We start from the raw sequence: 57,671 nt of genomic DNA on the forward strand, positions 1-57,671 counted from the left end.
GGCTTAGTGGAAGTGATCATCGCGGAAACACTCCTTGATAATTATGGTTCTATGAGAGTGCTAGAGAAGCTGGATATGAAAAAAGTAGGAACTAGTGAAGAAATGGTCAACTGGAAGCTAGTGAAGTAAAATAAAAAATCCTGTGTGGAAGCACAGGATTTTTTATAAAAAGTTCAATCTCGTGTGGAAATAAATATTAGAACTATATATGTATCAGTTTCTCAATGCTCTGCCTAGCTCCTCGATCGAGCTTACAATGACCCCATTTTGCTTGATCAATCCGATGACAAACAGATTGCGATACATAAATTGATTTTCTGTTCCATCTGCTATTAAAGCTTCAATTTTTTTCGTGTTCTCTCTACCTTGTTGGCGTGTATCAGTATAAAGAGCATAAATAGGGCGATCTAACATTGAGAACGCTCCAATCTCTGCTGCAACTCCAGAATCTATTTCCACTCCATCAATCACTGCAACTAAAAAGTCACTTTCCTTTAATGCCTCGATATCTGCACTTGCAATAAGCAAGCTATCTGCATAGGCCATTTTGTCATTGATGGCTGCGTTTTCTTGTGGCACATATAAGTCAACGCCCGGTAGTGAGGCACGAATCTCCTTTGCAACAAGTTCGTTTACTAGGCGATCCCCTAGACCAAATAATCCATTTGCTAAGTAACCTTTTTTCATCATTCATCCTCCTTTTCCAACTTTCATTGTAGGCAATTTTCGAAGATATGCATAGAGGTAGAGGAAATTAGGATGGTCTAATAGAAATATTAAGGAGGGGGAATGACATATGAATAACAAGAGAATTTATTTTATTAGACATTGTAAGGCAGAGGGACAGGAGCCGACTGCTGCTTTAACAAAAGATGGGTTGGAAAGTGCAAAAAACCTTGTGGAAATTTTAAAGGCTTTCCAAATTGACTATCTCATTTCTAGCCCTTATGAACGGGCGATACAAACGATACTGCCATTTTCTCAGGATACTGGCTTGCCTCTCCATATTCATGAAGGGTTAAGCGAGCGTGTGCTTAGTAAAGAGCCTATGGATGATTGGCTAGAGAAACTGAAACGTACCTTTTTACATAAAGATCTTAGCTTTCCTGGAGGAGAGGCTAGTGACGAAGCGCTAAATCGTATAAAAGAGGTCATCAATGAAGTGATAGGAAGGGATGACGTGACTAACGTAGCAATTGTATCTCACGGAAATATCCTTGCTCTTCTCTTCAATCATTACGATAATACCTTTGGTTTTGATCAATGGCTTCAAATGAAAAACCCTGACATCTTTTTGATAGAAAACAACATATTACAACAAGTGGAACTAAAAGAAATCCTGTCTAATTAAAGGCAGGATTTCTTTCGTGTAGTATTTTTTAAGCTTCTTTATTGCTAGAAGAACTAGAAGGAATTCGGATGTTGCTCATTTGACGCTCCTGTTCTTGCTCCGCGATGATATCGTTGTCCTCTGCATTATCGCGCGTTACTTTTTGAGTAAGAATAGCACCAACAGCCACTAAAATCATTACTGCAATATAATATCCTTTTTCATTAAGCTGCAAATTATCTGCATTATAAAGACCAATACTAAACATAACAACCCCTGCAAATAACGTGAAATAAGCTAGCACTGTAAAAGCCATCGTATTTCTTCTTCTATACCTCTTTGTGTTCATGACAAACGCCCCTTTGTATTGGTTGTAATTGTTATTATATGAATTATATTCTAGCATGAATGAATAATAGTGTAAAATATTCTAAAGTATAAGATAATTGTTAGAGATAGATATATTAAAGACAATTTTCACTATAATTCTACTTCTATATAAAACAGTTAGAGAGCTTGAGGTATAAATAAAAAATAAAGGAGAAAAAAATGGAATTCAGGATACCAGAATTTTCGGAAATACAGACACTAACATCTAGAATAAATACTATTCAATCGTTACCTAGAAATCCTATGGGAGCACGGATATTGGTGAGAGGTAATACTCATGTCTTTGCAGTAAAACATATTCCAGGACCAGCCTTTAACACGGTTAGGGGTATTAATGATCAGGATTTAGATTACTTAGATGAAATTTTTCACTTTTATAAGGATCATGCTATTTCGTTTCGAATAGAGGTTACTCCACAAAATAGTTCCGAGTCATTGTTTCTCAGGCTTTCAGAAAAAGGGTTTTATCAATCCGGCTTTCACGCTTCTTTTTTTAGAGTTGCTGACAATATAGATAGCTTTAGCAATCCATCTTCTATAGTGGTACGTCCTCTTCAGAAGGACGAATTTGACTTGTTTGCTGCGATTTATGTAGAGGCCTTTGGTTTACCTGCTTCTATACAAGATGGCATAAAGCAAAACAACCAAGTTTTATATGATGTACCGGGCTGGGAGTTTTACTTAGCGCTTCGACATAATGTTCCGATTGGCATAGGAGTTATGTATGTGGAGGGGGAGCTTGCCACGTTGGCAGCAGCTGCTACTCTACCAGATTATCGAAGTTTGGGAGTACAACATGCCTTGTTCCACAAGCGAATAGAGAAAGCTATCGAAAAAGGGGCAAAATACATTACTAGTGAGGCTGCCTTTGGGAGTGTTAGTCATAGGAACATGGAACGGATTGGTTTGAAGCTCGCCTATACAAAGGCTTTCTGGACAAAGCGCTAGGATGACAGACGTGAAAGTAAAATCTTTGAGGTTCTCGCTTTATATATAACTGCTACTAGGATTATGTAAAATTGAATTAGATGACTGTTTGGAAGAATTAGAAACGAAAAATTAATCCACAGTGAAGAAAGGCTGACGATTAATGACAGCTGCTGCTTTTATAAGAAATATACTAGGGATAGTTTTATTTCCCTTATCCCTTTGGAATCTATCGATGAACCAAAAAAATAAAATGACTCCTCCGGGGAAAATAGTTAAAACAGAAAACTCAAGTGTACACATTATTAAATCAGGTGAGGGGCCAGTCACTGTTATTTTGGAGGCGGGCTTAGGTTCTCTCTCTATTGATTGGTGCCAAATTCAGCCGGAAATTTCGAAGCGTGCCAAAGTCTTATCCTATGATAGAGGAAATTACGGATGGAGCCAATCGACTAAAAAGTTTCTCACGGCTATTGATCACGTAGAAGAGTTAAAGGAAATATTAGTAAAGGTAGACCTTGCTCCACCTTATTTGTTAGTAGGTCATTCCTATGGTGGGCTAATCATGAGGTTGTTTGCAAGTATGCACCCTGAACAAGTAAAAGGTTTAATCCTTGTTGATTCCGTACATGAGAACCAATATATGCCTGGCAATCAAAACAAAGGGTTTAAACATAAGGTTACATTCGGATATGTTATTTCCTTAACTGGCTTCCCGAGATTATTAAATCAAAAGGTAGGACGAAAATTTTTAACTGGTGAATACCAGCGTTATTTAAATTACACTGGGTATACTCTAGGTGCGTACCAAACGATATATCAAGAATATAAGGATAGCCCTATTTCAGCGCAACAACTAAAAGACTCAGCAGCTATTCATAAGGATATTCCGGTAGTTGTCATTAGCTCCAACAATTCCACTAAACAATGGAAGGAGCAACAACTTCTATTAGCGAAACTGACATCGAAAACAGAGCATATTCAAACGGATAAGGGGCATTCCATCCACTTGGAGGATCCTACTGTAGTCACGGACACTATTTTCAAGCTGTTGGAAAGAGAGGCTACAAGTCATGTTTGATATAAAAATGGTTATTTCTGAGATAAAGAGCTTAAGCCGCCCTTTTCTTTTGGGCATAGATGGGTTAAGTGGAGCAGGAAAGACTACCTTTACGAACGAGTTAGTAAAGGAGATAGAGAGAGCAGGACATCGAATAGTAGTAATTCATCTAGATGATCTAATAGAAGAACGAATACGTCGATACAATACTGGAAAGCCCGAATGGCATGAATACTATCATTTACAATGGAATGCTTCAGAGATTCAAGAGAAACTGTTTACGGCTGTTCATCAGAAAGAAAAATTACTTCAGCTTAAGTTTTATAATGCGCATGAAGATCGATGCTATTTGAAAGAGGAATCTATAGAGAATTGTACGGTTGTTTTGATAGAAGGAATATTTCTTCAGCGTAAGGAATGGCGTTCCTTTTTAGACTATGTTATTTACTTGGATTGTCCGAGAGAGCTTCGAAATGAACGGATTTTAATAAGAGAATCCTATACTGGTGACTTGAAGGAAAGAATAAATAAATACGAAAGGAGATATTGGAAAGGAGAAGAATATTATTTAAAAGAAGTAAATCCAATAGAACAGGCAAACATTATAATCAAGAATGGGGAGAAATAGTATGAAGCAAGCATTATTAGTGATCGATGCACAGCAAGATTTAATAGAGGGAAATGAGCAGGAGAAAAGTGTTTTTCAAAAGGAACTGCTAATAGAAAACATTAATCTTGTAATATCAAAAGCTTTGGATGCAGATGCTCAAATTATTTTTGTTAGAGACTTGGATATTGCAGAAGGTAAAGGGGCAGGGTTTGAAGTGCACCAAGCAATAGACATACCTACTGAAGTCACTTTTTTTAATAAAAAGGCAACTAATGCATTCTATGGTACTGGACTAAAAGAATACTTAGCGAAAGAGAATATTCAACATGTAGTCATTGCGGGATGTTCAACAGAGCATTGTATAGATACGGCTGTTAGAACTGCAACGGTAAATGGCTTGGACGTTACTTTAGTTGGCGATGGACATTCGACCGCTGACTCTCCTGTTCTTTCGGCAGAGCAAATTATTAAACATCATAATAAAACTCTACATGGACATTATAATGTAGACAATTTTTCTGTTGTAAGAAATGCAGAGGAAGATCTATTTACACCGACACACGATACTTATAGATAAAAAAAGTAGCTCTTCCCAAATAGGGAGGAGTTTTTGATAGGTAAGATAAGATATTTATGGGTAAGTTCCAAATCGGAAAAATAGGTTCTCAAAAGCTGTATCCTCGCTTTTCTTTTCTAAATTTAATAAAAGGGAAAGAAGAGTCTTCTGGAGAATGAGTAAATATCTAAAGATGTATATCTAATTAGGAGGATTGTTATGTTTAATGAGGTGAAAATAGAGCAATTAACATCTACCGAAGAACATATGGAAGAGCTGTCTGAGTTGCTAATACAAGTCGTTGAAGACGGTGCTTCCATTGGCTTTTTACCTCCACTAGAGTTAGCAAATGCAATGGGATATTGGGAGGATGTCTTGAGACCAGATGTACTGTTATTTGTGGCGAAGAGGAACAACCGTATAATAGGTAGTATTCAATTACATCTTTGTAGCAAGCAAAATGGCCAACACCGTGCCGAAATAGCTAAACTTATGACTCACCCACACTACAGACGAAGCGGTATAGGGCGTCAGTTAATGTTTAAGGCTGAAAATAGAGCTCTGAGAGAAGGAAGGACTTTATTGGTGCTGGATACAAGAGAAGGTGACCCATCAAACAAACTATATACATCACTTGATTATATCCAAGCGGGTAAAATTCCTGATTACGCTGAGTCAGCGGGAGGAGAATTCCACGCTACTGTGTTTTATTATAAAAAGATAAATGAATGAAAATACTGGAAGTGATTAAACAAATACCTAGCTATCCCTTGATTATCATTACATTATAGAAGGTAAAAGGTAACGCATGCTATGAAGTAGCATGCGTTTTTTTATACTCCTAATAAAACTTTAGGCTCACATAAAGTGAAAAAAATAAATAAAAATAGAGAAAAAGGGTATCTTTTTACCTGTTTTATAGGTCGTAAAACAACTTAAAATGACTATCTTTGTAGAAAAGTCAGAAGTTTCAGAGAATCTATTGAAACGATATACAGCGAAAGTATAATTATGGTTATCTTCTGTTACGAAATAATTACAAGTTAACTAGAAGTGGTGTAAAAAATAATCTTATTACCTATAAGAAAGAGAGATGATAGTTATAAAGAATTATGTAAGCGCAATTTGAACCATGTAGTTAAGCGCTACTAGAAAGGAGTGCCAACTATGAAAAAAAGAGCAATAGGATTTATTTTAATATTTTCTGTATTACTTGGTTCCAGTACTATTTACGCTAGTGGCATTCCAGAGGCTAGCTTCTCAAAATGGTATGGACATGCTTTCAAGAAGGAAAGTGAGATTTTTAAAGAAGTTACCATTTCTGGTCTCAAAGAGATTGGAAGAGAAGTTAATAATTTCTTACAAGAAACGAAAGAGAATGTTACTAGTTCAATCACTTTCTTTGTAAATGAAGAAATAGATAAAACCAACTCTCGATTGGCAGAGCAAGAAAAATCAATACAAGAAGAATTGCAAGCAACTGTTGTTAATCTGGAAAATGCAAACTTTGATAATTATCCTGATGAACAGAAAATGAAAGAAGAAATTAATGCAGAAGTAGAAGTTATTTTAGAAGACCTACTAAATGAATTATAAGTTTTGTATAAAACAAAAAATAGTATCTATAGAAAAGGAAGTCTATCAATGAAAAAAACAATAAAACGAAAAGTAGTAGCAGGAGCGGTTGCAGTAGCATTCTTATCAAGTACTGGGGTAGCTTTTGGGGCAACAGACGCAGGAGCTGGTATTAAAAGCTGGTATGATTCGCAATTTAGAAAAGCCACTACTGAGGTTGCTTTCGAGACAGCGAAGCATTCTATAAATAAGTTCGGAGAATTAAAGAGTGCTACTACAGGCTTGAAGCAAGAAGCCAGCACAGATATAAATTCTACGAGAGATACCGCTACTACTAATGCAACGGATGGGATTAAAGCAGAAAGTAAAAAATATATTGACTCCGTGAATGATAAAAAAGTAGAAATACAAAATAATATAGATAGCCAATTTATGAAAATTGAAAAAGACGCTAATGCAGCTTTAAAAGTTACAAGTCTTGGGGCAAAGAATCTGGCTGAATATGATTTGAAAAGTCATACAGGCAAAGAGGGCCAAGCAGCGTTAGCATATGTAAATAAAGAAATTGATAAAACTACAAATGCTGCAATAACGGATTTGGAAACAGAAATTCGTGCTACTAAATCCTATTTACAAGGTCTGCTAGATACGAAGAGTGATGCAACAGTTGAGAAAATTAATAAAGCAGTAGACGATGAGATTACAAGGATAATTGGTTTGATTACTGCTAAAACAGAGCAATTAGTTGCAACTCATCAAGCAGCTATTAACAATAAAGCGGCAGAACTAGAGGCGGCTTCTAAATTGAAGTTAGAAGCGCGTGTAAAAGAGCTAATTAACGAAAAGTAAGCAGATTGACATAATCCTGTTAATTTATATATTCACAAAAAACTATAAAAACTAAGGGAGATATTAAAATGAAATTATTGAAATCAGTTAAAGGTAAAGTAATGGTAGGAACAATCGCAGTAACACTATTTGCAGGAGCAGGAGCAGCATTTGGAGCTTCAGATGCTGGAACTAAACTAGGTGGTTGGTTTACAGGGCAATTTAACCAATCAAAAGTTGATTTAAGTACTAATGTAAATGGCTATGTAGGAACAAAGGTAGCTGAGACATTGCCAAAATATAATGCGATGAAGGCTGGAACTACCACTACAATTGAGAATGAGCGTAAAACTTCAACTGCTACAGCGAATGCTAATATTGATAAAGACCTAAAAGAGCACAAAGATGCTTTAGAAAATAAAAGAAAAGAATTAGTAAATTATACTAACACAGAATTCAATAAAATTTTTGAGGCGGAAAAGAAAAAACTCCATGATCTTGGTGTACAGGCAGCAAGACAAGCGCAATCTGATATGGATGCACACACGTCAGAAAAAGGAAAAACGGCTCTAGCTACATTAAATACGGAACTCGAAGCTACTACAGAAAGAGCAATTGACGATTTAGAAGCAGCAATTGAAGCAGCTAAATCTAATTTGCAGGGTAATTTGAATAGCAATGTAGAGGCTAAAACTGCTGATCTTAAGAAAGTAGTAGATCAAGAGGTTAAAGATTTCCTTCTTTGGGCTCAAGGAATGGCTAACTTTTCAGCACAAGAGCAAACAGACTTAATTGAAGCAGCTGCAAAGAAATTTGAACAGGATGCTAAAGCTGATATGGCAGCACTAGTTGACGGGATTTGATAACAAACTATAGGAACCTCTTTCTCAAGAGGTTCTTATTCTTCAAAATGGAGGCATCAACATGGTGAGTAGAGTAGAGAAGTATAAGAAAAAGAGACGAATTAGAAAAAGTGTTTTAATAGTAGCGGCTCTATTTTTAGTTCTTACATTTGGAACAGGGCTAAATAAAGCTTTAGCGGATTTAGATGTACAAACGTTATTAACCAATTGGTTCAATGAGAAGCAAAATGAGTCTGTAAAAGACATTGAAGGTGCTGTCGCTTCTGAAACAGATCGACTGATGAGAGGACTTGGAGAAGATTTAGAGCAAGAAATGACTAAAGCTCAACAAGACTTAGTAAATTTCACCAAAACTCAAAAAGAGAGCCGTATTGCTGCATTGCAGTTATACGCACAAGATTTAAAATCTAGTTTGAAAATAGACAATTCGGAACAGGAAGCTGCTATCCTAGCAAATATCGACACAATCGTTGCTCAAGCCAAGGCTCAAATGGATGGTCAGGCATCGGAGTTAAAGTTGTTGCCAGTTCCAGTTATACCTCCAGGAGAAGCTTCTAGTCCAATTCAAACAACACCAGCACCAGGTAACGAAGGTAAAGAAAATTTACCGCAACCCACTCCTCCTGTTGTAACCCCTGAGAAGGACGGTACCGGTGAGGCTGCTATATCAGTAAAAACGGAACAGCCTAAAGCTGAAGTTAAGGCTATAGAGGCAGAGCTTGTGATTGTGGATGTTTATACTATCACGGATTGGTTTGCAATGCCGAGTGTACAAAATGTTACAGTGGAAGAGGTAAAAATCCCAAATGGTGTGTTTTCGATAAATAGTACATTTTCCGATATATTAATGAATCCAAAGGCAGCAGATGCCATGAGAAGTATTCTTCGTGGAATTGAAAAGCATCCACATTTCGCTGAAATCCAATATAAGACAATAGATGAAATGTCTCGTATTTGTCCTTCGCTATTTAATGAGACCATTTTATATATGCTAAACAAATCGCTTGTTCAAATACAAATATAATGAGATAGCGAGTACCAGGTTGATCAACAACTGAATTTGTTGATGAATCTGGTACTCATTTTATTTTGGAGTAAAAATAATTACTTTCAAAAATAAAATAATTGCTTTTAAGAGTAATTTAGTTTACCATATAAAGTAATCGAGGAGGGATGATATGGAAGAGATAAGATTGAATGTCGCTTTGCTTAGAAGAAAAGTGCCTAACTTGACGACAGCTGCTAAATCCATTGGGATTCGTCCTGCTACGGTTTCTAATTTATGTACAGGGAAGATTGATTTGGGGAAGGCGGAGGTTAAAACACTTGTTGGTTTAGCTTCATTGGCTAATTGCACGGTAGATGAATTGATCATACGGGGGGAGAAGAAACATATGATTGAGACACAAATTAAAGCATTGGACTTTTTTGCACCACTAGTAAAGGAAGGGACAATTGGAATAGTAGCTAGACCGGGGATGGGACAGCTAGTAATACTAGCAGAGCTAATGCATCGTTTTAAGGAAAGTAATCACACTTCTGTGTTTTTATTGCCACAAAAAGAGCATAGTGAGCTAGAAGGGACAAAAGAGCTAGCAGATTATATAACTACTTCTGTTGATGACGCATATGAAAAACTTTCAGAATTAACAGGAGATATTATCTTTATCACAGATAGAAGCTATATTATCTCTGGAGAACTATTGGATTTACAGGAAAAAATTATTTCAGAGAATATAGATGGAATTACAACAATTTTAGTGGATTTATCAGGAGAAGTAGTAGATGAAGAGATGCCTTTTGGACCTTTGGAAACAGTGTGGCAGCTAGATGCAGATCTTGCAACTCGTCATATGTATCCTGCTCTACACCCTATCTATTCGACCTCATCCGTAATGGAGGGGACAGATGTTGACCAACGTCATTTTGGTTTAAGACAGCGTGCACAAAAGCTACTGAGACGCTATAGAGAATTACGTTCTATTGTCGCTGTGCATGGAATTCAAAAGCTTCCAGAAGGTGAACTAGCAACATATGAACGCGGAGAAAGGTTAGAGGCATATTTTACTCAGCCATTCTATGTTGCCGAAAAATTCACGGGTCCAGGAAAAGCTGTTTCAATAGAGCAAACTCTAAATGATGTCGAAATGATTTTAGAAGGAAAACAAGATCAAGTAAGCGTTGAAGAGTTAAAGTTTGTAGGTAGTTTAAGTTAAATAAAAGCAAAGATGTGAATGAAATAGCATTCACATCTTTTTTGGTGTGACAAAAAGTATGCGGCTTAATGTTCAAGACACTTGAAGGGAAACTGAGTGAGCCTTGACAAGCAGTTTGTTTAAGAACTACTTTTCAGGGAAAAACTTAAACTAAATTAGACTTTTCAAACTAAAAGGAGGACGCTATGGCCACGCTAAAAAGTAATGCGCTTAATAAGGAAAATCAAAGGCATTATTCTACCAAGAATATGTGGACGGGAATACTATTTGGATTAGGGGTAGTTGCCTTTATAGACGAAGTAATTTTCCATCAACTTTTACATTGGCATCACTTTTATGATAAATCTACCACAGACATTGGACTTGTCTCAGATGGCATATTTCACGCTTTTAGTTTCTTTGCTACCGTGGGCTCAGCTTTTCTTATGGCAGATCTTCATCGCCGCCAAGCATTTTGGCCAAAAAGATGGCTAGGAGGGATATTCTTGGGGGCAGGTGTTTTTCAACTGTATGATGGTACCATTCAACACAAGCTCATGGGCTTACATCAAATTCGATATAACGTGGATATTTTACCTTACGACTTAGTGTGGAATATAACGGCAGTTTTAATGATTGTAGTAGGTATAGTTCTGTTAAAGCAAACGAGTAAAAAAAGTAGAGGTGAATAGTATTGCATGATCATCCTCATCAAACTAGTTTAGATTTTGCACAAATAATACTTGGGGCTCCTTTTGTACTTCTCCTGCTTTTATATTTAGTCGCTGTATATAAATCCAATAAAAGTAAAAAACGATGGCCGATACGTCGAACATTGTTATTGATCACGGGAATTATTCTTGCTCTTCTATCAGTAGCAGGGCCACTTGCAGAGCGGGCGCATACGGACTTTGAAGTGCATATGATAGGACATTTGTTCTTAGGGATGCTATCCCCGTTATTGATAGCATTATCAGCACCAATGACACTGTTCCTAAGAACCCTACCTGTAAAGGCTTCAAGAAAAATAACTTGCTTACTGCGAACGAAATTTGTTCACTTTTTTCAAAATCCTATTGTTACCTCTATATTAAATATTGGTGGGCTTTGGTTATTATACACTACACGTTTATTTGAACTGATGCATGAAAATATATTGTTCCATATCGTCATTCATATACACATTTTCCTAGCTGGATATCTTTTTACAATTTCTATCCTTTATATTGACCCAACACCGCATAGAAAAAGCTATATTTACCGTTCTGTAGTCTTTATATTTGCTCTAGCTGGTCATGCAATCCTGTCCAAATTTATATATGCAAATCCTCCGGTTGGTATTTCCAAAGTAGAAGCGGAAATAGGAGGCATGATTATGTATTACGGTGGGGACGCTATTGAGATAGGATTAATTATCATTCTTTATTACCATTGGTTTAATCAAACTAGTCCTAAAGTTGAGATAATTAATCCTACACCTATAAATGGAAAAGAGGAGCTAATATGAAGGGGAATAACGCAAAATATACGGTTGTTGGAACTGATATTGAAGAAGTAAAGAGGAAAAACGCCAATTCTGGTTTATCCTACAATGAGTTAAATGAATTGATAGCAAAACAAGCGAAGGATCCTAAAACATATAGTCAAAAATCTACTTAAGTGAAAGGCTGTGGAATAGTTGTATTTCAAAACGTTTCTCATTAAGTTAATTATGACGACTGCTATCATTTGGATCGTACTTGGCGGGTATTATGGGGCTAATCTATTGGGTGTCTTCATTATAAGCATCGTTTTGACGGTTTTAGGTTTTATAGGAGATATATTCTTAATGCCTAGGCTAGGTAATATATTAGCGACAATAGGTGACTTTATACTTGCACTTGGGTTAGTTTGGTTAATGGGCATTTACTTATTCGACCCTTCTGTGCCAGTTGGCAGAGCTGCCTTTATAATTTCTCTTCTATTGATGGTCGGTGAGATGTATTTACATCAATACATTAAGCTGCATATTTGGGAGCCTAGAATAATGAATCCAAGAGACAAAGCAGGATATTACCAACGAACAGATACACAATTGGAATTTGCAAGAGCGTTTAGTAAAGAGGATTTTCAGAAAAAGTAAAAGAAAAACGTATATTTCATCCCTACTTGCCCATTCTAAAAAGGTAAGAGGGGAGGTAAAGAAAATGGCAAACAACAACCGTAATAACAATAATCGTAATAACAACAATAACAATCAAAACAACGAATTCGGTGATGAATTCAACTTCGAAAATTTAAATAATAATAACAATAATAACAACAACGACAGAAACAACCGTAACAACAATCGTAATAACAATAATAATAACAATAACAACAACAATAATAACGAAAATAACAATAACTTTTAATTAAGTTAACAAAAGCAACTTTACCCTTTTTGGTAAAGTTGCTTTTTGGTTTAAATAAAGCAGTTGGTGGTATCTTAAGGTTAGGTATTGGAGGAGGATTAAGGATGAATAACATAAAGGAATTAGAGATAAACAAATCGTATGTTACCTATATGTTTCCTTTCTCCTTTCATGAGAAACAGAGACAGAAATTGATGGAAACTTTAGAAAGACATCACTTTAGATTTTTTGAGCTTAATAATAAGGAACTCCAAGCAGGCTACTATGGAGAAGGAGTAAAGATTCGTCATGAACGTCTCAGTCAATTTTTCTTGCCTTATATTGAAGATAAACTGTTTCCAAAAACAACAAAGAATAGAGGGTTTTTGAGATATTCCAAAGAAATTAACGAGAAATTTGTTTGGAAGCTAAGAGGACAAAAAAGTAATTTTGCTATTAATAGTGTAGATATTACTCTTTGTCCATTTGGTATTGGAGTTATTACAATCCGTACTTTAGGGGAAGATCAAGAAACTCTTTCAGACTTTTTGCATTTCCTTTCTCATTTTAGGGTTTTGGAGCCTAAGCTGGAGGAGGAAAAGGGAGTTAAAATATCTAACGATTCTTATGTTTTTGAAACAACTAATCAATTAGTATTGGATTATTTATGTCCATCTGTTAAGCCATTTATCATAAGAAACGAGCATTTAGAAGGGTATTACGGAAGTCTTCCATTTTTTGAAGATGCAAGAATGATGTCCTCCATCTTTTTAGTTGTTAAAAAGGACGAAGAAATTTTACAGGAGCATTTATATCGTGTGGCTCAGGTTGATGGAAGAGTAGAGGGTGAGCCATATATTTCAAGTACTAACTCCGATTATATAGAACGTTTTGTAAAAGAGCGTCTATATGATCGTTATGCGCCTAATACATATACTATTACTTCTGAGAACGTACAGGCGACAGTAACAAATAACGAAGAACAAACTTATAGAAAAGATATGGAAGAATTTATGGGGACTATGTATTACAATTTATTGCTGCATTATTACTATAAAATTATGCTATTAAAGCTATCGTTCGAGCATAGTGAGGTCAGCTGGTCTAAGGACAAAGATTATGTAAAGGAGCTTATTGAGCTTATTTCAAAATTCTATTCAAGATATTACTTTGGACAGGTTTCAGCCAGGCAGGAGGGGAAGGAACTTACCCATTTACTCAGAGAAACCTTTAACTTGAATCATCTTTTTATAGAAGTTAAGAAGACGCTAGATGATTTATACCGTGCTCAGGAAAATCAAACAAACAATCGTCATAATATGTTATTGTTCATGCTAACTATCTATACAACTATTTCCGGAATTTATGGTATGAACTTAGTAATAGAGGACTGGAAGGGATTCACGGATTGGTCTAAAGTACCTGGATATTCGTTCTTTGAATGGATTTCTCTTGTTACTGCATTAAGTGGAATTGGTTTAGCTATTGCTTTACTTGTGAGCACTGGTGGGAAAGGCATGTTAAATAAATATAGAAAATGGAAAAGAGACAGGCTAGGATAATCCCCGGATAAGGGGATTATTTTTTTGCTTATTTATATGAAACAATTATATATATCCCGTAATAATAGGCCTGTACTAAAGTTTGCAGAAAATAAGCTGAATTGGCACTTATTTAAATGAATGTTTTTCTTTTATTGATAAAGTAATAAATTGTAGGATAATAAAGGATATAAGAAAAGAAAATAAATGGGGTAAGATTGTGAATCAAGAAAAAACATCTAAGTCGATTGTGTTACCGTTAATTGTTTCGATTGTAGCTATTTCGTTTGCTGCAATTTTTGTTAAATGGTCAAGCGCACCTGCAACTATTTTAAGTATGTACCGAATGATTCTGGCGAGCTTATTGCTGTTGCCTGTTGTCTGGTTAAAGAGAAATGAATTTAAGGAAATTTCTAAAAGAGAATGGTATTTGTTGTTTTTCTCTGGAATGTTTCTTGCATTGCATTTTGCCCTTTGGTTCGGTTCTTTGAAGCTAACTACTGTGGCTAGCTCTACTATTATCCTAGCGCTACAACCAATTATCGCCCTAATCGGTGGAATGATTCTTTTTAAAGAAAGAACAACCTCTAGTGCGTTGCTGACTATGGGTATTGCAGTTATAGGAGCTGTAATGGTAGGTTGGGGAGATTTCGGACTTAGTAAAAGTGCCATACTAGGAGATATTCTTTCGTTTTTAAGTGTCATTGCAGTAGTAGGATATTTGCTGATTGGACAAAGTGCTGTAAAAAAAGTCTCTCATTGGATTTATAGCTTCTGCGTGTTTAGCTTTGCAGCCGTTGCATTAGTTTTCTATAATGTCATCACTTCGGTTACATTCACAGGTTATGATGCAAAGGAGTGGGGGATTTTTGTTTTATTGGCCGTTGTTCCTACTATTTCGCATTTGATAAATAATTGGCTGTTAAACTATGTCAATGCAACTACTATATCGATGAGCATTCTTGGGGAGCCTGTTGGAGCAACTATTTTAGCTGTAATTATTTTAGGTGAACGTATAGTTGCATGGCAGATAATTGGCGGGTTAATAGTATTGGTTGGCGTATTTTTCTTCCTCATGCAACAAATAAGAGGATATAAGAAAGTAAATAAAGCAAGGAAAGGTTGATCTTGTATGAACAAAGCGGCAATGCTAAAAATGACATTGTCTATGGCCATTTTTGGTTCTATCGGTTTCTTTACAGGGAAGACCGGTATACCAGCCATAGAATTAGTATTTGTACGCTGCATCTGTGCCACTCTTTTTCTCGGGGCGTTATGGGTAATTACTGGTCAGCATAAGACGGAGATATGGGAAAAGAAAGAGATAGTGCAAATTCTTTTATGTGGGATTTTCTTAGTTTTAAATTGGGTGTTTCTTTTCAAAGCATTTGAGGTGACATCTATCACGATTGCTATTACTATATATAATTTGGCTCCCATCTTTGTATTGCTACTAGGAACATTATTTTTAAAAGAGAGGATGACTTGGAACTCTCTTATAGCTGTTCTGATTTGCTTCCTTGGAAGCATGCTGATTGTAGGGATTAATACGGTCCAATCTATTTCCGATTTTCTTGGGTCGGGCTTCATCTGGGCGCTTCTCTCTGCTTTTTGTTATGCTATGACGATGCTTCTAGGTAAGGGCGTTAATCAGTTAAGTGCCTATGCGATGACCTTTGTACAAACATCTATAGGTATACTAATCCTACTGCCTTTTCTGAATTTCACTCTATTTCAAGGATTAACGACAACCAACTGGCTATATATAATTGGCACTGGCCTGATACATACTGGATTTGTTTATTATTTATTTTTTGATAGCTTAAGAAAATTAACTACTGGTGTTATTTCAGCACTAGTCTTTATAGACCCTGTAGTGGCTATATTACTCGACACGTTAATCTTAGATTTCCGACCAACACTTCTACAGTCCCTAGGAATCCTACTAATTTTCGGAGGTATCATTTATACCTTAATAAAACCAAATAAGCAACAAGGACCAGGAGGAATAGAAGCTTAGTCAAACCTCGAGGTTAGTCTGTTTTTCTTCAAGCTGAACGACCTTTAAATAGAGTTAAACTTAATAAGTAATTGTTTTTCATTTATATATTATATATATTATTTGTTGATTGTAGCGACAGGTGGCGACTCCAGCGGGAGGAGGGAGACAGATAAGACATCCCATACGCGCGCGTTAGCGACGGGGATGGCTTATCGCTCCCCCCGCGGAAAGCGCCCGCCTAAAGCGGAAATCAATTCTACTTGCTCGAATCGACCAATCCATTTAACCTTTAATTCACTTTATTAGGAGAAACAAATCGGGGACTCGATCAGCTTCATTAAAAAAGGTGGCCATGTATAAGTCATGGCCATCTTTTTTTATTTATCCCTGTAAGCTACGTTTCCGGATGGGTATTAGTATAAGTGTAGTTATTATAATTAAACTCGCAATAACAACTGCGGAATAAAATAGTCCCCCGTAGCCATCCTGTGCAGCAACAGTGGTGACTTGATTGACGCTTGTTTGGATAACCTCTAAAAGTTCTTGGTCTTGTATCTGAGTTAAAGCCTGTGACATAGTTTCCTGGGAAATAATTTCCCCAGCAGATGTCACTTGAGCAGAAAGTGACTGAAATTCCATCAGACCTGCTTCACTAATATTTGCCTCTCGTATATTATCCTGCAAGATTTTTGGGAAGTCATTTTGAAAAATGGTTGGTATTTGATTGAAACCTCTAGCGATAAATCCCGCGTAAATAGTCGGAGCAATGGTCATCCCAATTTGTCTGCTTAAGGAAAGAGTGGCTAATGCAGTTCCCTTATCAGATTCTAGCTTCTCCGTTGCCAATATATTCAGTGGGGCTCCAAGAATAATTCCCATCCCAAATCCTGCTACAGAGGATGCGATGATGAATTGCCATTTTGCTTCAATCCACATAGGGAACAGTAGAAAGCCAATTGCTGATATAATACCTGATAATAATACAGCGAAAATAGGACCTTTTTTATCGACAAACATACCACCCATTGCTGCCCCTATACCAGCTGCAAGAGCAAGAGGGGTCATCCAATATCCAGCATTTTCTTGGGCAATCCCAAGTACTTGCTCTGAAAACGCAGGGATAAAAATCATGCCCGCCAAGAGTGCCCCTGAGAACGCACCAATTAATAGAGTTAATAAGTAAGAAGACTTTGATAGTAAACGTAATGGAAGAATGGGATCACCACCACGTTTTTCTAATCGACTTTCGTGAAATAATAGCACTAGTAAGAGAATAATACCTGCTAGAACATATCCATACACCTTTAAGTCTAGTAAGCTCTTAAAGAAGTTGACACCTTCAATATTCGTTAATCCATACATAATCCCTAGAATAGATAACGAAATTAATATAGTTCCGAGAAAGTCTAATTTTCCTGTTGCTGCATCCTTTGTTTCCTCTAGTTTTAAAAAGCCAAGTATGACAAGGGCGATTGCAATGGGAACATTAATGAGGAATAAAAAATGCCAACTTCCTGTAAGGTCTAATAACACGCTACCTAGGTTTGGTCCCAATACGGCAGCGATACCGTTCATTCCACCTAGCATTCCCAACGCTTTTCCTTGTTTTTCAATGGGAAGTGTACTTAAAATGTGTGAGCTTCCAATAATAAAGATACCACCGCCACCTAAGGCTTGAATGAAACGTGCTATTAAATAAAAGGTAAAGTTAGGACTTAATGCAACTAATAAAGACCCAATACCGAAAATGGCAATTTCTACAATGAAAAGACGCTTTCGCCCATAACGGTCAGAAAGCTTACCTACAATTGGTACGCTAATCGCTAAACCAAGAGTATAAAGAGTTATTCCCCAAGCACCCCAGTTTGGAGTAACATCAAAAGAACTGTTGATGGTTGTCAAAGCAGCACTGATTATCCCATTGTCGAGGGCAGCCATAAAAACTCCAATAGAAAACAACAAGATTGCCCAAGTTTGAGAAGTATTTTTTTCTACCATACCTTTAATCCCCCTATTTTAAGACTTGATAGTACACCATTTGAAAATACCAAAATTATACACTAATTTACATATAATAGTAATAAGCAGAAGCTTAAAATATTTTGATGCAGATTAAAAGATGATATATTAAAATTAATGCTTTAAAAGGAGAAAACAAATGCCCATTTATCACTACACACAACCATTAGCAATTGATATTACCCCTAAATCTATAGTCTATAAAACAAATGGAGAAAAAGTATGCACTTTTCAACGGTATTATTCTAATAATTTGAAGAGATTGCTGGATAGAGCTATGGAATATCGATATTTCCTTCGTTACGATATATATGATTTAAATGACCAAATCATTTTCACATGTAAGAAAGTATCGAAAAAGGGAAGAGTTTATTATCAGGCTTATGACTATGAAACAAAAGAGCATTACACGATTACATACGACAAATGGAAGGAGCTAGTCGCAGACCTTTTAATAATAGGGAAGGACCTAAATATAGTGATTGACAAGGAACTAGAAGATTGGACACGCTATCTTTGGGAGGGTAAGGAAATTGCTAGATGGAGAGCAAAGCTTGAAGAGGAGTTCTTGATTGAGCTTGAAATATCCGATGACTCTCCTATTCAAAATCCAGCTTTTTTTATTGCGATTAGCCAGTGTACTTTATATATTGGCGGTTGATTATTAAACTTTGCAGAGCTTTTTTTTTGAGCAATTGCAAAGTTTTTTTGATGAGGATTTTACTAATACGAACATTTAGAAATTAAATTCTTTTACTTTTTCTATAAAATGGGATATTATAAAAATACATCGTGTACGATGTATTTTTTGTTAGGAGAGTAGGACATGGGTAAAGAAAAACCCTCTAAATTAGAGCAACAGCTGTGTTTTGAGGTATACAAGGCCTCTAGTAATTTTGCTAAGTTATATGCTAAAACCCTAGAACCTTTTCAATTAACGTTTCCTCAATATTTAGTATTATTGGCTTTATGGGAAGAGGATCATTTGCAGTCGAAGGATATTGGAAATCGTTTAGAGCTTGGGATTGGTACGTTGAATCCTATCATCAATCGAATGATGGAACGCGGATGGTTAGAAAAGAAACAATCCATGGAGGACAAACGAGCTTCTATTATCTCTTTAACGGAGAAGGCTAAAAATGCAGAAAAAGAAATTGAGCTATCTATTATAAAGAAAATTACAAGCTGTAATTTCTTAGACGTGAATGCTATTACACTCATGTCTCAATTAAAAGAACTAAATGCTTTTTTATCAAAAATGGAGGAATGATGAAAATGAGTATTTATGACATTAAAGTACAAAAAGCAGATGGAACAGAATACGATTTAAGTGAGTACAAGGGCAAACCCATGCTAATTGTTAACACTGCAACGAAGTGTGGACTTAGTAACCAATTTGATAGCTTAGAAAGTCTCTATAAAAAGTACAAAGATGAAGGACTGGTTGTACTCGGTTTTCCTTCCAATCAATTTTTTCAAGAACCAGGAAATGGTGCCGATGCAGAACAGGCTTGTCGCATGAGCTATGGGGTAACCTTTCCAATGCACGAGATGGTGAAAGTAAATGGCAGTGAAGCTCATCCATTGTTTGATTACTTAACGACAAACAGCAAAGGATTACTTTCCAAAAAAATAAAATGGAATTTTACAAAGTTTTTAATCGACAAAGATGGTAACATTGTTAAAAGATATGCGCCAACTGACAATCCAACCGAATTTGATGAAGACATAAAAAAATTATTAAATGAATAAACATAAAGGACCTAATCATAAAAGATTTAGGTCCTTTATGTTTAAGGATAAGGAGAAAAAGGAATAAAAGATAAAAAGAGTCGAAATGGGGAAATAATATGGAGAGATTAACGGTAAAGGAACAGACATTACTGGCCTATTATGTATGTAATTTTCTTGAAAAAGGATCTGAGATTAGCTTAGCAAAAGTATTAAAGGATGGATTGGGGGACCGTCTTTCCGTTGTGCAAGAGGAGCTTACAAAGAAAGGTCTATTAAGCAAAGAGGATAAAATGATTACAAATGAAGGAATATTGTATATCGACAATACACTACACATTCAATCATATGCTACTGAAAGAAATAAGCTTGCATACGTGAAGGATAGTTTACAAATCAACGAGATAGAGTTATCCGAGCCAGCTTTCAAGCAATATATCCACGAAAACATAGGTATCGAGTACCCATCTATCCATTAAGTATAATATACGTCTATCTCTGCGGAGTTAGACGTATTTTATATTATTATGGCGATTACTGACCAAAATGTTCAATATTGCTTGCACTTAAATTATTCCCATCAGGATCTTTAAAACCAAATCCTCCCAAGCCTTCCTCGTTAACATTCAGTGGACCAACCTCCACTTTATTTTTCTTTAGCCAATGATAAAAGTCTTTTAGCAGAGGCGTATAGAAATCAATTACGCTATGGACCACATTTGAGTGTGTATTAGTAAAAAACAAAGGTCTAACTTCCTTTGTTTCTACTAAATACATTGTAGGAACTCCTTTTGTATGAAAGGAAAGCATGGCGGCCTTGTCTCCTTTAGATTCAACATGAACTCCAAGAACAGACATATAAAAATCCATAGAGCGTTCTAAATTACTGACAGGAATTTCTACGGTGGCGATACGGGAGATAAAGTGAGACATTTGCAATAGACCTCCTATTTTAGATTTGCACGAGTATTATATTCTATTTCTACCCATACTTATCCTCTTTAATCTTGCATTTTTTGCGATAGTTTAATAAGTAAAATAATATTATAATTCCAGTTTTATGAAAAATACAAACAACCAAGAAAGGTCCAATGAGTTGTGGTGTCTAATCTGACTCAATCATCCCGCCGGAGTCGCCGCCTGCCATTACAATCAACAAAGAAGAGCTGTCTGTGTTTAATTGGTAAAAGGCGATTTGATAATTGAATGAATAAAAGAATCTATATGTTGTGAAAATTATCTTATAGTAGAATGGAAGTTTCTGTGGTAAGATTCTTTTGTTGAAAAAATGTATATGTAAAGAAGGAATAAAATTGGCGATTAGAAAGAAGAAGGATTTAGGAGAAAAGCTAAGCTTATTTCACTTAACTTGGCCGATCTTTTTAGAAGTATTTTTGTTTATGTTAATGGGTATAGCAGATACATTTATGCTTAGTGCTGTGTCTGATAATGCGGTTTCTGGTGTAGGAGCAGCCAATCAATATATCCATATTGCGATATTAATATTAGAGGTAGTAGGCAATGGTGCTGCTATCGTAGTCTCACAATATCTAGGATCCAAAAGATATGTGGAGGCATCTAAAATTTCAGGTCTAGCGGTAACTTTAAATTTAGGAGTAGGGATACTTTTAAGCATAGGATTTGTCATATTTTCAAAAAATATTATGGCTGCCATGAACCTAGATGGCGAGGTACTTGCTTTTGCTAATCAGTATTTAATGATTGTTGGCGGAGGTATTTTTCTTCAGGCACTTATTAATGCTTTAGCGGCCATTATTCGTGTACATGGTTATACAAAGCAAACTATGTTTGTATCGTTAGGGATGAATATCTTCCACGTAGTAGGTAATTATGCTTTAATCTTTGGTAAGTTTGGTTTTCCTGAGCTTGGAGTTCAGGGTGCAGCAATATCATCTGTTATAAGTCGGTTTATAGCACTAGTTGTTTTCTTTTGGCTATTATATCAAGTGATGGAATATCGTGTTCAAGTAAGTTATTACTTTACTATTTCGAAAGAATACATTAAGAAAATCCTCAAGATTGGACTCCCTTCTGCCTTTGAGCAAATTTTATACCAAGGATGTCAAATTATCTTCTTGTATTATGCAACTTATTTAGGGACTGAGTCTTTGGCTGCAAGGCAGTATGCCGTTAATATATCTATGTTCACTTATTTATTTGCTGTCGCAATTGGTATGGGAACTGCGATTATTGTCGGGCGATTTGTGGGTGCAGATGAGAAAGAGGAAGCCTATAAATCAGTTTGGTATAGTGTAAAAAGAGCATTCATTTTTACGTTGGCGATGGTTGCCCTTGTAATCATATTCCGCTATCCACTAATGGGCTTATTTACGGATAATGAGCAAATTATTAAAATTGGAGCATCGGTTCTTGTCTTAAGTATCATTCTCGAAACGGGTCGAACGTTAAATATCGTAATTATAAATTCATTGCGTGCAGCAGGAGACGCGACCTTCCCAGTAATCATGGGAGCCTTGTCTATGGTCATGATGAGTGTGCCGTTAGGATATTTATTTGTTTTTGTATTAGATTTAGGACTACCAGGTATTTGGTTGGCTATAGCAGCAGATGAGTGGCTTCGTGGTATTATCATGTTCTTTAGATGGAAAAGTAGAAAATGGGAAAAGTATGCACTTGTTCATAAAAAAAAGGATAACTCCGATTTGGAAAGCCAAACAGTTTAATTGTTTGGCTTTTTAGCCTTTTTATATAGTACAAATTCTATGGATTGGTAGAAAGGTTAAAGGTTTAGGTTTCCAAGCACTTATATCTATGCTTAAATTAAGACAACCAATATTTTGTAATGGTGGTGTGGTAAATGTATGAATCTTCTAAGCTTTCTTTAGTAAAAGCATTAACAGAAGGGATTCAAGAAGTAGTTTTTATTATGCGGGTCGAGGAAGAACAAAGATTCCTTTATGAGTTTGTTAACAATGCAGCGAATAGCATTATAGGGAAATATGCTGTCGGAAAAAGTTTTCGCGAAGTTTTACCTGAAGAGATTGCAGAAATCTTAGAAAATCATTTTGCCGAAGCCTATACCACTAAAAAGATTATTAAATTTGAGATCAGAGTTCCTCATTTTTCTCCTGAAAATGGATATGCGGAAACAACACTCACTCCAATATTAAATTCTAATAATGAATGTACCCATATTGTTGCAATTGCGAAAAATATTACGGAAGAGAAAAGCGTAAAGATAGAGTTTGAAGAAAATCTACAATTATTAGAAGAAACAAAATCTGAATACCGTTCATTATTTGACTATAACGGAGATGCTATATTTTCTTTAGACCTTGAAGGAGTTATTCAAGATGGTAATCCAATGATTCAAGCTGTGAGTGGTAGAACTGTAAAAGAATTAAAAGGTGAAAATTTCACAGAGCTGTTGGATTACAAATACAGAGAAAAGATTTCTGATGCATTTAGCCTGGCTTTTACAGGTGATTTAAAAAGCCATCGCATTCGCTTACTTCAACAAACAGGTGAAAAAATAAGCTGCTTAATCCATTTTGCACCGATTAAAAATAGAGAAGAAATATTAGGCATATTTGCAATCGTTAAAGACATGCGTGAAATAGACAAACTATTAGGTCAGTATATCCAAAGTGAAAAGAATTTCCGAATAATAGCTGAAAATGTACAGGATGTTGTCATTTTGATGAATCATGACAAAGAGTATCTGTATGTTTCTCCTTCCAGTAAAAAAGTCTTTGGATTTGATAATACAAAAATTGATAAAAAGGCACCGTTTTTTAATATTCATCCTGATTATGTTTCCTTACTAGAGCAGAAGTTTCAGCATTCAGTTTCAGAAGGAAGCTCTTTTACTATAGAGTTAAAGGGGATGCATGGGGAAAGAGGATGGATATGGACTGAAATTAATGGTAATCCAGTCTACGATGCTTTTCATAACTTTCGACATATGGTGCTAATAGCTCGTGATATTTCTTTGCAAAAAGAGAATGAAAGTCAGTTAGAATACTTTGCGTACCATGATTCTTTAACAAGCCTTCCCAACAGGCGATTCTTTAGGAATCAGTTATCTGAGGCGCTGGCTAAGATAAAAGCAGGGTTAGAAGAGTTTGCGGTCGTCATGCTAGATATTGATAACTTTAAGTATATTAATGATACGTTTGGGCATGAGACAGGGGACGAAGTGATTCATGAATTTGCAAAACGTCTAAAATACTCCCTAGACGATTCAGACTTTGTTGCACGATTAGGGGGAGATGAGTTCATCATCTTGCTACCGAATATTAAGGAAATCCCACTAATTATAGAAAAGGTAAAACGAATTCAAAAAGCTATAAAAGAACCCTGGTTAATAGAAGGGTCACTCATTTCTATAACGAGTAGCATTGGTGTGGTACATATTAAAGAAGCTACTTTTACAGCTTCCTCTTTACTTAAAATGGTAGATGACGCAATGTACACAGCTAAAAAAGCAGGGAAAAATATGTATTATATTAACGAAAGTACTTCTTACTAAAAAACCATCGACAGCAAAGTGTCGATGGTTTTTTTGTAATAATAAGAATGTTATCGAACTAATGAAGGAAAATGTAATTTCTTTAATTGTTCGACAGCTTTTTTAAGTATTTCTGTATCTTGTACTAATGCTACTCGAACGTAGCCTGCTCCAGCTGATCCAAAGACTGTCCCGGGTACCATTACTACCCCAGTTTGAGCGATGACTTCAAATACGAATTCCTTATCATCTATTTCGTAAGGGTACTTGGCCCAGACAAACATTCCACCATTAGAGGGAGCTACTGTCCAACCGAGATTCTTTAAACCATCCATTAGAACCTTGTGTCTCTCTGAAAATGTTTTTCGTAAAGCGTCGGTAATTTCCTCTGCGTGATCTAATGCCACAATTCCTGCTTCCTGAATTGGGCCGTAAATCCCAAAATCAAGATTAGATTTTAATTGCTTCATAATCTCAATCATCTTAGTATTTCCTGCTATATAAGCAATGCGAGTCCCTGCTAGACTAAAGCTTTTAGATAGGGAGTTAATCTCCATACCTACTTCAAGAGCCCCAGGTGTAGAAAGGAAGCTGCTAGGAGAGTCGCCAGTAAAGTAAAATTCAGAGTATGCTGCATCATGTAGAATAATGACATTATAAGTGTTAGCAAAAGCAACTACCTGGCGGAAAAATTCCTTGTTTGGCATAGCGGGGACTGGATTTCCAGGTAAATTTAATATCATAAGCTTGGCTTTTTGAGCAATTTCTGTAGGAATTGCTCCTAAATCAGGTAAATAGTCATTCTCTTCTAACAAATCCATATAGTAAGGCACTGCTCCTGCTAGTTTGATACCAGCGTCATATGCCACATAACCGGGGTTAGTCGTAAGAATAATATCTCCCTCATTGCAAAAGGCAAGGGGGAGGTGCACTAAACCTTCTTGAGAGCCCATTGTTTGAACAATATCTGTAGTTGGATCTAGTAAAACGTTATAGCGACGTTCATAGTAATTAGCTACTGCCTCATAAAAACGTTTAGTGCCACTTAATGTATATCCATAAGAATCAGCTGAGTAGCTCAAGTCAGACAATACTTTCCTAGCTGCCTCACTTGGTGGTATATCGGGACTTCCTAAGCTTAGGTCATATAACTCAAAGCCTGCATCTCTTTTCCTAGCTGCGGCTGCTTTTAACTCTCCAAAAATCGCGGGCTCAAATAAGGACATTTTAGTAGACGGTTGGATATTCATTAATAAGCGCACTCCCTTACAAACAATTAATAAATTTTTATGTATCATCATAACACAAATTATATTAATATTGTGAAAAAATATTGAAAAACTACTGTTACGGAATAAAGGTTTTTGCTTAAATAGGATGTGTTGTTACTCAAGTAAGGTATATTGTCGAATTAAGCAGATTGATAACTAGACAATTAAATCTAATATTCGCCTAACAATCATTTTATACTAGAAGAAACCAAAGTTATAAGCTTCTATGTCTACCCATCCAAAATGCCACTACATTTTACTTATTTTATTTAGAGAGGAAGGATGTAAATTTTAAAAGAATATAGCACAATTTTTCTAAAAAGAGGACTGTGGTTTAACCACAGTCCTCTTTTTTCCATATCGGATAAGCTAGTGAGAAAGAGGATCTGTTTTTTCTACCTCTTTCTTGCTCTTTTCCTCTAAAACACCATCTGTCATAACATATACTTTATCACAGTATTCGATCAAACGAGTGTCATGGGTAACCACTATAGTAGTAGTACCATTGTTTTCTGTTTCTTTTTTTAATAGCTTCATGACTTCGTAGGCACGGTCAGAATCTAAAGAAGCTGTTGGTTCATCAGCTAATAGTATAGAAGGCTTGCTATAAAGCGCCTTGGCAATAGCAACTCGCTGACGTTCTCCTCCAGATAGATCTGAAGGATATTTTTTTCGTAATTCCGTAATTCCTAGGTTTTCATATAAAGCCTCTAGCTCTTCTTTTGTCATATTGTCCTTTTTAACATTATCGAGCAGCTTCATTTGTTTATCTACTGTAAGGAACGGGACTAGATTGGAGGCTTGGAGGATAAAGCCTATCTCCCTAAGTCGGACCTTGGAACGTTTTTTTTCATTTAGATTAGAAAGGTTTTGATTGTTTACTATAATTTCTCCGCTAGAAGGGGATTGCAGGCCCCCGGCAATTGTAAGGAAAGTACTCTTGCCTGAACCGGAAGGACCTATAACTGCAATCAGTTCTCCTTTGTCTGCTACAAAATCTGTTTCCTTTAAAGCATCTACCTGTTTATGGCCGGAACCAAATGTTTTCTTTACTTTATCTAACTTTAAAATTGCCATTTTCTTATCCTCCAATCGCTTTTAGTGGATCTATTTTTACAATGGTTAACACTGAAAACACTGCCCCTAAAATTGCAACAACAATTAATACTGCTCCGTAGATTAACATTGTTGTCAAATCAAAGGAAACAGGAACTGCACTTGGTAAAAACTGTCCTGTTAAAATTGTTAATCCAAACCCTACAAGAACCCCTATGAATGCTAGGAGGAAGGTTTGAGCAATTACTGATACAGATAGATAACCATTCGAAATTCCTTGTGCCTTCATTACACCAAACATACTTATTTTTTGTACTGTTAATACGTACAAGAAAATTGCAACGATTACAGAGGAAATACCAAATAGAAAATAAATCATAAAGTTTAAGGTAAGTGACTGCTCGGTATAACCAGGCAGATTCTCAATAAAGTTTTCAATTTCAGTAACTTGTAAATCTTTGTTGGAAGTTTCAATAGAGGACAGACTGTCGTCTGAAACAACTACCCCATTAATCTTATCTTCATTGGCTTCAGCAGCTTCTCCAAATTTTACTTTATGAAAAGTTGCTAGCTCACCATAAAGTACGGGTGCCCCATTAAAGCGAGAGCTTTCTGTAAAGCCGACTATAGTTAATGTTTCATCAGAAGAGGACAGCTCTAGTTCATCCCCAATTTTAAATCCCTCATCTTTTAAATTGTCGCTTGCTACTACTTCATTTTCGCTGGAGAATTCTTCTCCTTCGCTAACGCTGGGCATTAGAAACTCTTCCTTATCTATGCCGAATATAGATACATTTTGTTTAGTATCCCCATTTGTTGCGATAGCACTTATTTGTCCCAGAATTGCCTTATCTTTTGCTTCAATATTATCTAGCTCTTCAGTGCTAATAAATGATTGAGGAAGACTTTTATCCGATTCTTCGGTTAATACAATGGCTGTTGCATTCCATTTATCTACTGCCTCTCTATTCAGGTTTGCTAATCCAGTAGCGAGACCTGAAAGAAAAAACACAAGATATGCAACTAGCATTAGGACACCTACGATTAGGAAAAAGCGTAGTTTATTTTTTTTAATTTCATTCCATGCTAAAAACATTCTTTCACTTCCTATCTAAATTTTTAAAGCTGTACTGCTGTTTGATAGAGACTGTCTGCAGTAACGGCAACTGTCTTTGTATCGTTTGATATGTCTCTAATAACTTGTACGAGGTTAGAGACTTGTATTTCTACTTGGTCTATATGGTTATTATTTTCATCTATTGATAGAAGAATTTTGTTGAATTTACGGTTAGTATCCATTGAGCTTTCCAATCCTAATTCAACGCTCTTTTCCATATCAGAAATGGTAGAAACCGCTTTGTTTGTTAGCTTAGTAGAGGTTTGAACAAGGTATGTAATTTCTTCTACAGAACTTTTGGATTGCTCTGCTAGTTTTTTTACCTCTTGTGCTACAACGGCAAAGCCTTTTCCATGCTCACCGGCACGTGCGGCCTCAATAGAGGCGTTTAATGCAAGAAGATTTGTTTGTTCAGCTATTTGCTTTACTAAGCCGACAATTTGAAAAATTTCATCGGAGGATTGTTTTAAATCTCCAATAATCATAGCCATTTCTTCTGTATTACCAGTGACAAGCTCCATTTGAGTTTGAAGAAGCTCTATTAGCTTGTTGCCATCATTAGCGTCTGACTGAATTTGTTTTACGCTATCTATATTAGCCTGAACACTTTCACGAATTCTAGATGTATTCGATTCTACGTGTTCAATAGAAGTGGTGGTCTCCTCAGTTAAGTTTGCTAAGTCTTCACTTATAGAGGAAATTTTGCTTTTCAACTCAGTTTTAACAATGTCATACTGTTGCTGGCGCAGCTTCACATTTTCTTTTTCATATTCCTCTAGAACAATTTGCATTTCTAAGTTAATGAGCTTGGAAATAGTAAGTGAAGTTTTTTCTTTCTCATCAAGCACTTTTATTTCCTCGTTTACTAAAGAAATGATAATAGATTGGATTTGGTGGAAGGTTCCCATGTACCATTTAGGCTCTAATCCAATTTTGAAGTGCATTTGAGCAAGTTTTCGTTTTCTCTCAATGGTATTCTCGGTGAATTCACCACTAAACATTTCAATAATATAACTACCAACGGTTTTCTTTAAACGATCAACTTGAGTTCTATCTTCAATAATTTTTCGTAAGGAAGGAACTGAAAGGACTTGCTCATAAAAAACAGAGACAATATCGTTAATACCCTTTTCCACATATGGCTGAAACGTAATAATTTGCCTTAAGTCTTCTGTCGTCAATCCAATAAGTTTCATTTGCTTCTGTAATTCTGGATAACGATCCAGTTGTATAACCGGTTCTTTTAAAGTTGTTTTATCCTCTGGTTCTTTAACTCGTTTTCTTGTAAAAGGTAATACCAATTTAATCTCTCCTTGTGAACAACTTTAATGTATGAGTGTAAGTGGGTTATCTTATACACCTATTATTAACAGGAAGTACACTCTTTGTCAAATGTTTGTATAATTTATTTTATTAAAAGTTATACAAAAAATAATTCTTGTAGGAGATAAAAGGCTTATATAAAAAGCTATTGTATAATGGTGTTTATACAATAAATACGGAAGGAATTTTCTTTTTCGTAGAATTGTTGTATAATGTTAACGGTTGAATGTTATACTGTTGGTTAGCTATAATGAGCAATAGCAGCTTTTATAATGAGGCTGAAAGGATGAATATGAATGATGCAATCTCGCCCAAGTGGGAATTATAATATTCAGCAGGTGTCCAATGTTACAGGTTTGTCTAAGCAAGTTATCCGAAAATGGGAAGAGCGCTATGAACTTATACAGCCTGAACGTTTAGACAACGGTTATCGGATTTACAGTGAAGAGGATGTAAAAAAACTATTAAAAGTTAAGACTTTATCAGAAAAGGGATACTCATTAAAGCAAGCTGTGGCACAGGTTTTGGAGGAAGATGAGATAGTTCAAATGGAAAGTGAGCTACCCTTTGCACAGGAAGAATCTTATCCGGAGTTTAATGATTTCGTTTTTAAGCTGTTAGAGCACGGGACTGCTTGTGACGAGATAGAACTTAATTATGCTTTACAGCAAGCGTACTTTCATTATGGATTAGATAACTTTTTGAATAAGGTCGTATTGCCCTTTCTCCATGAAGTGGGAAATCGTTGGGAAAAGGAAGAATGGGATGAATACCAGGAAGCTGTCTCTAGTATGATGGTCCGCGATTTTCTAGTACAAATTCGTCGTAATTTTCATTACAGGGATGATGCGCCTCTAGTGTTAGGTTGCTGTCTTCCTCATGAAACACATGAAATACCCGTTCATATTTTGTTGTTACAATTTATGATGAAGGGGTGGAAGTCTGTATTAATAGGCGCATCCCCTGCACCTGGAGCAATTGAGTCGATGGTTGAGAAGCTAAAGCCACAAAAAGTATTAATGTCTGCTTCGACAAGCATTCCCTTTGAACGAAATCCTAAATTACTAGCAAGTTTGGATCAGTTTGCTGAACAGCATAAGGAAACTAAATTTTATATAGGTGGTCCAGGCTCTATGCAATATTTTGCCTGCAAAAATCTTAAAAATATAAGCTTAGCCAATTCACTAGAAGAAGTGATTAATTAAAAAAGCTACTTGCTTTCCTATAAGGGAAAACAAGTAGCTTTTTAAGTTGTTGGCTAATTCTATTAAGAAAAAAATATTATATTATTAGACTAATAATCCGCCTGTTTTTAAATATTTTTCAATACCTTCTGCTGTACGGTAAGCTAATGCTCCGACTGTACCTGTAGGGTTCATTCCTGAGTTATGAGGGAATGCGGATGCCCCTGGTACGAAGACATTTTCACAATCCCACATTTGTAGGTAGTTGTTTAGGGCACTTGTCTCAGGATTTGCGCCCATAATTACTCCGCCAGTGTTGTGCGTAGTTTGATATTTGGTAGTATCCCAATCTCCTTGATCTCCAGGAACTGAAATCATTTCTGCTCCCATTTCTTCAAGAATCTTAGCTGTTACTTCTTTAATATATTTTTGCTGATTTTTTTCATTATCATGATAGTTAAACGTCATACGAATAAGTGGATCACCAAATGCATCCTTATAAGTTGGATCCAAGTCAATATAGTTATCTTTATGAGGCATTACAGAGCCTTGGGAACCTACTGATAAACTGCGATTTGCCCAGAAAATACTCGCATCTTTATATTCTTTACCCCAGCCTGGAGTATCTTTTGGTACAGTATTATTTGAAATAGGACGTTTACCATAATGTCCTAGTGCAATGTTACCGCCATGAATGAAGTCCAAATCAGTGTGGTCAAAATTATCGCCATTGAAATCGTCTATTACTCCAGCAAGTGAACCTGTACCTGCATAAAGGTTAAATTCTCTATCTTTAAAGAAACCAGTAGAAGCAGCAGAAGTCATTTGGTATGCATAGTTTTTTCCAATAACTCCAGTACCAGTTTCAGGATTGTAAGGACGACCAAGTTTAGAGTTCAATAAGATTTTAATGTTGTTTAGTGCATATGCAGAAACCACGACTACATCAGCCTCTTGTATATACTCTTCTCCAGTGCGGGTATCAACGTATAATACTCCAGTTGCTTTTCCGTTCGTATGAAGTACTCGACGAACAACAGAGAACGTACGGACTTCAAAATTACCAGTTTCTTTTGCTACTGGTAACACTGTTACTACAGGAGATGCTTTAGATCCATACTCACATCCGAATCTTTCGCAGAAACCACAATATTGACAAGCACCACGTGATATTCCATCAGGATTAGTATAGCTTTCAGAAAGAGTGGCAGCTGGTGCAATATAAGGATGATATCCTAATCCCTTTGCAGCTTCTCTGAACATTTTCATAGATGGCGTTTCTTTTAATGGTACAGTTGGATATTTTACCTTTGGAACATCTGGATGTGGGTTTTCTTCACCTGAAATACCTGCCATTGCCTCGAACTTCTCAAAATAAGGTACTAGCTCATCATAAGTGATACCCCAGTCTTGAAGTGGCATATCTGCAGGAATTTTATCTTTTCCGTAACGTTCTACCGTTTTTGTATAAATTTCGAAGTCATATGGAAAGAAACGGTAAGTTAAACCATTCCAGTGTTCCCCGGAACCACCCACACCATCACCGATTAAAAATGAACCGTGTTGGCGATAAGGCAATGCTCTTTGTGAAGGATTATGACGTACTGTTACAGTTTCCTTCGAAAGGTCTTGCATCATTTCATTTCTTTGTTGATATCTTAACTCATCATGCACCATCATATAGTCTTCGGTAGAACGAGATTTTCCTCGTTCTAAACCTACTACCTTGTAACCTTTTTTAGTTAATTCGGCAGCGACTATACCTCCAGTCCAGCCGACTCCAACTAAAACTATATCTGTTTTTGGTAATTTTTTAGCCATAATTATTTACTCCCTTAAATTAATGATTGTGTTGTGAATTTAAACTCTTAGGTTCGAAAGTGACGAACTCTTCTTTTTCAATAATGTCTGTATAGCTCATTTGATGGCCAGGGAAGTTTTTCATTTTCCAGCCTTGCATATCCTTGTTTCCGCCGTATAAAGGATCTGAATAAACACCCTCGATGGTTGCACTTTTCAGTAGTTTAAAGAAATAACTAGAACTAACTGCGCCATTTAAAGTAATTTCTCCAGCTTCCATAGCTGTTAGAATAGCTATTTGCTCTTCATCACTAACCTCAGCAAATTTTTTATCATATTGTTTTTTTGCTTCTGCATTTAATGCTTCAATACCTAAGTCAAATATTTGTTGTCTATTTAAGTGAGTTTGATGTCCAAATAAAGCTGTAGCCTCCGCAGGATAGAAAGGACCGCTCATGTATTCCTTAGCGTTAAGTCCCCAGTTTCCCGCCAGCTGATGATCGATGTAGTAAGTAACCAGTAATTCTTTTGCTCCAGGGCCTGCATCCGTTTTTGGGAAGATTTGTTCTGTCGCCGCTTCGATTGTAGCGAATTGAGCTTGATCAAAATACATAAGTGCTTGATTGTAGTTTGTAGAAGATTTAGATGCAACATGAGATTCTTTAGTTACTTCAGTGGAGTCTTTTCCTAATAGACTCCCAAGAGCACCACCTAAAACTACTCCACCTACTGTTAATCCTGAATTCTTTATAAATTTACGTCTAGAAGAACGTTTTTCTAGAAATTGATTTTTTGTTTCCTGTTCTGACATATAAATACCTCCAACATAAAATGATTGAAAATTCATGTAACTATTTACTTAAGTAAATATCTGGATAAAAAAATTTGTTAACTACTTTCATTAGTGAATAAGATTACTCCAGTTGTATACTAACGAAAATAAAACTGTAAACACTAAAAGGGAACCTATAAAATATCCATGTTTTTTACCAGTCCAACAAAGAACTATAATTGCTAGCCCGACTCCAGAGCCTAGTAAAGCAAACCAAGGAAATGAAGAGTTATAGAAAAATAAAGCAAGTGCTAAATCTGCTACTATAAATAATGCAAAAAGTACTTGGTTTAATATTTTTAATTCTGCTAAATTGTAAGCTGACACATCTTTTCCTCTTTCTTTTATAAAAATTATCACTTAATAATCTAAAAAAATAACCGTCCTCAATTTTACTCTTATTTGTCATAAAATCTACTCATTTTAAAAAGTTTTTATATTCAGAAAAAATAATTAATTGGTTATATTGGCATAGTATAGCGGTTTATAGAGGGGGACTAGTAATAAACAATCCTAATATTAAAATGTTATTGAATGGAGGAAAGATATTATTAATAGAGAGGAGGGCATGAATACAAATATAAGTATTTATCTATTTTCATCGGTTTGTATGCTTTCTTATTATTCTGATATAATAAATAAAGCTTCTCTCCAAACTCGAGAGAAGCTTTATTTTAGTTATGATCTTCTACGTTTAAAACGATTCACTATAAAGATTAAAGCTAAGAGTATAACAATCCCAGCTGCGGAAGTTATTACAAATACATTGGAGTAGCCTGTTGACTGGCTCTCTGAAGATCCTTCTCGACCAAATCCAGACATAGCATTATTAGACTTTTGCCCACCATTAGGAGGCTCCATCCCCTCCGGCGCTTCCAAACCTTCTGGCATTTGCCCACCATTAGGAGGCTCCATCCCTTCCGGTGCTTCCAAACCTTCTGGCATTTGCCCACCGTTAGGAGGCTCCATCCCTTCCGGCGCTTCAAAACCTTCTGGCATTTGCTCGCCATTAGGAGGCTCCATTCCTTCGGATGCTAGATTTCCTTCCTCGGAAGGATTAGCTTGTTCAAGGGAGGTGGTGTTATTTTGAACGACTAATTCACCTGATAGCTGAGCTAATATAGAATCACTTCTTTGGCTTGCAAATTCTATAATTCCTGTTTCACCATATACGTCTTCCTCGAATTCATCCACGCTGAAAAAAGCTGTAGGATCTTTCTCTACGTATGGTTTAATCATTGTATGAATTTCATCTACCATAGAAGTAAATGAATCCTTGTCTAAAAAGGTAGTTGCTATCTCATTTAAATAATCTTCATATATAGTAATGTTCTCTTCATCAGTTAGAAGCGCATTAACAAGAGGACGATCCTCCATTGTAACTCCGCTAACGGGCTCATAAATGCTTAAGTTAATGTTTTCTTCTGAAACAGCATTACCACCCATCATTCCCATGCCCATTTGTCCACGATTGTGTGGTCTATTCTCCAGGTTTGAGTTTGTGTCTTCTGCACCTTGTGGCAGAGTAGCTTCATTTGTTTCGGGGGCGACAGCAGGAGAGGAGTGGTTTTCGTCAGCTTCCGCTCGTTCATTTCCTTGACCCAGGAATCCAGTTTTTCCGCCACCACCAGGGGCTCCTCCAGCACCAAAGCCTCCAAAGGACATATTATAATCCCAAGGCAATATAGAGAAAATCCCTTCCTCTTCGTATAGATAGTAGTTGTGCTTCATATTTCCTTGGTAGCTATCCATATTAACAAGGGCTGTATTGGCAGCAAAGTATCGAAGCATCTCATCGATATCTAATACGGGTCCTAAGTTGGAACCTTCCTCATTAATAGCACTGATAAATTTCAGAAACTCTTTCTCATCCTGAACGCTAATAGATGTCTTTGCCCCGATGCCAGAATAATCCTCATAGTTCTCCGAAATATACTGAAGGTCGCTTCCTGCACCATCAGGTTTATATAAGGAGTCTGAGCCTTTATCAAAATTACGTGCTAGGAATGTTTCTTCTATTGCTTCAACTCCGAGGTATAACCCTCGCTCTTCACCATTGATGGAGACGTACATGTAGGAGTAGCCTGGAGTGGCGATTCCAAATTGCTCCATTAATTTATAGGACATGTATTCACGCATTTGCGATGCGTCACTGTAATTATTATTTAAATTTAATTTTTTTAATCCGTCTAAGCTTTTCGTGCTGTCATAGTAATCGAAATCAATCTTAAAGCTATATCTTTCGGAATCATCCATTTGTACGACGGAACGAAGTGATAGATTTCCTTTCGTACGAATCCCTACGTTATTTACAGTAGTCCCATTAACAGTGACGTTTGCCTCGAATATTTCTTCATCCGATGCATTTTTAATCATTGAATCAAAATCACTGTCAGCCATTTCTATGTCAACGTTAGTGACTTGTTCCTGATTGAAAACTGTATTCATGTATTGATAACCTCTATCAGCAGACTCCAATCCTAATTTTGGATATAAATATAGAAAGCTTAGAAAGAGGCATATTAGGATGATAAACACTAAGAATACATGTGATTTCTTCATGTTGTATCCTCCTTTTTATGCAGTGAAATTGCCATCATAGCTAAGCATTACAGCCGAAGAAACTCCTTCTACATCTGCAATGATATTAACGATATTTTGTTCTTCTTTTTTCAACTGAACCTCATATGTTATTTCAAAGTATTGTTTTCCAACAGCTGACTTAGATTTTACAGAATGCTTTTTCGATAAATTGCCAACTAATTTTTCTAATGTCTTTTCTGTATGAATATTGTCATACTTTACTACTAATAAGTATGGGTCTTCAATAGATATCTTATTGACAAACAATACTAACACGACTCCAATCAAGACAGAGCCTAAAATAACAAGTGGGATAAAGCCTGCACCACATAAAATTCCTACAACAATTGCCCAGAAAAGATATATTAAATCCATTGGGTCCTTAATTGGCGTACGAAAACGAACAATTGACAAAGCCCCAACCATACCAAGAGACAATAGGACATTTGTGGAAATACCCATAATGATAAGAGAAGTAATCATTGTGATGGCAATCAATGCAATATTAAAAGAGTGAGAGTAAATGACACCTGAAAATGTTTTTTTGTAGATAACATATATAAACAATCCAATGACAAACGAAACGAGCAATCCTATCAAGGAATCGACAAGTGAAAAGCTAGCAGTTTGGTCTAAAAAGCTAGACTTGAAAATATCTGAAAATGTAGTTGTATTATTATTCATTTCAATTTCCTCCGTTATTAAACAATATATTAGCCAAACATTCGGCCTAATTGGTATTTAGAAAATGCACTAGCCTGTCTATCACTAACCTGTAGTAATTTTTTTATAACATCCGGCAAGAATCCATCATATTTAACCTCGACTATGACTGTTCCATAATCTAACACGTCTATCATTGGTATATGGGGATTTAATAGGTCCGTGTTATGAAAACTTGTTTTTACATCACTGTCAAATGTAATACGGACGTTGCCTTCTTCTTTAATGAAGACTTCCCTCGCGTAATCAATGATACTGACTGGTCTAATTTGATATAGCGTCATATGAAGATGAAGCTCGTTCAATAATTTTCGTTCATCTGCTTGCAACCAATCGATGTCACCAAGACGGATTCTTTCATACTCTTCAGGGGTGATTTGACATTTTTCTTTATATGTCATGTTATTGATCTTCGATTTTTTTTCTAAATTTAAGTAATCGAATTTATGGTTGTACAACCTTACTCTGAATTTCTGTCTTCGATAAAAGCCCTCCTTCTTCTCTGTAAGAATCTTATTTGAAAAATTATCAAAATAGATGCTTCGAATGAAGTACTTTCCATCTGGTCCCGCATGTGAATCCTTAGACATGACATGCTGGAGTTTATGTTTAAGGAGATAGCAATCTGCCTTTGTCATTTCATGCTTCAATTCATGTCTACCGTTCATATGTCATCCTCCTTTCCTATCTGTACAAAGTATAAAAAGCAAACCTTAAAGAAACCTTAAACTAGTTTTAAAATCTAAATAATTTCATATAAAAAAAAGCCTCAAATTCTTATTTTGAATTTGAGGCGTAAAAATTATTTATATGGAAGCTTTACTTGAAAGGTAGTTCCGCTAGATGGTTTGTAAGAAACTCTAATTGTACCGTTATGACTTTCTACTATCCATTGTGCGATAGATAATCCTAGTCCGGTGCCACCTGTTTCCTTAATTCTAGCTTTATCCTCTCTGTAAAACCGATCAAACACTCGCTTTATATTTTCTTCCCTTATACCAATACCCGTATCACTCACATCTATGGTTAGGTACTCTGGGTCTTCTCTTAATACCACGTGGATCTTGTCGTGCGGTCTTGTGTACTTAAGGGCATTGTCTAAAAGAATGACAAGAAGTTGATGAATTCGGTTTTTATCAATAGAAATTGTTCGTTTGCTGTGTATTTGGGTAATAATTTCTTTCTGTTCTAGCTCTGCTAATTCGAAGAAGGGATGAATAACTTCATTAACTAAATTACCTAAGTTTACTGGCTCTTTTTGTAGTTGCTGCTCCAACGAATCTGCTCTAGCTAAAGTGAGGAGATGGGTGGTCATTATATTCATCCTGCGAATCTCCGATAAGCTTAGGCCTATACTTTCAAATTGGTTCATAATTGTATCTTCAGGCTTAGTTAGCAGGTGCTCCAGCTTGCTTTGCACAATAGCTAAAGGTGTACGAAGCTCATGGGAGGCATTCTCTACAAACTCAGATTGTTTGCTCCAAGAATTAATAATGGGGTTCATCGATCTTTTTGCTAAAAAATAACTTGCTGTTATCGAAAGTAAAACAAAAATGATTGTACAGACAAATAGAATTTTTATAAAGTTATTAACTATACTTTGTTCAGCTTCCACACTAATTAATAATTCAGTATAGCTTCCATTACTATTTGGATACATTAAGGAACGAAACACATAGTCATTTGCTAATTTTGTTGTCTGTATCGTCTCTATAGTCTCAAGGGAGAAAGGGAGGTCCTCAGAAAATTCATTGATAAACCTTGTCCCAATTTGTTCCTCATTTAATATCGCGCCTTCTGCATCTCGAAGTAGCACAATCATTCGTGGATTAAATGGAACTGGCATTCTGTTGTTTGGACGTTCACTCATCTCTTTGGCTCGTAATAATTCATTGTCTACGGAGGAATATAATGTCTCTTCGACTAGCTGATAAATGATGAAAGAAAAAATGGAGAAAATCAGACTGAATGCTATAAAATTTAGTAACACTAATCTATTTTGTTGTTTCTTCAGTATGTTTTTTCTATACATTTTTTTCACCAATACTTAACATATATCCAAGGCCCCGAAAGGTCTTAAAGTATTGATCATAACCAAAAGGCTTAAGTTTTTTTCTGATGTGGCTAACATAAACCTCTACTACCGTTTGAGATGTCTCTGAATCGAAGCCCCACACTCGGTCGAATAATTGTTCCTTTGTCACAATGGTTCCCTGGTTCTTTACTAAAAACTCCAGTACATCAAACTGACGACCGTTTAGTTGCACAGGCTCTCCGTTAATAGAGGCCATCTTATTTATTAAATTTAATTGCAAATCCTGAAAAGAAAGGGTGTGGTCTCTGACTTGTTTATTAGATCTTCTAACAAGAGCATTCAGTCTGACCAGTAGTTCGTCCCTATGAAAGGGTTTAACTAAATAATCATCTGCACCAAGATGAAAGCCCTTGACCTTATCGGAGATTCCATCCTTCGCAGTAAGCATAAGAACGGGGGTCATAATGTTTTTTTCTCTTAGAGCTGCTAATACTTCATAGCCGTTCATATTGGCATCATGATATCCAAAATTAGAACATCTTCGATTCCTTGCTCAGCCATGAACAAACCATCTTCACCGTTGTGAGCCATACGGGCTTCAAAGGTGTCACTCACTAGGTCTCGAATACTTTCGGCCAAACGAATATCGTCCTCAATTATTAATAACTTCAAGTTATTTCCTCCTACGCCCGATATCTTTATGAAAATAATAATAAACCACTCCGACAAAAAAACAAAATCCATAGTACAAAATTAGCTGCGTATGGTATGATTAAAGTTAGTAACAGGTACTAATAACAGGTGAAAACGGGAGGTTCTTATGAAGGACTTAATACAATTAAAAAATAAAAACATTGTCGTAATGGGTGTGGCAAATGAGCGAAGTCTCGCTTGGGGAGTTGCAAAATCCTTATATGAAGTAGGGGCTAATGTTATTTTTACTTATCGTAAAGAGAGATCATTAGGTAAAATTCAAAAATTATTAAGTGCTAACGACTTGGAAGCTAAGCTAGTAGTAGAATGCGATGTTAATAGTGATGAAAGCGTTAAGTCAGCATTCGAAATGATAGGCAAGGAAGTAGGAGTCATTCATGGAGTTGTACACTCTGTTGCATTCGCCCATGCGGAAGATTTAAAGGATGATTTCATTAAAACGTCTAGAGAGGGTTATGCATTTGCGCAAGACACTAGTGCGTATTCCTTAATAGCTGCAGCAAGAGAAGCAGCACCTTTTATGACAGAGGGCGGATCAATTGTAACGATGACATACTTAGGAGCAGAACGTGTTTTAGAAGGATACAACGTTATGGGAATAGCTAAAGCATCATTAGAGGCTTCGGTAAAATATCTTGCACTAGATTTAGGTAAGCAAAATGTTCGAGTCAATGCGATTTCGGCAGGGGCAATTCGAACTTTAGCAGCAAAAGGTATATCTTCCTTCAACACAATTTTACACAAAATAGAAGAAACTGCTCCTTTACAAAGAAATGTAACACAAGAAGAAGTTGGCGATATGACAGTGGCTCTTCTTAGCAACCTATCTAGAGGTGTCACAGGGGAAATTGTGTACGTAGATTCTGGATATAATATTATGGGATAAATAATTTATTGAACTGTAGTTGGTATTATTCAACTACAGTTTTTTTTATTTGTCCAGATTCTCGCACATTGCCCTCGATAAAATACAATTTCATGAAAAGCATGACTCATAATAGCTGATTTCCACTTTAGGCGAACGCTTTTTAGCGGGTGAGCGATAAGCCATCACCGTCGCTTGCGCGTCGTTTGTGATGGCTATCTGTCTCCTTGCTCCCGCCGGAGTCGTCGCCTATCGCTACAATCCCAAGTGTGTTGGAAATGTGGTAAGTGCAGATGAAGGTTGACTCAACTATATAAATTAGTTGTTTAATATTCTATCTTAAAAGCTATAATCACATGAAAAGTCCGACTCATAATAGCTGATTTTCGCTTTAGGCGAACGCTTTTGAGCTGGGGAGCGACAAGCCATCATCATTGCTAGAAATCGGGGAGAGAGAATAGCTTAAAAGTCGATGGCTAGCGAAATTTCATAAATATTTAAAACTTATAAAGTTATTACTTATTAATAAAGATTATAAAAAAGAAGTTTTCTAAATACAATTTCGGGTATTTACACTAATAGAGTCGAATTAGATAAGAGGAGGAGTAAACTTGGATAAAAAGATAAATGAAAATAGTAAGAATGAACAATTAGAACAATTTCGTGTTGTAGATAAAGACAAAGCTATGACAACTAATCATGGTTTAAAAGTTTCAGAGGATGAATTTTCTTTAAAAGCTGGTGAGCGTGGTCCTACTCTTATGGAGGACTTTCATTTTAGAGAAAAAATGACACACTTTGATCATGAACGAATCCCAGAGCGAATCGTGCATGCAAGAGGGTACGGTGCTCATGGAGAATTTGAACTTTATGAATCCATGAAGCCTTATACAAAAGCGAAGTTCTTACAAACACCTGGCTCTAAGACCCCTGTATTTGTAAGGTTTTCGACAGTAGCAGGATCGCGTGGCTCTGGTGAGCTAGCACGTGATGCTCGAGGATTCTCAACCAAGTTCTATACTGAAGAAGGAAACTACGATTTAGTAGCCAATAATATTCCTGTCTTCTTCATCCAAGACGCTATTAAGTTCCCGGATCTAGTCCATGCCATGAAGCCAGAGCCTCATAACGAGATGCCTCAAGCGGCTACAGCACATGATACATTTTGGGATTTTATAGCGAACAATCAGGAATCTGCACATATGATTATGTGGGCAATGTCGGACCGAGCAATTCCACGTAGTTATCGTATGATGGAAGGTTTTGGCGTACATACTTTCCGATTCGTAAATGAAGAAGGAAAAGCTCATTTTGTAAAATTCCATTGGAAGCCATTGCTAGGAACTCACTCAGTAGTATGGGATGAAGCCCAAAAAATTAATGGTAAGGATCCGGATTTCCACCGCCGTGACCTCTATCAATCTATAGAAATGGGTGACTATCCAGAATACGAGTTTGGTGTACAAATTATTGCAGAAGAGGACGAGTTTGCCTTTGACTTTGATATATTAGATCCTACTAAAATTTGGCCGGAGGAGGATGTGCCGGTTAAAAGAATTGGAAAAATGACATTAAATCGTAATGTAGATAATGTATTTGCAGAAACGGAACAGGTTGCATTCCACCCTGGTAATGTTGTGCCAGGAATTGATTTTACAAATGACCCTCTTTTACAAGGAAGATTGTTCTCTTATACAGATACACAGCTTATCAGACTAGGTGGACCTAATTTCCACGAGCTACCTATTAACCGTCCAGTTTGTCCGTTCCATAACAATCAGCGAGATGGATATGGTCGACAAACGATAAACGTTGGACAAGTTAGCTATCATAAAAACTCACTAGCTAACAATACTCCAACACCAGTTAGTGAGGCCGAAGGTGGATATACACACTATCAAGAAAAAATAGATGCACACAAAGTAAGAGCTCGTAGTGAAAGCTTTAAGGATCATTTCTCTCAGGCAACGATGTTCTGGAATAGTATGAGTCAACCTGAAAAGGAACACATCATTGATGCATTTAGCTTTGAACTTGGTAAATGTGTAGAGAAGTCTGTCCGTGCGCAAGTATTAGAAATGTTTGCTCATGTAGATTTAGAAATGGCGAGCAAGGTAGCAGAAAATCTTGGTATGGTTGTTCAAGGGACAGCTGCCAATACAGTAACTAAATCCTCTCCAGCGTTAAGCCAGCTAAATACAGTGATGAAGCCAGATACTAGAAAAATAGCTATACTAGTAGGCGATGGCTTCGATGAGGAGCTATTGAGCATTATAGATGGCATAAAAGCAAAAGGAGCTCTCCCGCTAATTGTTAGTGATCATCATGGCAGTGTGACTGGAGCAAATGGTACAAGCTTACCTGTCGATCATACATTCTTAACCGAGGATTCTGTTTTATTTGACGCAATTTATGTGGCTAGTGGAGATGGAAAAACTCCAACGTTTAAGAAGAATGCTATGTTGTTTGTACAAGAAGCGTTTACACACTATAAACCTATTGGATCTACTTTTAGTGGAGACGAAATTTTAGAAGAGATGGGACTTGTAGGTCAAATTGGTGTATTTGCAAATGACAAAACACACTTTGTTGACACTTTCATTGATGCAGTGGCGAAACACCGCTTCTGGGATCGAGCTGTTTAATAAAGTTATAGTAACAATAGTAATTAATGAAAAGGTATGTCCGATGATAAAGGGCATACCTTTTTAAAATAAATTACATTTCACTTTACTAAAAAAAAGAGAAATACATAAAATTTTGTATTTAAATGGCGTATATAAGGGCATTGCTTACATAAGAAGGAATACCATTATTGAAAAGAGAAGTACTAGAGGTACTAAAAGGAGGAAAAGTGTATGCATTATGTAATCATTGGTGGGGATGCAGCGGGGATGAGTGCTGCTATGGAGATTGTCCGTAATGATCCAGACGCTCAAATTACCACACTTGAAAAAGGAAATATTTATTCGTACGGTCAATGTGGGTTACCTTACGTTGTTGGTAAAAAGGTGTTTTCAACAACAGATGTTATAGCACGCAGTGTGGAGATGTTCCGGACCAAATACAAGATAGATGCAAAAATTGGACATGAAGTGACCAAAGTAAACCCTGTAAATCAAACAGTTACTGGTAATGTCTTAGGAAGCGGAGAAAGCTTTGAGATTAAATATGATCGTCTATTAGTAGCTACAGGGGCTAGTTCAGTTGTACCTGACTGGGAGGGTACACAATTAGATGGGATACATACGTTTAAAACAATTCCTCAAACGGAGGCGTTAATAGCCGATTTAAAAGAAGTAGAACATGTAACCATCATAGGTGGAGGATATATCGGCTTAGAAATGGCAGAAAATATAAAGGAAATTGGTAAAGAGGTTCGAATTATCCAACGAGGAGAACAGTTAATGCCAATCCTTGATCCTGAGATGGCAGATATGCTACATCAAAAAGCAAAGGAAAAACAAGTGGAGCTTAAACTAAATGAGGAAGTTCGATCATTTACTGGGAAGGGACGAGTACAATCTGTAGTGACTGACAAAGGGACTTATTCGACAGATTTAGTGTTGTTAGCAATTGGAATAAAACCTTCAACCTTTTTCCTAAAGAATACGGGAATAGAAACTCTTTCAAATGGAGCTATTATCGTAAACGAATATATGGAAACAAGCATCCCATATATATACGCTGCAGGTGATTGTGCTACACATTATAATCGTATCAAACAAAAAAACGATTATATCCCTTTGGGTACTACTGCCAATAAACAAGGCAGACTAGCTGGGTTCAATATGGTTGGTAATAAAATACCTTTTAAAGGTATTGTCGGCACCTCTATTATGAAGTTCTTCGAATTGTCAATTGGTAGAACAGGACTATCAGAAAAAGAAGTAAAGGAATTAGACATTCCCTTTGAAACAAGTACGCTGGAGGCAACAGATATTGCAGGGTATTATCCTGGTAAAGAGTTAATGACGATTAAATTGCTTCATCGTAAAGAAGATCAGTTGCTTCTAGGTGGACAGATCGTGGGTGGACATGGGGTAGATAAGCGTACCGATGTTTTAGCTACTGCGCTATACCATAGCATGAAGCTTCCTGACTTATTAGATTTGGACTTAGCGTATGCCCCTCCGTTTAACGGGGTTTGGGATCCTATACAGCAGCTGGCTAAAAGGAATTTTGATAAGAATAAATAAAGAAAAGTGGGAAACAGGAAATGCTAATAGAGTCAAAGGGATTTAATATTAGGGGTATCTCCTATACAGTCAGATCTGCGAGTCAATTAGATGCCGACCAACTGTCTAAGGTAAGGCTGCAAATAGATGGAGAAACACAAAACCTAGATAGAGAACAAGGGGAAGCGTTTATAGATAAAGAAGGATTTAAAGAATTAATAGAAAATGATTCCCAATCTGATAAAAATCTTTTTTTAGTAGCTGAAGTGAATCATCAGATTGTTGGATTCTCAAGGTGTGAGGGAAGCGATTTAAAACGATTTGCCCATAAAGTAGAGTTTGGGGTCTGCATCTTGAAAGAATACTGGGGATTAAGAATTGGAACAAATTTTTTAAAGGAATCTATTGCTTGGGCAGATGCCAATGATATTAAAAAGATTGCGTTAAGCGTATTACATACGAACGAGAAGGCAATTGCCCTATATCAAAAATATGGTTTCGAAGTAGAAGGAATTTTAAAAAACGATAAAATGCTAGCTAAAGGGGAATATTATCATACCGTTGTAATGGGTAGAAGTATGGTTTAAAAAAATAGTTGACTATTCAAAACTTGTTGAATATACTATTAAAAATCAATTTAACTTTTTTAGGCAAAGAAAAGGACATGAGTCATTTAGATAATTTCTTATTAGAGAGCAGGGTCGTCGGCTGAAATCCCTGTAGGAAAAACGAATGATTTACCACCTTGGAGCTATTATGGTGAACAGTAAGTATCCATAATCGGGGAACCGTTATCTTCATTTTGAGGCAATTCACTTTAAGAATTGCAAAATTAGGGTGGAACCACGACCACACTCGTCCCTTTACCAGGACGGGTGTGGTTTTTTGCATGAGTAATTTTATATTTGAGCTGTGAAAAGGACACGAATCATTCAATGTTTTCTGTTTAGAGAGCAGGGTCACCGGCTGAAAGCCCTGCGAGAAAGTAGAATGGTTTACCACCTTAGAGCTATTAGGGGGAACGCTATTACTGCTAGTATCCGTAATCGGGAAACCGTTATCTTTTATGAGAGTCGTATTTTTATTAAGTACGACAAAATAGGGTGGAACCACGACCACACTCGTCCCTTGACCGGGACGGGTGTGGTCTTTTTGATTTTATTTAAAAAATAGGAGGAATTTATTATGTCAGTAAAAGCAGAGGAAAGATTAAATCACCAAAAATTGGGTCAGCAATTAGAATTATTTATGTCCATGGAGGAAGCGCCGGGTATGCCATTTTATTTGCCGAAAGGAATGATTTTACGAAATGAGCTTGAAAAAATTTGGAGAGAGAAGCATCAGCGAGCAGGCTACCAGGAGATAAAAACTCCTATTATGATGAAGCAGGAACTCTGGGAAAAATCAGGTCACTGGGACCATTACCATGAAAATATGTATTTTGCAGATGTAGATGAACAAAAATATGCTATAAAGCCAATGAATTGTCCTGGAGCAGTATTAATTTTTAATAGTAAAAGAAGAGGGTATCGAGAGCTGCCTATACGATATGCTGAGCTAGGATTAGTACATCGCCATGAGCTTTCGGGGTCACTGAATGGACTATTACGTGTTAGAGCATTTACTCAGGATGATGCACATTTATTTGTTCTGGAAGATCAGATTGAGAGTGAGCTTGCTAAGGTGATAGATCTAGTAGATGAATTCTATAAGGAGTTTGGCTTTAGCTATAAGGTTGAGCTATCGACTCGTCCGGAAGATTTTATGGGCTCCGTAGAGGCATGGGATCAGGCAGAAGAAGCACTAGAATCTGTACTAAAAAGCAAACAAGTCGATTATCAAGTAAACGAAGGAGATGGAGCCTTTTATGGTCCTAAGATCGACTTTCATATACTTGATTCGCTTGGACGAAGTTGGCAGTGTGGAACAGTACAACTTGATTTTCAAATGCCTGAAAAATTCAATTGTCAGTATGTCGATGAGAATAACCAATTGCGTCAGCCTATCATGATTCATCGTGCCATCTATGGCTCTATAGAACGTTTTATGGCTATTTTATTAGAACACTTTCAAGGCAGTTTCCCTCTCTGGCTAGCACCAGTACAAGTAAAAGTCTTACCCATTGCAGATGCACATGTCGCTTATGCAGAAGATGTAAAGCAACAGCTAGAGCAGAAGGGATACCGAGTGGAGATAGATGACCGTGTAGAAAAAATAGGACTAAAAATAAGAGAGGCGGCAATGCAAAAGCATCCTTACATGCTGATTATCGGAGACCAAGAAATGGAGAAGCAGATTGTTTCCGTTAGGAAGCATAAAGCTGGAAGTCTTGGTGAAATGAAAGTGGAAGCTTTTATTGAACAGCAGCTAGGACAATAAATCGCGAAGTTGGTCAAAGCGAGTAAGTAATGCCTGGATGTAGTAAAACATGTCTAGATTGTAGTAATAATAGTGAGGATTGTCGCAAATCTGGTCAAAACGAGTAAGCAATGCGTGGATTGTAGTAAACTACCGCGACATTGTCGTAAAGCATGGCGGGATTGTCGTAAAAACCGTGGGGATTGTCGTAAACGGGGTCAAAACGAATGAGTAATGCGTGGATTGTAGTAAACTACCGCGGCATTGTCGTAAAGCATGGCGGGATTGTCGTAAAAACCGTGGAGATTGTCGTAAATCTGGTGAATACGAGTGAGAAATGCGTGGATTGTAGTAAACTACCGCGACATTGTCGTAAAGCATGTCTAGATTGTAGTAATAATAGTGAGGATTGTCGTAAACGGGGTCAAAACGAGTGAGAAATGCGTGGATTGTAGTAAACTACCGCGACATTGTCGTAAAGCATGTCTAGATTGTAGTAATAATAGTGAGGATTGTCGTAAACGGGGTCAAAACGAGTGAGAAATGCGTAGATTGTAGTAAACTGCCGCGTTATTGTCGTAAAGCATGGCCAGATTGTCGTAAAAACCGTGGGGATTGTCGTAAACGGGGTCACCTAGAGCAGTTAAGCTCCCAAGTTTCGCAGAGAAAAGGATTTTAAAGCTTCTATCTCGAATAAATGCTAAAGAGGGGGTATAGCAAGATGAAATGGCTTGTATTGTTTGCAGGAATTGTTTTATTAGGAGGTAATATTTATGGTGTATACGACATGTATCAGCCAAAAGTAGGGCCTCTAGGCGATGTGAAATTTTCTGCACATGTTTGGATTAGCATCTTTGTTAGCGCATTAGTAGGAATTCTTGCGATTGCTCAATTCTTTATATTATTGGGCTATGATCTACGTAAGAAGAGGTTTCCGAGGATGGAAACAGAACGATTTTTATTGCGCCAAATAGAAGCAAACGATGCGACAGAGGTATTCCATTATTTTTCACAGGACGAGGTCATGAAATATTATGATTTAGATGTCTTGAAGGATATTAGCGAAGCAAGAAAAATAATTGATAACTGGCAAAAAAGGTACCATAAAAATGAGGGGTTACGTTGGGGAATAGCAACTAAGAAAGACAATAAGATTGTAGGAAGCTGCGGCTATCATAATTGGGAAAAAGAACATTTTAAGGCGGAAATCGGTTTTGAGGTTACGCCAGAGTTTTGGAGAGCTGGAGTAATGACAGAGGTTTTAGAGCCAATTTTAAAACATGGTTTTGAAAAAATGGATCTGCATAGAATTGAAGCACTATATGACCCGGAGAATATTGCTTCGAGAAGAACTTTAGAAAAGGCAGGATTTGTGTACGAGGGGACATTAAGAAAATCAGCATTTGAAAAAGGCCGTTTTTGTGATGCTGCTATTTGCTCCTTATTAAAAGAAGAGTTTGCGAAATAGCAGCAAACCCTCCACTTTATATATTAATATTTTACCCAGCTTAGTCCAGTTGTACCTTCCCCTGCGTGAACTCCTACACAGGCGCTCAATGGGATAACAATTACCTTTAGCTTAGGGAATTCCTGCAGAATTTCTTCTCTCCAGGTTTTAGCATCTTTTATATTGTTGCAATTAATCACGGCGACTTCTGGAATTTCAGCTTTTTTCATATCATTTCGAAGTAAGTCCATTACATAATTCTTAGCTCTTTTATCAGCACGTACTTTTGCTTTCATAACAACTTTTCCGTTATCAAAGGAAATGACCACTTTTATATTTAATAGATTACTCAGAAAGGCTTTAGTGCCAGATACACGGCCACTTTTATGGAGCTGAGTTAAGCTAGATGGAATGAAGGACAGTTCAGAGTTTAATGTCATGTTTTCAATATGATTCACGACTTCCGCTACGTCATGGCCTGCCTCTACCATGCTTTTTCCGACTTCGAGCATTTTGACCATCGGATAAGAGCCTATCTTAGAGTCTATTGAATACACGTCAAAATTTGCCATTTTAGAGGCGGTTTGTGAACTGTTGTAGGTTCCTGACAACTCACTGGAAGTGTGGACAGCAATAGCACAGTCGTATCCTTGTGCTTTCAAGTCTTTATACAATTGCACCATCTCACCAATCGGAGGCTGAGATGTTTTAGGATGAACTTTGGCGGTCCTTAATTTGTCGTAGAATTCATCGTGTGTCATATCAATTGTTTCTTTGAATGCACCCTCTTCAAAAACAATATTTAATGGCAAGACATGTATATTATGTTTTTCTATAAATGATTGTTCCAATAAAGCAGCAGTATCAGTTATCCAAGCAACTTTTTTATTCACAGTTTGATAATCTCCTCAATAAAAATTAATTTGTTAGCGCTAATGTAACCTAGTCTTATTTATTGGAATAGTGTTACTTGTCATGTTTTGTCGAAATTTCGGAACCTGGGACATATTTTGAACATATTTAGTAGGAGGAAACAACAGTGGGACATGTATTGCCGAATCCTGTTCATGACATAATGCAAAAATATTTACAGGCATTAAATGCCTCCTTACCAAGTGCCATTATTGAAGGTGTTTATATGTATGGTTCTATTGCGTTAGGAGCTTTTGATGAAAAGAAGAGTGATGTAGACTTTATCGTTTTATTAAAAAGATCGGCAAATGAACAAGAAGTAGAAATTATAAAAGATATCCATTTTCATATATCTAAAGAGAAATTAGGGGCTCGGATGGATGGAATGTATATTCAAACAGCTGACCTGGGTAAAAAAAACGATATTCTCCTGCCGTATCCTTATTGCTCAGACGGTGAAGTAAAAGTTGGCCATTGGGATATCAATCATGTAACTTGGTGGATTTTAAAGAAACATGGGATTGCATTACAAGGAAGTCCAATTCATGAGTTAAACATTTCTACTACATGGGAGGATGTCTTAGGAACGTTAAAATATAATATCAACGAATATTGGTATAAGAAATCCAAAGAAATACCTAATTCATTGCCTGATGATATGGTGGAGTTTGTCACAACTACTATTTGTAGAATTCTTTATTCTCTTAAGTACCAACAGATTATTTCAAAAAAAGAAGCTCTAGAAAAGGGATTAGTTATATTACCTTATCGTTGGCATACTTTACTAAAAGAAGGGATGAGGATACGGTCATCAGAGCAGCTCCCCTCACTTTTCGACACAGAAAGCTCTCGTGCAGAAGCCTGCAAAGATTTTATATTATACGCACACGAAATATGTAATGAAGGTTTTTTTATGGAGGTTTAGGAATGGATATTAGAAGATTAATAGATGTAGATGCCATTGCTTATTGGGAACTAAGGCTAGAGGCTCTGCAAAACAGTCCAGAGGCATTTGGAACAAGCTATGAAGAGGCTCTTCAAAGAGAAAATCCAATTGAACGAGTAAAAGATAATTTCAAGGTAAATGGAAATTATACGTTCGGTGCGTTTGAAGAAGATAAATTAATCGGTATGGTTACTCTAGCACAAGAGAGTTCCTTAAAAATGAAGCATAGGGCAAATATTTTTGCCATGTATGTAAGCTCAAAGGGAAGAAGAAAAGGTGTAGGAAAAGCCCTAATGGAGCAAGCCATTAACCAGGCAAGAGAAACTAATGAAATAGAAAAGATTAATCTATCTGTTGTGTCGAGTAATGAATCCGCAAAAAATTTATATTTACAATTAGGTTTTAAGGTGTTCGGAGTAGAAGAAATGGCTTTAAAGGATAGAGACGTCTATTACGAAGAACATCACATGACACTTATTCTAAATTAAAGGAGATAATCTAATGGAGGAAAAATCAAGTAACCTAGAAAAACTGGGGGGAAAGCTACCATTATTTCAGTCCCCCGTCCGTTCTATTTTCGAAAAGTTTTCCAGAGAAAAAGATGTATCTCTTATATACGGAGAACCGATTGTATTGGAGAACAAAAGAATCTTACCTGTTGCCAAAGTAAATTATTTTGTAGGTGGAGGCGGAGGTGGCGCGATTTCAGATGAAGAAAATTCTACAGGTCAAGGAGAAGGAGGCGGTGGTGCCTTTTCGATAAAACCGGTTGGAGTATATGAAATCACTGCGGAGAAAGTTAAATTCAAGCCCGCCCTTCCGATTAATCAAATACTTACTGTTTTTTCAGTAGTCACGCTAGGGATTGTTTTCTTGTTGAGAAAAAGATGTAAATAGTTAGGGAAAAAACGCTTCCTTCTAAAGGTTTGCGTTTTTTCTATGCTTTAACCATTGAACAAACGTTAGCAGAAGCATGACAAAAATAGCTCCGCATGTATCTAATAGAACATCCTGAAGAAGAGCAGATCGTCCACTCGTAAAGGATTGATGGAATTCATCTGCAACTGCTAGAAGAAAGGTAATCATTATTGCAGTAAGTTTTCGATATTTTCTCTTCGGCAAAGCAATATAAATAGCTAAACTAATCAAACCAAAATAAAAAAAGTGGACTCCTTTTCTTATTAAGAATTCGACAAATGCATAGTAGCCACGTTCCTCGACAGAAACATAGAATCCCCAATAAGGAATATGAAATAATGATAAAAAGGACTCCAATGGCTTGCTTGGAAGCCACTCTTTAAGCACAGCCTCCAAAGACTGTTGCTCGGAAGTCTGCCCGGAGGCTATAAATACAAAGACAAGTAAAAGTAAAAGTGGAATAAATTTTTTCATATAAAAACAGTAGCATAAATTGAAGTAGAAACAAAATAATTGCAGACTTTATAGCTAATAAAAGAGTAAAAAGCTGGTTGTTTCACAAGCTTCTATCACCAATTGAAAGGCTATGGTACACTTACGATAAGTGAATAATTTTGCAGGGAAAAGGTGCTGACTTGTCAGCTTAATTAGGGAATTCGGTGAAAAACCGAAGCTGTATCCGCAACTGTAAATGCTGATGAAATAAGAAAAATACCACTGTTGGCCAAAAGCCAATGGGAAGGTTCTTAGAGTAAAATGATGCATGAGCCAGGAGACCGGCCTTTTCTTGAACGTATAAATACTCTTCGGAAGTTAAGGGGTTGTACGGCACGTTTCTATTTTCGATTAAATTTCTAACGATAAATAGGTATTGCGCCGCCCTTTTTTGGGGTGGCGTTTTTTTGTGCTGTAAGAAGTTGAGTATTGTATTGCCGAAAATTCACAAATAACTTGGAAAGGGGGCAGAGCATTGAAAAAAGACATGCGATATATTTGTTATCCATTTATGAGAGAAAAGCCGTCTACCGTAGACTTTGAGATTCGAACAGACTCATTGACCACACGTATTGGATTGGCCGCTTCTTTAACAAAAGATATTCCAAGAGTTTACGAGGATTTAATGTATCTGGCACCGATGGCATATCACGTAAATGGTTCTGTTAGAGGGAAGCTAGCAATCACTGAAGAGGATTTACAAATTCTAAGTGATATGTATGATTTCTACGTAAGTGAGGTGGAAGGAAGAGTAGATATATTCGTACTTCCACAAGGCTCAACAGCTGCATGTGAATTACACGTGTGTCGTAGTGAAGCAAAAAAATCTGTAAGGGCTTTACATAAAGTTTCAGTAGAAAGAGAAGTACCAGAAATTTTGTTTGATTACACACAGCTATTAGCAAATGTATTGTTTGCAATGGCGGTATATGTAAATAAGCATCATGAAGTAGAAGAAATTCAATTTGTCAGTAAATCATATCCGATGAGAAAAAAGAAAAAAGTGGAGGATTAACAAATGAATAAACAATTAAGGAATTGGTTAGCGGTACTAATACTTTCTATCTTACTTGTAGGCTGCCAAGAGGCTGAAAAAAATACAGCTGTTGAAACAGATTCTGTACAAGAAGTAAAAGAATATACTGTAACGGATGATATGGGGAAAGAAGTTACATTCGAAGAAGTTCCGGAAACGATTGTGTCTCTACAACCAAGTAACACAGAAATCCTGTTTGCCCTTGGTGTAGGAGATAAAATTGTTGGAGCTACAGAATACGATACCTATCCAGAAGAGGCACTAGAAATTGAACGAGTTTCCGATTCTATGAAGTTCAACGCAGAACGTATTTTAGAGATAAATCCAGATGTTGTGATTGCTTATACAACTGGATCTGAGGAAGAGCTTAAAGTGTTGGAAGACGCGGGGTTAGATGTTTTTGTCATTCAATCGGCGCTATCATTTGAAGACGTCTATGGAGATATTGAACAGTTGGCCGCAGTAATGGGAGTAGAGGATAAAGGAACGGATCTTGTTGCCTCTATTAAAACTACTATTCAAAGTGTTCAGGACAAAGTATCAGGTGTAAGCGATCAGAAACACGTCTACTTTGAAATCAGCCCATCTCCAGAAATTTTTACAACAGGAAAAAATACTTTCCAACAAGAAGTTTTGAGTAAAGCTACAGTTGTAAATATTTTTGGAGACCAAGAGGGATGGATTAAATTATCTGAGGAAGATGTCATTAAGAAAAATCCTCCGATTATCTTGACTACCGTAAATTATGTAGAAGATCCAATTGGTGAGATTAAGGCTCGTCCAGGCTGGAATCAGTTGGAGGCAGTGCAAAACAACGCCATTTTCCAATTAGATCAGGACATTATGTCTCGCCCAGGGCCACGAATTGGTGAAGCTGTAGAACTAGTAGCTAAAACCGTTTACCCAGAGATATTTGAATAAAATAGAAGTTGGTCTCGTTTTGAGGAGACCAACTTCTTTTGTTTTAAAACAGGTACCTTGCAATGAATAATAGTGTTATGGTATAGTACTATCTAATGAATAGTACCGAGGGAGAGAGAGATATGACAGCGAATGTTTATATTGAGATGTTAGGAAAAGAGCTTTATATGTTGAATACAAAGGAACGCCAAGCAATAGTTCGAGATTTCCAAAAGTATTTTTGTGATTTGTTAAAAGAGGGACAAACTGAGCAAGCAATAATTGAATCATTAGGAGCACCATCGTATATAGCAAGGGAATTACTTAAGGCTTACTCAGAAGAGGAAATGATATTAACAGAAGTGGAATATGAAGGCGCATATATATAAAATGCTACAAAGGTTAGTTACCCTTCGTAGCACAATTTCATTTACAATCGTTTAGTAAGCTGAACTAGTTCAACTTTTTTATATTACAGGAATCCAAATCTCCGAATAACAGTTTGGATCAGATGGGTCATCATCTGTATACACTTCCATCTCTGGTGTTCCGTGAACTTCAAAGATTGCCCACTTTGGTGCTGGTATTTCCAGTGTATCCAGATTTTTCTGGTGTGTCGCCTTTATAACTGCCCCCTATCCAATAATCCATCATACTGTCGACTTCAAAATTTTCTCCCATCACACAAACACCAAGAGCACCTTTTATTTCTTCGTTATTTAAAGAAATAATGAAACAACAAGCTCTTGTTTAGATTCTTGTAGATTAATCTAGCAACGTATATTAACACATGCAAAAAGCCACCTATTATAGAAATAGGTGGCTTTTTGCATTAGATATTTTTTTAGTTTCTGTTTCTTTGTCTTCTATTCTAAATTCTTCTGCAACCTCGTCCGCTATATCTTTAGTTGAGTTTTTAAATTCTTCTAACGTCTCTCCAACTGCTCTACCCAATTGAGGTAATTTTTTCGGACCGAACACGATTAAAGCAATAATTAATATGATGATTAAACCAAGTGTTCCGATATTTGGTATTATACTCTCTCCCATACTGATTCTATATACTGTCACGTGGTTTTTGCAAAAGTAGTTAATCTTACAAAAAAAGGTTTTTTTGTATCAATAAAACATTATATTCCTACGTTTAAATTTGTAAATATTTTGGTATTAAAAATAATCAAATTGTGTGAGCTGGAAAAGTCTCTTCGATATAAAACACTCCTTTTTCCCTTCTATAACTTTCTATAAATTGTTTATACCACTAGTCCTTTAGCGTTTTTCAATCACAAAACACTAGTTACTTTATACCGATAATAAAAGAGTTTTTACTATTAATTTGCAATTTTTATGTGAATTTAATGTTTTTTCAGAATAGAATTATATTTTCTGATCCGAAATAAATATATAGTATTGAAGAAATAAAAGGAGTAAACTATTCAACGGTTGTTTTTTTATGTATAAAAATTACATTTTCATAGTTGAGTGAACTATGTTAAAGGAGAATAAAAGTGACGCAATATAACTTAGAAGAATTAAAACTGTTGAATCAAGTAATTTTCGCTTTATTTATAGTAGCAGATTTAGCTCTTGGCCTCTTTTACTATAATAATGAGTTTCCTTGGTTCGCGTTAATAGGTTCAAGTATTGGACTAGCTATTATTGTTCTTTGCTGGACTGGAAAAAAATATATATACTTTATCTCATTTTTATTGGTTTATACAATCCTATTCTCATTAGTTTATAACTGGCATGCAGTTTTTCATTAATCAGAATCTTTTTAACTCATTGTTTACCTGAATAAACAATTTAAGCTATTTTTTACTAATTTACGTTGGAGGTTATATTATGTCAGAACAGGAAAAAAAGGCTCCATACTTAGATAAACGTTCATCTAGACGTACTTTTATCAAAAATTCTGGATTAACAGTTGGTGGAGTTGTACTAGGTGGAGCACTCGGTTCCTTAATAGGTAAAGACTCAACATCTAAAACTAACGAGACTGGGGTTCATTCAGCAGCTGCTGGGGTTAACTTCAACCAAGCACTGATGTATTTTGACAAAGCACAATTTGATACGATAGATGCTGCAGCAGAGCAAATTTTCCCTAAAACTGAGGTAGGACCCGGTGCGAAAGAATTACTTGTTGCATATTATATCGATCACCAGCTAGCAGGAAGCTTTGGCCTGAACTCAAAAGAATATATGACCGGTCCTTTCTTCCCAGCAGAAGCAGTGCCACAACAAGGGTACCAAACACATTTGAATCGTCAGCAAGTGTTTAACCTTGGAATTACAGCTTTAAATACAGAGGCTGCAAAGAAATCCGATGATAAACCTAAATTCGCCAGTTTAACAGAAGAACAACAAATTGAAATCTTGAAAGATTTTGAAGCGGATAAAGTTAAATTAAATGGAGCTGTTAGTTCATCCTTTTTCTTCTCTTTACTTAGAAAAGTAACAATTGAAGGAGTATATGCTGACCCTATGTACGGCGGTAACAAAGATATGGCTGGTTGGAAAATGAAGAATTTCCCTGGACATCAATCTTCTTATATTAATGTTTTAGAAAAAGATGAATTCGTGAAAATCGCTCCTATGAGCTTAAACTCTCAGCATCAACACTAATATCCACCAATAGAAAGGGTGAACAACTTTGGCAACTAAATTACCAAAAACAGATATAGTTTTAGTAGGGGTAGGTTGGGTAGGCGGTATTATCGCAGCAGAACTTACAAAAAAAGGATACAAAGTAGTAGGTATCGAACGTGGTAAAGAACGTTCAACTGAAGATTACTTTATGGCTCACGATGAATTACGTTACGCAGAGCGTAAAGAAATGATGCAAGATCTTTCAAAAGAAACAATTACATTCCGTCACAATACGACACAACGAGCATTACCTTACCGTGAATGGGGTAGCTTCCTAATCGGAGAAGGAACAGGTGGTTCAGGAGAACATTGGAATGGTCAAACTTACCGCTTCCTGCCATACGATTTCGAGATATATTCAGAAACTGTTAAACGTTACGGAAAAGGTAAAATCCCTAAGGGGATGATGCTTCAAGACTGGGGTATAACGTACGAAGAGTTAGAACCATACTTCGATAAATTTGACGCTATGACTGGTATTAGCGGTGAGGCGAATCCACTACCTGGTTCTCCACAAATAAAATACCCTACCCCGCCGATGTTGGAAACACCTGCTATAAAATTATTCAAAAGTGCAGCAAAAGATCTTGGATATCATCCATACCATATGCCTTCTAATAATCTATCGCAATCTTATACTAATCCAGATGGCGTTTCTCGTGGCGCTTGTCAATATTGCGGTTTTTGTGAGCGTTTTGGTTGCGAATATGGAGCAAAAGCATCACCAGTAGTTACAGTTTTACCTGTAGCTAAAGAAACTGGTAACTTCGAAGTACGTACTCATTCTGTTGTACGTAAAGTTCTACACACAAATGGAAAAGCTACTGGCGTATTATACGTAGATATACGTACTGGTGAAGAGTTTATCCAAGAGGCAGATGTAGTTGTAGTATCAGCCTATCAAATGAACAATATTAAACTTTTATTAAACTCTCAACTTGGCCGTCCATATGATCCAGTTACTGGTACAGGAGTCATTGGTAGAAACTATGCATACCAAACAATTCTGGGGACTGCTGTAGGTTTCTTCGATGAAGAGTTCAATTTATACGGTGGTGCAGGATCTCTAGGAGCCCAAATTGATGACTTCAACGGAGACTTCTTTGATCACACTGACTTAGATTTCTTACATGGTGCGACAATTCAAATTACCCAATTAGGGGATCGTCCTATTGCAAACAATCAGGTTCCAGCAGGCGTTCCAACTTGGGGGAAAGAATTTAAAGACGCTTCTGTTACAAATGCAAACCGTGCTCTTATTGTTAAAGCACAAGGGGCTTCCCTTCCTTGGCAAGATAATTACATCGATCAAGATCCAACGTATAAAGATGCATTCGGTGATCCATTACTCCGTATGACGTTTAATTGGAAAGATCAAGATCGTCAACTAATGAAATTTATGGGCGAAAAATCAGCTGAGATCATGAAAAAAATGGGTGCAAAAGATATCAAAATTAATGGTGGCGAAGTCGGAGATTACGATATTCGTAACTACCAATCTACTCACAATACTGGTGGAGTAATTATGGGCTCTGATCCAGAAACAAGTGCTTTAAACAGCTATCTACAAATGTGGGATTGTGAAAACGTATTTGTACCAGGTGCAAGTGCTTTTGCTCAAAACTCAGGTTACAACCCAACTGGCACAGTTGGAGCACTAGCATATCGCGCTGCAGAAGGTATTGAAAAATACTTAAAAACTGGCGGATCTTTAGTTTAAAAACGAGACGCTTCTAAATAAACAAATAAAATTTGCTTAACTATAACAAAAAATTTCTATTCATAGAATTAGACAACAACTTTAAAACTGCTACCTTCTTTCCATCAAAAGAAGGTAG

62 protein-coding genes, 1 pseudogene, 1 riboswitch and 1 other annotated feature (1 of these 65 cut by a window edge) are annotated in these 57,671 nt (G+C 36.5%); of the genes and pseudogenes, 44 read left to right on the forward strand and 19 right to left on the reverse strand.

The features are described 5' to 3' along the window. Positions 1 to 129, forward strand: partial view of a GNAT family N-acetyltransferase gene (locus D0S48_RS14130; RefSeq protein WP_151112241.1) — the 3' portion only. It extends 321 nt beyond the left edge of the window; only the last 129 of its 450 coding nucleotides appear in the window; the start codon falls outside the window, past its left edge; it ends in the stop codon at positions 127 to 129. Between the two features lie 84 nt (positions 130 to 213). Here D0S48_RS14130 and D0S48_RS14135 read toward each other — a convergent pair whose 3' ends face one another. Next, positions 214 to 687 (reverse strand): nucleoside 2-deoxyribosyltransferase, encoded by a 474-nt coding sequence (locus D0S48_RS14135; RefSeq protein WP_144539215.1) that lies wholly within the window; start codon positions 685 to 687, stop codon positions 214 to 216. A gap of 109 nt (positions 688 to 796) precedes the next feature. Here D0S48_RS14135 and D0S48_RS14140 point away from each other — a divergent pair, with 109 nt between their 5' ends. Next, complete coding sequence (locus tag D0S48_RS14140) at positions 797 to 1,351, forward strand: histidine phosphatase family protein (protein ID WP_151112243.1); 555 nt, start codon at positions 797 to 799, stop codon at positions 1,349 to 1,351. Positions 1,352 to 1,379: 28 nt separating this feature from the next. Here the strand turns inward: D0S48_RS14140 and D0S48_RS14145 are convergent, their stop codons facing one another. Further along, on the reverse strand, positions 1,380 to 1,679 hold the full coding sequence (locus D0S48_RS14145; RefSeq protein ID WP_144539219.1) for a YiaA/YiaB family inner membrane protein: 300 nt from the start codon (positions 1,677 to 1,679) through the stop codon (positions 1,380 to 1,382). Between the two features lie 299 nt (positions 1,680 to 1,978). Here D0S48_RS14145 and D0S48_RS14150 point away from each other — a divergent pair, with 299 nt between their 5' ends. The 18 genes from D0S48_RS14150 to D0S48_RS14225 all read left to right on the forward strand — a co-directional run bounded on the left by D0S48_RS14150 (position 1,979) and on the right by D0S48_RS14225 (position 16,267). Further along, complete coding sequence (locus D0S48_RS14150) at positions 1,979 to 2,668, forward strand: GNAT family N-acetyltransferase (RefSeq protein ID WP_151112245.1); 690 nt, start codon at positions 1,979 to 1,981, stop codon at positions 2,666 to 2,668. Positions 2,669 to 2,882: 214 nt separating this feature from the next. Beyond that, positions 2,883 to 3,728 carry an alpha/beta fold hydrolase gene (locus D0S48_RS14155; RefSeq protein ID WP_191963807.1) on the forward strand — a complete coding sequence of 282 codons (846 nt, stop codon included), beginning with the start codon at positions 2,883 to 2,885 and terminating at the stop codon, positions 3,726 to 3,728. Continuing rightward, positions 3,721 to 4,335: a kinase gene (locus tag D0S48_RS14160; RefSeq protein WP_144539225.1), complete on the forward strand. Its 615-nt coding sequence runs from the start codon at positions 3,721 to 3,723 to the stop codon at positions 4,333 to 4,335. The genes D0S48_RS14155 and D0S48_RS14160 overlap by 8 nt, the downstream gene beginning before the upstream one ends. Position 4,336: 1 nt before the next feature. Next, complete coding sequence (locus D0S48_RS14165) at positions 4,337 to 4,894, forward strand: cysteine hydrolase family protein (protein WP_144539227.1); 558 nt, start codon at positions 4,337 to 4,339, stop codon at positions 4,892 to 4,894. A 198-nt stretch (positions 4,895 to 5,092) separates the two neighbouring features. Continuing rightward, complete coding sequence (locus D0S48_RS14170) at positions 5,093 to 5,605, forward strand: GNAT family N-acetyltransferase (RefSeq protein ID WP_144539229.1); 513 nt, start codon at positions 5,093 to 5,095, stop codon at positions 5,603 to 5,605. Between the two features lie 435 nt (positions 5,606 to 6,040). Then, a complete protein-coding gene (locus D0S48_RS14175; protein ID WP_151112248.1) occupies positions 6,041 to 6,469 on the forward strand; it encodes a hypothetical protein in 429 nt (142 codons plus the stop codon). A 48-nt stretch (positions 6,470 to 6,517) separates the two neighbouring features. Beyond that, positions 6,518 to 7,297 carry a hypothetical protein gene (locus D0S48_RS14180; RefSeq protein ID WP_151112250.1) on the forward strand — a complete coding sequence of 260 codons (780 nt, stop codon included), beginning with the start codon at positions 6,518 to 6,520 and terminating at the stop codon, positions 7,295 to 7,297. A 68-nt stretch (positions 7,298 to 7,365) separates the two neighbouring features. Then, positions 7,366 to 8,139, forward strand: coding sequence for a hypothetical protein (locus D0S48_RS14185; RefSeq protein ID WP_151112252.1), 774 nt, complete (start codon positions 7,366 to 7,368; stop codon positions 8,137 to 8,139). Between the two features lie 61 nt (positions 8,140 to 8,200). Beyond that, the gene (locus D0S48_RS14190; RefSeq protein ID WP_151112255.1) at positions 8,201 to 9,163 is read left to right on the forward strand and encodes a hypothetical protein; all 963 of its coding nucleotides are present in this window, start codon (positions 8,201 to 8,203) and stop codon (positions 9,161 to 9,163) included. Between the two features lie 154 nt (positions 9,164 to 9,317). Continuing rightward, complete coding sequence (locus tag D0S48_RS14195; protein WP_144539246.1) at positions 9,318 to 10,355, forward strand: ATP synthase beta subunit C-terminal domain-containing protein; 1,038 nt, start codon at positions 9,318 to 9,320, stop codon at positions 10,353 to 10,355. Positions 10,356 to 10,540: 185 nt separating this feature from the next. After that, a complete protein-coding gene (locus D0S48_RS14200) occupies positions 10,541 to 11,026 on the forward strand; it encodes a DUF2243 domain-containing protein (RefSeq protein WP_151112257.1) in 486 nt (161 codons plus the stop codon). A 2-nt stretch (positions 11,027 to 11,028) separates the two neighbouring features. Further along, positions 11,029 to 11,841 (forward strand): cytochrome c oxidase assembly protein, encoded by an 813-nt coding sequence (locus tag D0S48_RS14205; protein WP_191963808.1) that lies wholly within the window; start codon positions 11,029 to 11,031, stop codon positions 11,839 to 11,841. Then, positions 11,838 to 11,993: a hypothetical protein gene (locus D0S48_RS20675; RefSeq protein ID WP_186318199.1), complete on the forward strand. Its 156-nt coding sequence runs from the start codon at positions 11,838 to 11,840 to the stop codon at positions 11,991 to 11,993. The genes D0S48_RS14205 and D0S48_RS20675 overlap by 4 nt, the downstream gene beginning before the upstream one ends. 19 nt (positions 11,994 to 12,012) lie before the next feature. Further along, on the forward strand, positions 12,013 to 12,456 hold the full coding sequence (locus D0S48_RS14210; RefSeq protein ID WP_154312121.1) for a DUF2512 family protein: 444 nt from the start codon (positions 12,013 to 12,015) through the stop codon (positions 12,454 to 12,456). 64 nt (positions 12,457 to 12,520) lie between these two features. Continuing rightward, a complete protein-coding gene (locus tag D0S48_RS20680) occupies positions 12,521 to 12,727 on the forward strand; it encodes a hypothetical protein (protein ID WP_191963809.1) in 207 nt (68 codons plus the stop codon). Positions 12,728 to 12,831: 104 nt separating this feature from the next. Then, the gene (locus D0S48_RS14215; protein WP_151112260.1) at positions 12,832 to 14,268 is read left to right on the forward strand and encodes a magnesium transporter CorA family protein; all 1,437 of its coding nucleotides are present in this window, start codon (positions 12,832 to 12,834) and stop codon (positions 14,266 to 14,268) included. A gap of 199 nt (positions 14,269 to 14,467) precedes the next feature. Then, on the forward strand, positions 14,468 to 15,373 hold the full coding sequence (locus D0S48_RS14220) for a DMT family transporter (RefSeq protein WP_151112262.1): 906 nt from the start codon (positions 14,468 to 14,470) through the stop codon (positions 15,371 to 15,373). Positions 15,374 to 15,379: 6 nt separating this feature from the next. After that, positions 15,380 to 16,267: a DMT family transporter gene (locus D0S48_RS14225; protein ID WP_151112264.1), complete on the forward strand. Its 888-nt coding sequence runs from the start codon at positions 15,380 to 15,382 to the stop codon at positions 16,265 to 16,267. A gap of 363 nt (positions 16,268 to 16,630) precedes the next feature. Here D0S48_RS14225 and D0S48_RS14230 read toward each other — a convergent pair whose 3' ends face one another. Further along, the gene (locus tag D0S48_RS14230) at positions 16,631 to 18,247 is read right to left on the reverse strand and encodes an MFS transporter (RefSeq protein ID WP_151112266.1); all 1,617 of its coding nucleotides are present in this window, start codon (positions 18,245 to 18,247) and stop codon (positions 16,631 to 16,633) included. A 160-nt stretch (positions 18,248 to 18,407) separates the two neighbouring features. Here D0S48_RS14230 and D0S48_RS14235 point away from each other — a divergent pair, with 160 nt between their 5' ends. The 4 genes from D0S48_RS14235 to D0S48_RS14250 all read left to right on the forward strand — a co-directional run bounded on the left by D0S48_RS14235 (position 18,408) and on the right by D0S48_RS14250 (position 20,478). Continuing rightward, positions 18,408 to 18,929: a tubby C-terminal domain-like protein gene (locus D0S48_RS14235; protein ID WP_144539262.1), complete on the forward strand. Its 522-nt coding sequence runs from the start codon at positions 18,408 to 18,410 to the stop codon at positions 18,927 to 18,929. Positions 18,930 to 19,094: 165 nt separating this feature from the next. Beyond that, positions 19,095 to 19,538, forward strand: coding sequence for a MarR family winged helix-turn-helix transcriptional regulator (locus D0S48_RS14240; RefSeq protein ID WP_151112268.1), 444 nt, complete (start codon positions 19,095 to 19,097; stop codon positions 19,536 to 19,538). 5 nt (positions 19,539 to 19,543) lie between these two features. Continuing rightward, positions 19,544 to 20,020, forward strand: a complete 477-nt coding sequence (locus tag D0S48_RS14245; RefSeq protein WP_144539266.1) for a glutathione peroxidase — start codon at positions 19,544 to 19,546, stop codon at positions 20,018 to 20,020. A gap of 98 nt (positions 20,021 to 20,118) precedes the next feature. Further along, positions 20,119 to 20,478 carry a hypothetical protein gene (locus D0S48_RS14250; protein ID WP_151112270.1) on the forward strand — a complete coding sequence of 120 codons (360 nt, stop codon included), beginning with the start codon at positions 20,119 to 20,121 and terminating at the stop codon, positions 20,476 to 20,478. Positions 20,479 to 20,533: 55 nt separating this feature from the next. Here the strand turns inward: D0S48_RS14250 and D0S48_RS14255 are convergent, their stop codons facing one another. After that, positions 20,534 to 20,932 (reverse strand): VOC family protein, encoded by a 399-nt coding sequence (locus D0S48_RS14255; protein WP_144539270.1) that lies wholly within the window; start codon positions 20,930 to 20,932, stop codon positions 20,534 to 20,536. Between the two features lie 338 nt (positions 20,933 to 21,270). Here D0S48_RS14255 and D0S48_RS14260 point away from each other — a divergent pair, with 338 nt between their 5' ends. Then, positions 21,271 to 22,704, forward strand: a complete 1,434-nt coding sequence (locus D0S48_RS14260) for an MATE family efflux transporter (protein ID WP_225321746.1) — start codon at positions 21,271 to 21,273, stop codon at positions 22,702 to 22,704. A gap of 134 nt (positions 22,705 to 22,838) precedes the next feature. Then, the gene (locus tag D0S48_RS14265) at positions 22,839 to 24,512 is read left to right on the forward strand and encodes a diguanylate cyclase domain-containing protein (RefSeq protein WP_151112272.1); all 1,674 of its coding nucleotides are present in this window, start codon (positions 22,839 to 22,841) and stop codon (positions 24,510 to 24,512) included. A gap of 50 nt (positions 24,513 to 24,562) precedes the next feature. On the opposite strand, the gene D0S48_RS14270 is transcribed toward D0S48_RS14265, so the two are convergent. The 4 genes from D0S48_RS14270 to D0S48_RS14285 form a co-directional block, all read right to left on the reverse strand. Continuing rightward, positions 24,563 to 25,741: an aminotransferase class I/II-fold pyridoxal phosphate-dependent enzyme gene (locus tag D0S48_RS14270; protein ID WP_144539274.1), complete on the reverse strand. Its 1,179-nt coding sequence runs from the start codon at positions 25,739 to 25,741 to the stop codon at positions 24,563 to 24,565. Between the two features lie 390 nt (positions 25,742 to 26,131). Then, positions 26,132 to 26,839, reverse strand: a complete 708-nt coding sequence (locus tag D0S48_RS14275) for an ABC transporter ATP-binding protein (protein ID WP_144539275.1) — start codon at positions 26,837 to 26,839, stop codon at positions 26,132 to 26,134. 4 nt (positions 26,840 to 26,843) lie between these two features. After that, positions 26,844 to 27,914, reverse strand: coding sequence for an ABC transporter permease (locus tag D0S48_RS14280; RefSeq protein WP_151112274.1), 1,071 nt, complete (start codon positions 27,912 to 27,914; stop codon positions 26,844 to 26,846). A 23-nt stretch (positions 27,915 to 27,937) separates the two neighbouring features. After that, positions 27,938 to 29,236: a globin-coupled sensor protein gene (locus tag D0S48_RS14285; RefSeq protein WP_151112276.1), complete on the reverse strand. Its 1,299-nt coding sequence runs from the start codon at positions 29,234 to 29,236 to the stop codon at positions 27,938 to 27,940. A 318-nt stretch (positions 29,237 to 29,554) separates the two neighbouring features. On the opposite strand from D0S48_RS14285, the gene D0S48_RS14290 reads away from it, so the two are divergent. Beyond that, positions 29,555 to 30,463 carry a MerR family transcriptional regulator gene (locus tag D0S48_RS14290; RefSeq protein ID WP_225216103.1) on the forward strand — a complete coding sequence of 303 codons (909 nt, stop codon included), beginning with the start codon at positions 29,555 to 29,557 and terminating at the stop codon, positions 30,461 to 30,463. Between the two features lie 84 nt (positions 30,464 to 30,547). Here D0S48_RS14290 and D0S48_RS14295 read toward each other — a convergent pair whose 3' ends face one another. The 8 genes and pseudogenes from D0S48_RS14295 to D0S48_RS14330 all read right to left on the reverse strand — a co-directional run bounded on the left by D0S48_RS14295 (position 30,548) and on the right by D0S48_RS14330 (position 39,087). Then, entirely contained in the window at positions 30,548 to 32,263 is a 1,716-nt protein-coding gene (locus tag D0S48_RS14295) for a GMC family oxidoreductase (RefSeq protein ID WP_144539279.1), read from the reverse strand. Positions 32,264 to 32,282: 19 nt separating this feature from the next. Then, positions 32,283 to 33,053: a gluconate 2-dehydrogenase subunit 3 family protein gene (locus D0S48_RS14300; protein ID WP_144539281.1), complete on the reverse strand. Its 771-nt coding sequence runs from the start codon at positions 33,051 to 33,053 to the stop codon at positions 32,283 to 32,285. A 90-nt stretch (positions 33,054 to 33,143) separates the two neighbouring features. Beyond that, entirely contained in the window at positions 33,144 to 33,401 is a 258-nt protein-coding gene (locus D0S48_RS14305; RefSeq protein WP_151112278.1) for a hypothetical protein, read from the reverse strand. Between the two features lie 351 nt (positions 33,402 to 33,752). Next, the gene (locus D0S48_RS14310) at positions 33,753 to 35,636 is read right to left on the reverse strand and encodes a CotH kinase family protein (protein ID WP_151112280.1); all 1,884 of its coding nucleotides are present in this window, start codon (positions 35,634 to 35,636) and stop codon (positions 33,753 to 33,755) included. Positions 35,637 to 35,651: 15 nt separating this feature from the next. Continuing rightward, positions 35,652 to 36,341 carry a DUF4956 domain-containing protein gene (locus tag D0S48_RS14315; RefSeq protein WP_144539287.1) on the reverse strand — a complete coding sequence of 230 codons (690 nt, stop codon included), beginning with the start codon at positions 36,339 to 36,341 and terminating at the stop codon, positions 35,652 to 35,654. A 29-nt stretch (positions 36,342 to 36,370) separates the two neighbouring features. Next, the gene (locus D0S48_RS14320) at positions 36,371 to 37,048 is read right to left on the reverse strand and encodes a polyphosphate polymerase domain-containing protein (RefSeq protein ID WP_151112282.1); all 678 of its coding nucleotides are present in this window, start codon (positions 37,046 to 37,048) and stop codon (positions 36,371 to 36,373) included. Positions 37,049 to 37,182: 134 nt separating this feature from the next. Further along, positions 37,183 to 38,412, reverse strand: coding sequence for a sensor histidine kinase (locus D0S48_RS14325; protein WP_151112284.1), 1,230 nt, complete (start codon positions 38,410 to 38,412; stop codon positions 37,183 to 37,185). After that, a pseudogene (locus tag D0S48_RS14330) lies at positions 38,405 to 39,087 on the reverse strand (response regulator transcription factor). Before D0S48_RS14330 ends, D0S48_RS14325 begins: the two are co-directional and overlap by 8 nt. A gap of 148 nt (positions 39,088 to 39,235) precedes the next feature. Between D0S48_RS14330 and fabI the strand changes: the two are divergent. The 8 genes from fabI to D0S48_RS14365 all read left to right on the forward strand — a co-directional run bounded on the left by fabI (position 39,236) and on the right by D0S48_RS14365 (position 47,998). Then, positions 39,236 to 40,015: an enoyl-ACP reductase FabI gene (gene fabI, locus D0S48_RS14335; protein WP_144539295.1), complete on the forward strand. Its 780-nt coding sequence runs from the start codon at positions 39,236 to 39,238 to the stop codon at positions 40,013 to 40,015. A 590-nt stretch (positions 40,016 to 40,605) separates the two neighbouring features. Next, on the forward strand, positions 40,606 to 42,639 hold the full coding sequence (locus D0S48_RS14340) for a catalase (protein ID WP_144539297.1): 2,034 nt from the start codon (positions 40,606 to 40,608) through the stop codon (positions 42,637 to 42,639). A 213-nt stretch (positions 42,640 to 42,852) separates the two neighbouring features. Further along, positions 42,853 to 44,193, forward strand: a complete 1,341-nt coding sequence (locus D0S48_RS14345) for an FAD-dependent oxidoreductase (RefSeq protein ID WP_151112286.1) — start codon at positions 42,853 to 42,855, stop codon at positions 44,191 to 44,193. Between the two features lie 20 nt (positions 44,194 to 44,213). Continuing rightward, positions 44,214 to 44,759: a GNAT family N-acetyltransferase gene (locus tag D0S48_RS14350; protein ID WP_151112288.1), complete on the forward strand. Its 546-nt coding sequence runs from the start codon at positions 44,214 to 44,216 to the stop codon at positions 44,757 to 44,759. 57 nt (positions 44,760 to 44,816) lie between these two features. After that, positions 44,817 to 45,038, forward strand: a binding site (T-box leader). A 319-nt stretch (positions 45,039 to 45,357) separates the two neighbouring features. After that, the gene (thrS, locus tag D0S48_RS14355) at positions 45,358 to 46,551 is read left to right on the forward strand and encodes a threonine--tRNA ligase (RefSeq protein WP_151112290.1); all 1,194 of its coding nucleotides are present in this window, start codon (positions 45,358 to 45,360) and stop codon (positions 46,549 to 46,551) included. A gap of 79 nt (positions 46,552 to 46,630) precedes the next feature. Then, entirely contained in the window at positions 46,631 to 46,765 is a 135-nt protein-coding gene (locus tag D0S48_RS21135; protein WP_255475361.1) for a hypothetical protein, read from the forward strand. Then, positions 46,758 to 46,967, forward strand: coding sequence for a hypothetical protein (locus D0S48_RS14360; RefSeq protein ID WP_151112292.1), 210 nt, complete (start codon positions 46,758 to 46,760; stop codon positions 46,965 to 46,967). The genes D0S48_RS21135 and D0S48_RS14360 overlap by 8 nt, the downstream gene beginning before the upstream one ends. 284 nt (positions 46,968 to 47,251) lie before the next feature. Then, positions 47,252 to 47,998 carry a GNAT family N-acetyltransferase gene (locus D0S48_RS14365; protein ID WP_225321626.1) on the forward strand — a complete coding sequence of 249 codons (747 nt, stop codon included), beginning with the start codon at positions 47,252 to 47,254 and terminating at the stop codon, positions 47,996 to 47,998. A 23-nt stretch (positions 47,999 to 48,021) separates the two neighbouring features. On the opposite strand, the gene D0S48_RS14370 is transcribed toward D0S48_RS14365, so the two are convergent. After that, a complete protein-coding gene (locus D0S48_RS14370) occupies positions 48,022 to 48,870 on the reverse strand; it encodes a DegV family protein (protein ID WP_151112294.1) in 849 nt (282 codons plus the stop codon). A 146-nt stretch (positions 48,871 to 49,016) separates the two neighbouring features. Between D0S48_RS14370 and D0S48_RS14375 the strand changes: the two genes are divergently transcribed. The 3 genes from D0S48_RS14375 to D0S48_RS14385 are packed head-to-tail and all read left to right on the forward strand — an operon-like array spanning position 49,017 to position 50,732. Further along, the gene (locus D0S48_RS14375) at positions 49,017 to 49,814 is read left to right on the forward strand and encodes an aminoglycoside adenylyltransferase domain-containing protein (RefSeq protein ID WP_151112296.1); all 798 of its coding nucleotides are present in this window, start codon (positions 49,017 to 49,019) and stop codon (positions 49,812 to 49,814) included. Positions 49,815 to 49,816: 2 nt separating this feature from the next. Then, positions 49,817 to 50,323 (forward strand): GNAT family N-acetyltransferase, encoded by a 507-nt coding sequence (locus D0S48_RS14380; protein ID WP_151112298.1) that lies wholly within the window; start codon positions 49,817 to 49,819, stop codon positions 50,321 to 50,323. A 13-nt stretch (positions 50,324 to 50,336) separates the two neighbouring features. Then, positions 50,337 to 50,732, forward strand: a complete 396-nt coding sequence (locus D0S48_RS14385) for a spore germination protein GerW family protein (RefSeq protein ID WP_151112300.1) — start codon at positions 50,337 to 50,339, stop codon at positions 50,730 to 50,732. 21 nt (positions 50,733 to 50,753) lie between these two features. Here the strand turns inward: D0S48_RS14385 and D0S48_RS14390 are convergent, their stop codons facing one another. Next, a complete protein-coding gene (locus D0S48_RS14390; protein WP_151112302.1) occupies positions 50,754 to 51,227 on the reverse strand; it encodes a VanZ family protein in 474 nt (157 codons plus the stop codon). 134 nt (positions 51,228 to 51,361) lie between these two features. Then, positions 51,362 to 51,553: riboswitch (cobalamin riboswitch) on the forward strand. 170 nt (positions 51,554 to 51,723) lie between these two features. Here D0S48_RS14390 and D0S48_RS14395 point away from each other — a divergent pair. The 3 genes from D0S48_RS14395 (at position 51,724) to D0S48_RS14405 (ending at position 53,573) form a co-directional block, all read left to right on the forward strand. Continuing rightward, positions 51,724 to 52,263 (forward strand): hypothetical protein, encoded by a 540-nt coding sequence (locus D0S48_RS14395; RefSeq protein ID WP_151112304.1) that lies wholly within the window; start codon positions 51,724 to 51,726, stop codon positions 52,261 to 52,263. Positions 52,264 to 52,266: 3 nt separating this feature from the next. After that, a complete protein-coding gene (locus tag D0S48_RS14400; protein ID WP_151112306.1) occupies positions 52,267 to 53,205 on the forward strand; it encodes an ABC transporter substrate-binding protein in 939 nt (312 codons plus the stop codon). A 122-nt stretch (positions 53,206 to 53,327) separates the two neighbouring features. Continuing rightward, positions 53,328 to 53,573: an HAAS signaling domain-containing protein gene (locus D0S48_RS14405; protein ID WP_191963810.1), complete on the forward strand. Its 246-nt coding sequence runs from the start codon at positions 53,328 to 53,330 to the stop codon at positions 53,571 to 53,573. A gap of 418 nt (positions 53,574 to 53,991) precedes the next feature. Here the strand turns inward: D0S48_RS14405 and tatA are convergent, their stop codons facing one another. Continuing rightward, positions 53,992 to 54,222: a twin-arginine translocase TatA/TatE family subunit gene (gene tatA / locus D0S48_RS14415; protein ID WP_151113829.1), complete on the reverse strand. Its 231-nt coding sequence runs from the start codon at positions 54,220 to 54,222 to the stop codon at positions 53,992 to 53,994. Positions 54,223 to 54,692: 470 nt separating this feature from the next. On the opposite strand from tatA, the gene D0S48_RS14420 reads away from it, so the two are divergent. From D0S48_RS14420 to D0S48_RS14430, 3 genes are all read left to right on the forward strand, one after another. Continuing rightward, positions 54,693 to 54,950: a hypothetical protein gene (locus tag D0S48_RS14420; RefSeq protein ID WP_144539321.1), complete on the forward strand. Its 258-nt coding sequence runs from the start codon at positions 54,693 to 54,695 to the stop codon at positions 54,948 to 54,950. Between the two features lie 79 nt (positions 54,951 to 55,029). Next, complete coding sequence (locus D0S48_RS14425) at positions 55,030 to 55,809, forward strand: gluconate 2-dehydrogenase subunit 3 family protein (RefSeq protein ID WP_151112310.1); 780 nt, start codon at positions 55,030 to 55,032, stop codon at positions 55,807 to 55,809. Positions 55,810 to 55,837: 28 nt separating this feature from the next. After that, positions 55,838 to 57,553: a GMC family oxidoreductase gene (locus D0S48_RS14430; protein WP_151112312.1), complete on the forward strand. Its 1,716-nt coding sequence runs from the start codon at positions 55,838 to 55,840 to the stop codon at positions 57,551 to 57,553. Positions 57,554 to 57,671: the final 118 nt, after the last annotated feature.

It is taken from the genome of Psychrobacillus sp. AK 1817, assembly GCF_008807035.1.
GTDB lineage: Bacteria > Bacillota > Bacilli > Bacillales_A > Planococcaceae > Psychrobacillus > Psychrobacillus faecigallinarum.

Excerpts from the sequence above, each read along its gene's own strand:
- D0S48_RS14135 (WP_144539215.1), bottom strand. The coding sequence starts at position 687 with ATGAAAAAAGGTTACTTAGCAAATGGATTATTTGGTCTAGGGGATCGC.
- D0S48_RS14140 (WP_151112243.1), top strand. The coding sequence starts at position 797 with ATGAATAACAAGAGAATTTATTTTATTAGACATTGTAAGGCAGAGGGA.
- D0S48_RS14145 (WP_144539219.1), bottom strand. The coding sequence starts at position 1,679 with ATGAACACAAAGAGGTATAGAAGAAGAAATACGATGGCTTTTACAGTG.
- D0S48_RS14155 (WP_191963807.1), top strand. The coding sequence starts at position 2,883 with ATGAACCAAAAAAATAAAATGACTCCTCCGGGGAAAATAGTTAAAACA.
- D0S48_RS14160 (WP_144539225.1), top strand. The coding sequence starts at position 3,721 with ATGTTTGATATAAAAATGGTTATTTCTGAGATAAAGAGCTTAAGCCGC.
- D0S48_RS14165 (WP_144539227.1), top strand. The coding sequence starts at position 4,337 with ATGAAGCAAGCATTATTAGTGATCGATGCACAGCAAGATTTAATAGAG.
- D0S48_RS14170 (WP_144539229.1), top strand. The coding sequence starts at position 5,093 with ATGTTTAATGAGGTGAAAATAGAGCAATTAACATCTACCGAAGAACAT.
- D0S48_RS14175 (WP_151112248.1), top strand. The coding sequence starts at position 6,041 with ATGAAAAAAAGAGCAATAGGATTTATTTTAATATTTTCTGTATTACTT.
- D0S48_RS14180 (WP_151112250.1), top strand. The coding sequence starts at position 6,518 with ATGAAAAAAACAATAAAACGAAAAGTAGTAGCAGGAGCGGTTGCAGTA.
- D0S48_RS14185 (WP_151112252.1), top strand. The coding sequence starts at position 7,366 with ATGAAATTATTGAAATCAGTTAAAGGTAAAGTAATGGTAGGAACAATC.
- D0S48_RS14190 (WP_151112255.1), top strand. The coding sequence starts at position 8,201 with ATGGTGAGTAGAGTAGAGAAGTATAAGAAAAAGAGACGAATTAGAAAA.
- D0S48_RS14195 (WP_144539246.1), top strand. The coding sequence starts at position 9,318 with ATGGAAGAGATAAGATTGAATGTCGCTTTGCTTAGAAGAAAAGTGCCT.
- D0S48_RS14200 (WP_151112257.1), top strand. The coding sequence starts at position 10,541 with ATGGCCACGCTAAAAAGTAATGCGCTTAATAAGGAAAATCAAAGGCAT.
- D0S48_RS20675 (WP_186318199.1), top strand. The coding sequence starts at position 11,838 with ATGAAGGGGAATAACGCAAAATATACGGTTGTTGGAACTGATATTGAA.
- D0S48_RS20680 (WP_191963809.1), top strand. The coding sequence starts at position 12,521 with ATGGCAAACAACAACCGTAATAACAATAATCGTAATAACAACAATAAC.
- D0S48_RS14215 (WP_151112260.1), top strand. The coding sequence starts at position 12,832 with ATGAATAACATAAAGGAATTAGAGATAAACAAATCGTATGTTACCTAT.
- D0S48_RS14225 (WP_151112264.1), top strand. The coding sequence starts at position 15,380 with ATGAACAAAGCGGCAATGCTAAAAATGACATTGTCTATGGCCATTTTT.
- D0S48_RS14230 (WP_151112266.1), bottom strand. The coding sequence starts at position 18,247 with ATGGTAGAAAAAAATACTTCTCAAACTTGGGCAATCTTGTTGTTTTCT.
- D0S48_RS14235 (WP_144539262.1), top strand. The coding sequence starts at position 18,408 with ATGCCCATTTATCACTACACACAACCATTAGCAATTGATATTACCCCT.
- D0S48_RS14240 (WP_151112268.1), top strand. The coding sequence starts at position 19,095 with ATGGGTAAAGAAAAACCCTCTAAATTAGAGCAACAGCTGTGTTTTGAG.
- D0S48_RS14245 (WP_144539266.1), top strand. The coding sequence starts at position 19,544 with ATGAGTATTTATGACATTAAAGTACAAAAAGCAGATGGAACAGAATAC.
- D0S48_RS14250 (WP_151112270.1), top strand. The coding sequence starts at position 20,119 with ATGGAGAGATTAACGGTAAAGGAACAGACATTACTGGCCTATTATGTA.
- D0S48_RS14255 (WP_144539270.1), bottom strand. The coding sequence starts at position 20,932 with ATGTCTCACTTTATCTCCCGTATCGCCACCGTAGAAATTCCTGTCAGT.
- D0S48_RS14265 (WP_151112272.1), top strand. The coding sequence starts at position 22,839 with ATGTATGAATCTTCTAAGCTTTCTTTAGTAAAAGCATTAACAGAAGGG.
- D0S48_RS14270 (WP_144539274.1), bottom strand. The coding sequence starts at position 25,741 with ATGAATATCCAACCGTCTACTAAAATGTCCTTATTTGAGCCCGCGATT.
- D0S48_RS14275 (WP_144539275.1), bottom strand. The coding sequence starts at position 26,839 with ATGGCAATTTTAAAGTTAGATAAAGTAAAGAAAACATTTGGTTCCGGC.
- D0S48_RS14280 (WP_151112274.1), bottom strand. The coding sequence starts at position 27,914 with ATGTTTTTAGCATGGAATGAAATTAAAAAAAATAAACTACGCTTTTTC.
- D0S48_RS14290 (WP_225216103.1), top strand. The coding sequence starts at position 29,555 with ATGATGCAATCTCGCCCAAGTGGGAATTATAATATTCAGCAGGTGTCC.
- D0S48_RS14295 (WP_144539279.1), bottom strand. The coding sequence starts at position 32,263 with ATGGCTAAAAAATTACCAAAAACAGATATAGTTTTAGTTGGAGTCGGC.
- D0S48_RS14300 (WP_144539281.1), bottom strand. The coding sequence starts at position 33,053 with ATGTCAGAACAGGAAACAAAAAATCAATTTCTAGAAAAACGTTCTTCT.
- D0S48_RS14310 (WP_151112280.1), bottom strand. The coding sequence starts at position 35,636 with ATGAAGAAATCACATGTATTCTTAGTGTTTATCATCCTAATATGCCTC.
- D0S48_RS14315 (WP_144539287.1), bottom strand. The coding sequence starts at position 36,341 with ATGAATAATAATACAACTACATTTTCAGATATTTTCAAGTCTAGCTTT.
- D0S48_RS14320 (WP_151112282.1), bottom strand. The coding sequence starts at position 37,048 with ATGAACGGTAGACATGAATTGAAGCATGAAATGACAAAGGCAGATTGC.
- D0S48_RS14325 (WP_151112284.1), bottom strand. The coding sequence starts at position 38,412 with ATGTATAGAAAAAACATACTGAAGAAACAACAAAATAGATTAGTGTTA.
- fabI (WP_144539295.1), top strand. The coding sequence starts at position 39,236 with ATGAAGGACTTAATACAATTAAAAAATAAAAACATTGTCGTAATGGGT.
- D0S48_RS14345 (WP_151112286.1), top strand. The coding sequence starts at position 42,853 with ATGCATTATGTAATCATTGGTGGGGATGCAGCGGGGATGAGTGCTGCT.
- D0S48_RS14350 (WP_151112288.1), top strand. The coding sequence starts at position 44,214 with ATGCTAATAGAGTCAAAGGGATTTAATATTAGGGGTATCTCCTATACA.
- thrS (WP_151112290.1), top strand. The coding sequence starts at position 45,358 with ATGTCAGTAAAAGCAGAGGAAAGATTAAATCACCAAAAATTGGGTCAG.
- D0S48_RS14360 (WP_151112292.1), top strand. The coding sequence starts at position 46,758 with ATGAGTAATGCGTGGATTGTAGTAAACTACCGCGGCATTGTCGTAAAG.
- D0S48_RS14365 (WP_225321626.1), top strand. The coding sequence starts at position 47,252 with ATGAAATGGCTTGTATTGTTTGCAGGAATTGTTTTATTAGGAGGTAAT.
- D0S48_RS14380 (WP_151112298.1), top strand. The coding sequence starts at position 49,817 with ATGGATATTAGAAGATTAATAGATGTAGATGCCATTGCTTATTGGGAA.
- D0S48_RS14385 (WP_151112300.1), top strand. The coding sequence starts at position 50,337 with ATGGAGGAAAAATCAAGTAACCTAGAAAAACTGGGGGGAAAGCTACCA.
- D0S48_RS14390 (WP_151112302.1), bottom strand. The coding sequence starts at position 51,227 with ATGAAAAAATTTATTCCACTTTTACTTTTACTTGTCTTTGTATTTATA.
- D0S48_RS14400 (WP_151112306.1), top strand. The coding sequence starts at position 52,267 with ATGAATAAACAATTAAGGAATTGGTTAGCGGTACTAATACTTTCTATC.
- D0S48_RS14405 (WP_191963810.1), top strand. The coding sequence starts at position 53,328 with ATGACAGCGAATGTTTATATTGAGATGTTAGGAAAAGAGCTTTATATG.
- D0S48_RS14425 (WP_151112310.1), top strand. The coding sequence starts at position 55,030 with ATGTCAGAACAGGAAAAAAAGGCTCCATACTTAGATAAACGTTCATCT.